The 56,746-nt window shown below is 73.4% G+C and carries 50 protein-coding genes and 2 pseudogenes (2 of these 52 running past the window's edge); 19 read left to right on the forward strand and 33 right to left on the reverse strand.

Going from position 1 to position 56,746, the window contains the following annotated elements; translation table 11 throughout:
• Positions 1–2,040, reverse strand: the 5' portion of a protein-coding gene (locus MRQ36_RS08100; RefSeq protein ID WP_242794256.1) for a UPF0182 family protein. Its footprint begins 930 nt before the window's first position; 2,040 of the gene's 2,970 nt are visible here — the first part of the coding sequence; its start codon is at positions 2,038–2,040; its stop codon lies off the left edge, out of view.
• 126 nt (positions 2,041–2,166) lie between these two features.
• Positions 2,167–3,180, reverse strand: a complete 1,014-nt coding sequence (locus tag MRQ36_RS08105; RefSeq protein ID WP_242794257.1) for a PDZ domain-containing protein — start codon at positions 3,178–3,180, stop codon at positions 2,167–2,169.
• A 183-nt stretch (positions 3,181–3,363) separates the two neighbouring features.
• On the opposite strand from MRQ36_RS08105, the gene MRQ36_RS08110 reads away from it, so the two are divergent.
• Positions 3,364–4,587 (forward strand): zinc-dependent metalloprotease, encoded by a 1,224-nt coding sequence (locus MRQ36_RS08110; RefSeq protein ID WP_242800935.1) that lies wholly within the window; start codon positions 3,364–3,366, stop codon positions 4,585–4,587.
• A 60-nt stretch (positions 4,588–4,647) separates the two neighbouring features.
• On the opposite strand, the gene MRQ36_RS08115 is transcribed toward MRQ36_RS08110, so the two are convergent.
• The gene (locus MRQ36_RS08115; RefSeq protein ID WP_242794258.1) at positions 4,648–5,250 is read right to left on the reverse strand and encodes a hypothetical protein; all 603 of its coding nucleotides are present in this window, start codon (positions 5,248–5,250) and stop codon (positions 4,648–4,650) included.
• Between the two features lie 212 nt (positions 5,251–5,462).
• Positions 5,463–6,062, reverse strand: coding sequence for a M48 family metallopeptidase (locus tag MRQ36_RS08120; protein ID WP_308194790.1), 600 nt, complete (start codon positions 6,060–6,062; stop codon positions 5,463–5,465).
• A 452-nt stretch (positions 6,063–6,514) separates the two neighbouring features.
• Here MRQ36_RS08120 and MRQ36_RS08125 point away from each other — a divergent pair, with 452 nt between their 5' ends.
• From MRQ36_RS08125 to MRQ36_RS08135, 3 genes and pseudogenes are all read left to right on the forward strand, one after another.
• Entirely contained in the window at positions 6,515–6,682 is a 168-nt protein-coding gene (locus tag MRQ36_RS08125) for a DUF5679 domain-containing protein (RefSeq protein WP_007464795.1), read from the forward strand.
• Positions 6,683–6,891: 209 nt separating this feature from the next.
• Positions 6,892–8,028, forward strand: a pseudogene (locus tag MRQ36_RS08130) (ThiF family adenylyltransferase).
• Entirely contained in the window at positions 8,025–9,371 is a 1,347-nt protein-coding gene (locus MRQ36_RS08135; RefSeq protein ID WP_242794260.1) for an AarF/ABC1/UbiB kinase family protein, read from the forward strand. Before MRQ36_RS08130 ends, MRQ36_RS08135 begins: the two are co-directional and overlap by 4 nt.
• Before the next feature lie 306 nt (positions 9,372–9,677).
• Here MRQ36_RS08135 and MRQ36_RS08140 read toward each other — a convergent pair whose 3' ends face one another.
• The 3 genes from MRQ36_RS08140 to MRQ36_RS08150 form a co-directional block, all read right to left on the reverse strand.
• A complete protein-coding gene (locus MRQ36_RS08140) occupies positions 9,678–10,043 on the reverse strand; it encodes a WhiB family transcriptional regulator (RefSeq protein WP_242794261.1) in 366 nt (121 codons plus the stop codon).
• A 131-nt stretch (positions 10,044–10,174) separates the two neighbouring features.
• Positions 10,175–10,429 carry a hypothetical protein gene (locus MRQ36_RS08145; protein ID WP_242794263.1) on the reverse strand — a complete coding sequence of 85 codons (255 nt, stop codon included), beginning with the start codon at positions 10,427–10,429 and terminating at the stop codon, positions 10,175–10,177.
• A gap of 125 nt (positions 10,430–10,554) precedes the next feature.
• Positions 10,555–12,717, reverse strand: coding sequence for an ATP-dependent DNA helicase UvrD2 (locus tag MRQ36_RS08150; protein WP_242794264.1), 2,163 nt, complete (start codon positions 12,715–12,717; stop codon positions 10,555–10,557).
• A 91-nt stretch (positions 12,718–12,808) separates the two neighbouring features.
• On the opposite strand from MRQ36_RS08150, the gene MRQ36_RS08155 reads away from it, so the two are divergent.
• Entirely contained in the window at positions 12,809–13,051 is a 243-nt protein-coding gene (locus MRQ36_RS08155) for a mycoredoxin (protein ID WP_242794265.1), read from the forward strand.
• A gap of 97 nt (positions 13,052–13,148) precedes the next feature.
• Here MRQ36_RS08155 and MRQ36_RS08160 read toward each other — a convergent pair whose 3' ends face one another.
• A complete protein-coding gene (locus MRQ36_RS08160; RefSeq protein ID WP_242794266.1) occupies positions 13,149–14,462 on the reverse strand; it encodes an MFS transporter in 1,314 nt (437 codons plus the stop codon).
• A gap of 219 nt (positions 14,463–14,681) precedes the next feature.
• Between MRQ36_RS08160 and MRQ36_RS08165 the strand changes: the two genes are divergently transcribed.
• The 3 genes from MRQ36_RS08165 to MRQ36_RS08175 all read left to right on the forward strand — a co-directional run bounded on the left by MRQ36_RS08165 (position 14,682) and on the right by MRQ36_RS08175 (position 16,456).
• A complete protein-coding gene (locus MRQ36_RS08165) occupies positions 14,682–15,662 on the forward strand; it encodes a helix-turn-helix transcriptional regulator (RefSeq protein WP_242794267.1) in 981 nt (326 codons plus the stop codon).
• 76 nt (positions 15,663–15,738) lie between these two features.
• Entirely contained in the window at positions 15,739–15,978 is a 240-nt protein-coding gene (locus tag MRQ36_RS08170; RefSeq protein WP_242794268.1) for a DUF397 domain-containing protein, read from the forward strand.
• Positions 15,979–16,195: 217 nt separating this feature from the next.
• On the forward strand, positions 16,196–16,456 hold the full coding sequence (locus MRQ36_RS08175; RefSeq protein WP_242794270.1) for a hypothetical protein: 261 nt from the start codon (positions 16,196–16,198) through the stop codon (positions 16,454–16,456).
• 231 nt (positions 16,457–16,687) lie between these two features.
• Here the strand turns inward: MRQ36_RS08175 and nudC are convergent, their stop codons facing one another.
• The 3 genes from nudC to MRQ36_RS08190 are packed head-to-tail and all read right to left on the reverse strand — an operon-like array spanning position 16,688 to position 20,282.
• Positions 16,688–17,635, reverse strand: a complete 948-nt coding sequence (gene nudC, locus MRQ36_RS08180; RefSeq protein ID WP_242794272.1) for an NAD(+) diphosphatase — start codon at positions 17,633–17,635, stop codon at positions 16,688–16,690.
• Positions 17,632–18,975, reverse strand: coding sequence for a pitrilysin family protein (locus MRQ36_RS08185; protein ID WP_242794274.1), 1,344 nt, complete (start codon positions 18,973–18,975; stop codon positions 17,632–17,634). Before MRQ36_RS08185 ends, nudC begins: the two co-directional genes overlap by 4 nt.
• Positions 18,972–20,282 carry a pitrilysin family protein gene (locus MRQ36_RS08190; RefSeq protein WP_242794276.1) on the reverse strand — a complete coding sequence of 437 codons (1,311 nt, stop codon included), beginning with the start codon at positions 20,280–20,282 and terminating at the stop codon, positions 18,972–18,974. The genes MRQ36_RS08185 and MRQ36_RS08190 overlap by 4 nt, the downstream gene beginning before the upstream one ends.
• Before the next feature lie 273 nt (positions 20,283–20,555).
• Between MRQ36_RS08190 and MRQ36_RS08195 the strand changes: the two genes are divergently transcribed.
• The 4 genes from MRQ36_RS08195 to MRQ36_RS08210 are packed head-to-tail and all read left to right on the forward strand — an operon-like array spanning position 20,556 to position 23,715.
• Entirely contained in the window at positions 20,556–21,623 is a 1,068-nt protein-coding gene (locus MRQ36_RS08195; RefSeq protein ID WP_242794277.1) for an ABC transporter substrate-binding protein, read from the forward strand.
• A complete protein-coding gene (locus MRQ36_RS08200; protein WP_242794278.1) occupies positions 21,620–22,399 on the forward strand; it encodes an ABC transporter ATP-binding protein in 780 nt (259 codons plus the stop codon). Before MRQ36_RS08195 ends, MRQ36_RS08200 begins: the two co-directional genes overlap by 4 nt.
• On the forward strand, positions 22,389–23,273 hold the full coding sequence (locus MRQ36_RS08205) for an ABC transporter permease (protein WP_242794279.1): 885 nt from the start codon (positions 22,389–22,391) through the stop codon (positions 23,271–23,273). Before MRQ36_RS08200 ends, MRQ36_RS08205 begins: the two co-directional genes overlap by 11 nt.
• A 4-nt stretch (positions 23,274–23,277) precedes the next feature.
• Positions 23,278–23,715 (forward strand): Rrf2 family transcriptional regulator, encoded by a 438-nt coding sequence (locus MRQ36_RS08210; protein ID WP_242794280.1) that lies wholly within the window; start codon positions 23,278–23,280, stop codon positions 23,713–23,715.
• Between the two features lie 210 nt (positions 23,716–23,925).
• On the opposite strand, the gene MRQ36_RS08215 is transcribed toward MRQ36_RS08210, so the two are convergent.
• From MRQ36_RS08215 to MRQ36_RS08245, 7 genes and pseudogenes are all read right to left on the reverse strand, one after another.
• Complete coding sequence (locus MRQ36_RS08215) at positions 23,926–24,117, reverse strand: hypothetical protein (RefSeq protein ID WP_242794282.1); 192 nt, start codon at positions 24,115–24,117, stop codon at positions 23,926–23,928.
• Positions 24,118–24,424: 307 nt separating this feature from the next.
• Positions 24,425–25,816: a DEAD/DEAH box helicase gene (locus MRQ36_RS08220; protein ID WP_374249911.1), complete on the reverse strand. Its 1,392-nt coding sequence runs from the start codon at positions 25,814–25,816 to the stop codon at positions 24,425–24,427.
• Between the two features lie 217 nt (positions 25,817–26,033).
• Complete coding sequence (locus MRQ36_RS08225) at positions 26,034–26,237, reverse strand: cold-shock protein (RefSeq protein WP_007464836.1); 204 nt, start codon at positions 26,235–26,237, stop codon at positions 26,034–26,036.
• Between the two features lie 240 nt (positions 26,238–26,477).
• Positions 26,478–29,990, reverse strand: a pseudogene (locus MRQ36_RS08230) (ATP-dependent helicase); the annotation flags it as partial.
• A gap of 37 nt (positions 29,991–30,027) precedes the next feature.
• Positions 30,028–33,726 carry an ATP-dependent helicase gene (locus tag MRQ36_RS08235; protein ID WP_374249912.1) on the reverse strand — a complete coding sequence of 1,233 codons (3,699 nt, stop codon included), beginning with the start codon at positions 33,724–33,726 and terminating at the stop codon, positions 30,028–30,030.
• A 115-nt stretch (positions 33,727–33,841) separates the two neighbouring features.
• Positions 33,842–34,393: a TIGR00730 family Rossman fold protein gene (locus tag MRQ36_RS08240; RefSeq protein WP_242794286.1), complete on the reverse strand. Its 552-nt coding sequence runs from the start codon at positions 34,391–34,393 to the stop codon at positions 33,842–33,844.
• 3 nt (positions 34,394–34,396) lie between these two features.
• Positions 34,397–35,296 (reverse strand): TIGR00730 family Rossman fold protein, encoded by a 900-nt coding sequence (locus tag MRQ36_RS08245; RefSeq protein WP_242794287.1) that lies wholly within the window; start codon positions 35,294–35,296, stop codon positions 34,397–34,399.
• 155 nt (positions 35,297–35,451) lie between these two features.
• On the opposite strand from MRQ36_RS08245, the gene MRQ36_RS08250 reads away from it, so the two are divergent.
• On the forward strand, positions 35,452–35,625 hold the full coding sequence (locus MRQ36_RS08250; RefSeq protein WP_242794289.1) for a hypothetical protein: 174 nt from the start codon (positions 35,452–35,454) through the stop codon (positions 35,623–35,625).
• 158 nt (positions 35,626–35,783) lie between these two features.
• On the opposite strand, the gene dapE is transcribed toward MRQ36_RS08250, so the two are convergent.
• The gene (gene dapE, locus MRQ36_RS08255) at positions 35,784–36,857 is read right to left on the reverse strand and encodes a succinyl-diaminopimelate desuccinylase (protein WP_242794290.1); all 1,074 of its coding nucleotides are present in this window, start codon (positions 36,855–36,857) and stop codon (positions 35,784–35,786) included.
• A gap of 24 nt (positions 36,858–36,881) precedes the next feature.
• On the opposite strand from dapE, the gene dapD reads away from it, so the two are divergent.
• From dapD to MRQ36_RS08275, 4 genes are all read left to right on the forward strand, one after another.
• Complete coding sequence (gene dapD, locus MRQ36_RS08260; RefSeq protein WP_242794292.1) at positions 36,882–37,841, forward strand: 2,3,4,5-tetrahydropyridine-2,6-dicarboxylate N-succinyltransferase; 960 nt, start codon at positions 36,882–36,884, stop codon at positions 37,839–37,841.
• 105 nt (positions 37,842–37,946) lie between these two features.
• A complete protein-coding gene (locus MRQ36_RS08265; RefSeq protein ID WP_242794294.1) occupies positions 37,947–38,504 on the forward strand; it encodes a sugar O-acetyltransferase in 558 nt (185 codons plus the stop codon).
• A gap of 94 nt (positions 38,505–38,598) precedes the next feature.
• Positions 38,599–40,167 (forward strand): hypothetical protein, encoded by a 1,569-nt coding sequence (locus MRQ36_RS08270; protein WP_242794295.1) that lies wholly within the window; start codon positions 38,599–38,601, stop codon positions 40,165–40,167.
• The gene (locus MRQ36_RS08275; RefSeq protein ID WP_242794298.1) at positions 40,065–41,192 is read left to right on the forward strand and encodes a hypothetical protein; all 1,128 of its coding nucleotides are present in this window, start codon (positions 40,065–40,067) and stop codon (positions 41,190–41,192) included. Before MRQ36_RS08270 ends, MRQ36_RS08275 begins: the two co-directional genes overlap by 103 nt.
• Here the strand turns inward: MRQ36_RS08275 and MRQ36_RS08280 are convergent.
• The 6 genes from MRQ36_RS08280 to fdxA form a co-directional block, all read right to left on the reverse strand.
• Positions 41,169–41,816: a nucleoside/nucleotide kinase family protein gene (locus tag MRQ36_RS08280; protein ID WP_242794299.1), complete on the reverse strand. Its 648-nt coding sequence runs from the start codon at positions 41,814–41,816 to the stop codon at positions 41,169–41,171. The two genes, MRQ36_RS08275 and MRQ36_RS08280, sit on opposite strands and share 24 nt — an antisense overlap.
• A complete protein-coding gene (locus MRQ36_RS08285) occupies positions 41,816–42,469 on the reverse strand; it encodes an SIMPL domain-containing protein (RefSeq protein ID WP_242794300.1) in 654 nt (217 codons plus the stop codon). The genes MRQ36_RS08280 and MRQ36_RS08285 overlap by 1 nt, the downstream gene beginning before the upstream one ends.
• 46 nt (positions 42,470–42,515) lie before the next feature.
• The gene (locus tag MRQ36_RS08290) at positions 42,516–43,526 is read right to left on the reverse strand and encodes a prephenate dehydrogenase/arogenate dehydrogenase family protein (protein WP_242794302.1); all 1,011 of its coding nucleotides are present in this window, start codon (positions 43,524–43,526) and stop codon (positions 42,516–42,518) included.
• Positions 43,526–44,137 (reverse strand): hypothetical protein, encoded by a 612-nt coding sequence (locus MRQ36_RS08295; RefSeq protein WP_242794304.1) that lies wholly within the window; start codon positions 44,135–44,137, stop codon positions 43,526–43,528. Before MRQ36_RS08295 ends, MRQ36_RS08290 begins: the two co-directional genes overlap by 1 nt.
• 141 nt (positions 44,138–44,278) lie before the next feature.
• Positions 44,279–45,388 carry a succinyldiaminopimelate transaminase gene (dapC, locus tag MRQ36_RS08300; RefSeq protein WP_278187991.1) on the reverse strand — a complete coding sequence of 370 codons (1,110 nt, stop codon included), beginning with the start codon at positions 45,386–45,388 and terminating at the stop codon, positions 44,279–44,281.
• Positions 45,385–45,711, reverse strand: a complete 327-nt coding sequence (gene fdxA / locus MRQ36_RS08305; protein ID WP_007464872.1) for a ferredoxin — start codon at positions 45,709–45,711, stop codon at positions 45,385–45,387. The genes dapC and fdxA overlap by 4 nt, the downstream gene beginning before the upstream one ends.
• Positions 45,712–45,790: 79 nt before the next feature.
• Here fdxA and MRQ36_RS08310 point away from each other — a divergent pair, with 79 nt between their 5' ends.
• Entirely contained in the window at positions 45,791–46,750 is a 960-nt protein-coding gene (locus MRQ36_RS08310) for an N-acetyltransferase (protein ID WP_242794305.1), read from the forward strand.
• A 97-nt stretch (positions 46,751–46,847) separates the two neighbouring features.
• Here MRQ36_RS08310 and MRQ36_RS08315 read toward each other — a convergent pair whose 3' ends face one another.
• The 3 genes from MRQ36_RS08315 to mshB all read right to left on the reverse strand — a co-directional run bounded on the left by MRQ36_RS08315 (position 46,848) and on the right by mshB (position 48,763).
• Entirely contained in the window at positions 46,848–47,312 is a 465-nt protein-coding gene (locus MRQ36_RS08315) for a hypothetical protein (protein ID WP_242794306.1), read from the reverse strand.
• 81 nt (positions 47,313–47,393) lie between these two features.
• Positions 47,394–47,825 carry a hypothetical protein gene (locus MRQ36_RS08320; protein ID WP_242794307.1) on the reverse strand — a complete coding sequence of 144 codons (432 nt, stop codon included), beginning with the start codon at positions 47,823–47,825 and terminating at the stop codon, positions 47,394–47,396.
• 11 nt (positions 47,826–47,836) lie between these two features.
• Entirely contained in the window at positions 47,837–48,763 is a 927-nt protein-coding gene (gene mshB / locus MRQ36_RS08325) for an N-acetyl-1-D-myo-inositol-2-amino-2-deoxy-alpha-D-glucopyranoside deacetylase (RefSeq protein ID WP_242794311.1), read from the reverse strand.
• Between the two features lie 86 nt (positions 48,764–48,849).
• Between mshB and MRQ36_RS08330 the strand changes: the two genes are divergently transcribed.
• The gene (locus tag MRQ36_RS08330; RefSeq protein ID WP_242794313.1) at positions 48,850–50,994 is read left to right on the forward strand and encodes a prolyl oligopeptidase family serine peptidase; all 2,145 of its coding nucleotides are present in this window, start codon (positions 48,850–48,852) and stop codon (positions 50,992–50,994) included.
• Positions 50,995–51,081: 87 nt separating this feature from the next.
• Here MRQ36_RS08330 and MRQ36_RS08335 read toward each other — a convergent pair whose 3' ends face one another.
• The 5 genes from MRQ36_RS08335 to MRQ36_RS08355 form a co-directional block, all read right to left on the reverse strand.
• A complete protein-coding gene (locus MRQ36_RS08335; protein ID WP_242794315.1) occupies positions 51,082–52,818 on the reverse strand; it encodes an ABC transporter substrate-binding protein in 1,737 nt (578 codons plus the stop codon).
• A gap of 107 nt (positions 52,819–52,925) precedes the next feature.
• Positions 52,926–53,912: an ABC transporter permease gene (locus tag MRQ36_RS08340; protein ID WP_242794316.1), complete on the reverse strand. Its 987-nt coding sequence runs from the start codon at positions 53,910–53,912 to the stop codon at positions 52,926–52,928.
• A gap of 14 nt (positions 53,913–53,926) precedes the next feature.
• Complete coding sequence (locus tag MRQ36_RS08345) at positions 53,927–54,934, reverse strand: ABC transporter permease (RefSeq protein WP_242794318.1); 1,008 nt, start codon at positions 54,932–54,934, stop codon at positions 53,927–53,929.
• 55 nt (positions 54,935–54,989) lie between these two features.
• Complete coding sequence (locus tag MRQ36_RS08350; protein WP_242794320.1) at positions 54,990–56,030, reverse strand: ABC transporter ATP-binding protein; 1,041 nt, start codon at positions 56,028–56,030, stop codon at positions 54,990–54,992.
• Positions 56,027–56,746, reverse strand: the 3' portion of a protein-coding gene (locus MRQ36_RS08355) for an ABC transporter ATP-binding protein (RefSeq protein WP_374249913.1). The gene runs 384 nt beyond the window's last position; 720 of the gene's 1,104 nt are visible here — the last part of the coding sequence; its start codon lies beyond the right edge, outside the window; it ends in the stop codon at positions 56,027–56,029. The genes MRQ36_RS08350 and MRQ36_RS08355 overlap by 4 nt, the downstream gene beginning before the upstream one ends.

The following is a 56,746-nucleotide window of genomic DNA, read 5'->3' on the forward strand; positions in this document are numbered from 1 at the left end:
CGCCGACTTCGGCAGCACCAGGTCGCCGCCGAACGCCTTGTTCCACGCCTTCAGCACCGGGTCGGTGTCGTCGAACTGGTAGAGCCGCACCGTGCCGTCGTACGCGTCGACGGTGGCCTTCACCGAGTTGCGGATGTAGTTGACGTTCTCCCGGGCGAGCTGGAAGGTGCCCCGCCCGGTCAGCTCGTCGGTGGTCTCCGCCTGCAGGTTGACCCGCTCGGCGTACGGGTAGGTCGCGGCCGTGGTGTAGCCGTCGACGATCCACTGGACGCGCCCGTTCACCACCGCCGGGTACGGGTCGCCGTCCAGGGTGAGGAACGGCGCGACCTTCTCCACCCGGTCCCGGGGGTTGCGCACGTAGAGCAGCTTCGAGTTGTCGTTGACCGACTCGGAGAGCAGGAAGTTCGACTCCTGCTCCTTGATCGCGAACAGCAGCCGACGGCTGAACGAGCCGATCTTGATGCCGCCCTCGCCGGTGTACGTGTAGTACTGCTCCCCGCCGGTCGAGGTCGGGCGGTCGAACTCGACGTTGCGCTCGCCGGCCTGCCCGACGATCGCGTAGTCGTCCGCCTCCATCCGCTCGCCGTAGTAGATCCGCGGCTGCTGCGCCGGGATCTGCTCGGACTGCGAGGCGCAGCCCTGCACCTCCTTGGCGGAGTCGCCGAGGAAGCCGGAGACGAAGTACGGGGTGCCGTTGTCGCAGATCTGGTTGGCCGGCGCGGCGACCAGCCCGTACCCGTGGGTGTAGACGGTGTGCCGGTTGATCCAGTTGTTCTGGGGCAGCTCGCCGTAGTTGATCTCCCGGACGCCGACCACGTAGTCGGAGGTCTTGCCGCTCACGGCGTACCGGTCGATGTCCAGCTTGGGGCCGAAGTCGTAGAAGCCGCGCACCTGCTGGAGCTGGGTGTACGTCTCGGAGACCAGCTGCGGGTCGAGCAGCCGGACGTTCGGCACCACCGAGGTGTCGGTGGCCAGGCTGGCCGGCGGGACGAGGTTGTTCGCCGCGTACCCGGAGGTCTTCGTGGCGCTCAGCCCGTACGCCGCCCGGGTCGCCTCGATGCTCCGCTGGATGTACGGCGCCTCCTTGTCGCGGGCGCTGGGCTTGACCTCGAAGGTCTGCACCGCCCACGGGTAGATGCCACCGATCGCGACGGCGGAGACGCCGAGCAGGGCGAGCGAGATGCCCGGCCAGACCAGGTTCCGCATCACCGCGTTGGAGAACACGATGATCGCGATCGCCACCACCACGGAGATGTAGGCGAGGATCTCCTTCGCCGGCAGCAGTGCGTTGATGTCGGCGTAGCCGGCGCCGTAGAGCTTGGTGCCCTCGTTGTACTCCAGCAGCATCGCCCGCCGGTCCAGCACGTACGCGACCGCCTTGAGCAGCACGAAGACCGCGACCAGCGTGCTCAGGTGGGCGCGGGCGCCGTTGGTCATCCGGTCGCCGACGCCCTGGAGCCGGACGCCGCCGAAGAGGTAGTGCACGGCCAGCGCGCCGAGCAGGGAGAGCACCACCGCGGTGAAGCCGACACCCAGCAGGTAGCGCCAGAACGGCAGTTCGAAGACGTAGAACCCGACGTCGACGCCGAACTCCGGGTCCTTGACGCCGAAGCTGCCACCGTTGCGGAAGAGCAGCCACTGGCTCCACCGGGTCTGCGCGGAGAGGCCGGCGAAGAGGCCGATGACGGCGGCGACCGTGGCGATCCAGCTGCCGAGCCGGGGGCTCAGCAGCATCCGGTAGCGCTCCAGGGTGGCCTGCTCCAGCGAGTGCGGGCGCATCCGGGGCCGCAGCCGGTGGGCGAGCCAGAGGTTGCCCCCGATGACGACCGCCATGCCGAACCCGACGATCAGGAAGAGCAGCACCCGGGTGGCGAGCACGCCGGTGAAGACCTGGGTGTAGCGGACCTCGTCGAACCAGAGCCAGTCCGTCCAGGCGTTGACCCCCCACCCGAGCAGGGTGAAGAGGACGAACACCCCGACCAGGACACCGATGGTGACGCGTCCGCGCCGGCTCATCCTCGGCAGGGGGCTGCTACGCATGACCACTGTTGGCTCCGCACGCTCGATGTGATCGGCTCCGACCAGGCACCCAGAGTACGGGGTGTTCCTGAACACGTCGGGTCAAGGTCACGTCACGATCGTCGGGCGGGCCGGGAGCGGCCCAGGTCAGCAGCGGGTGGGCTGCCCGCCGGCCCGCAGCGTCTCCAGCGCCGTCAGCGCGTCGTCCAGCGTCGCCACCCTGAGCAACGGCAGGTCGGGCTGCGAGTTGCGGACCGCCTCGGCACAGTTGTCGGCCGGCACCAGGAAGACCTTCGCCCCCGCCTCCTTCGCCCCGACCAGCTTCTGGGCGATGCCACCGATCGGTCCGACCCGACCCTCGTCGTCGATGGTGCCGGTGCCGGCGATGACCTTCCCGCCGGTCAGGTCGGCCGGTTCCAGCTTGTCCAGCACACCGAGGGCGAACATCAGGCCGGCGCTCGGCCCGCCGATGTCCCCCAGGTCGATCTTCAGGGTGAAGGGGTGCGGCTGCTGCTGGTCGATCTCGACCCCGATCCGGGGCCGGCCGTCCTGCTCACGGCTCGTCACCGTGGCGGTCGCCGGCACGCCGCCCCGGGTGTAGCCGATCTTCAGCGCGGTGCCGGCCGGCTTGGCGCGGACGAGTTCGGTGAGCCGGCCGGTGCTGGTCACCGGCTGGCCGTCGACCGAGGTGAGGACGTCCCCGGCCTTGAGCACGTCGGTCGAGGGGCCGCCGGCGGTGACCGCCTTGACCAGCACCTGGACCGGATAGCCCAGCTTCCGCAGCGCGGCGGTCTCCGCGCTGGTCTGCGAGTTCTGGAAGTCCTCGGCGTTGCGCTTCTCGACCTCCTCCTGCGACTCGTTCGGCGGGTAGACCAGCTCCTTCGGCACCACCGCCTCGTCCGGGGAGAACCATCCGGCCAGTGCCGCCCGGAGCCGGACGGTGGGCTGCACCCCGACCGTGGTCAGCCGCAACTGCCCGGCGGAGGTGGACGTCGCCCGTCCGGTGACCTGGATGACCTCCTTGCCGTCGGAGGTGCCGAGGGTGTTGACCGTCGGGCCGGGCCCGAGCACCACGTACGGGATCGGGACGCTCAGCACGCCGACGCTGAGCAGGGCGGTGAGCAGTGCACCGAGCAGTACGGTCACGCCGCGACGTCTCATGCGGCAGAGCGTACCGATCGCCGTGCGCCGGTCCGGCCCGACGACCGGTGGACTTCGCCCTCAGCGCAACGCCGACGCGCCGACCAGGGGCGCGGCACGCGTACCGTAGACGTCGTGCCTGATATTCCGTTCGGATTCGCGCTCCCGGGTGGGCAACCACCAGATCCCAACGACCCCGCGCAGATGCAGCAGTTCATGTCGCAGTTGCAGAACCTGCTCTCCGCGCCGGGCAGCGGGCCGGTCAACTGGGACCTCGCCCGCCAGGTGGCGGCGAGCCAGCTCGCCGCCAGCGGCGACCCGGCGGTCTCGCCCTTCGACCGCAACACGGTCGAGGAGGCGCTGCGCATCGCCGACCTCTGGCTGGAGCCGGCCACCTCGTGGCCCTCCGGCATCCGGACCTCGGTGGCCTGGAACCGGAACGAGTGGATCTTCCGGACCCTCGACGTGTGGCGCAAGCTCTGCGATCCGGTGGCCAGCCGGATGGTCGGCGCGATGGGCGACCTGGTGCCGCCGGAGGCCCGGGCCCAGCTCGGCCCGATGCAGTCGATGGTCGCGACGCTGGGCGGCGCGCTCTTCGGTGGCCAGCTCGGCCAGGCGCTCGGCTCGCTCGCCGCCGAGGTGCTCTCGGCCGGCGACATCGGGCTGCCGCTCGGCCCGGCCGGCACGGCCGCACTCGTCCCGGCCAACATCAAGGCCTACGGCGAGGGCCTCGAGCTGCCCGAGGACGAGGTACGCCTCTACGTCGCCCTGCGCGAGGCCGCCCACCAGCGGCTCTTCCAGCACGTGCCGTGGCTGCGCGGGCACGTCCTCACCGCGGTGGAGAACTACGCGTCCGGCATCCGGGTCAACCGGGAGGCGATCGAGGAGGCGATGGGCCGGGTCGATCCGACCGACCCGGAGTCGATGCAGGCGATCGCCCTGGAGGGCATCTTCACCCCGGAGGACACCCCGGCGCAGAAGGCGTCGCTGGCCCGCCTGGAGACCGTCCTGGCCCTGGTCGAGGGCTGGGTCTGCCACGTGGTGGACAGCGCCGCGGGCGAGCGCCTGCCGAACGTCGTCCGGCTGGGTGAGGCGTTCCGCCGTCGCCGGGCCGCCGGTGGGCCGGCCGAGCAGACCTTCGCCGCCCTGGTCGGGCTGGAGCTGCGTCCGCGCCGGCTGCGCGAGGCGTCGGTGCTCTGGGCGGCGCTCACCGAGCACCGGGGCATCGCCGGCCGGGACGCGGTCTGGGGTCACCCGGACCTGCTCCCGTCCGACGACGACTTCGCCGATCCGGAGGGCTTCGCCGCCGCCCGGCTCGACCTCGACGACGAGTTGGCCACCTTCGACTTCACCGCGCCGGGTGGGCCGGAGGAGCAGGCACCGGGCGGGGAACCCCGCCCCGACTCCGACGGCGACGACAAGTCCTGACGCGTTCCCCGCGCGGCGCGTGACGGTAAGGCGGTGTCCGGTCCTCCGGGCGCCGCCGCGTCAGCCGGTGCGGCCGGAGAGCAGGGCCCGGGTGGCGTCCCAGCCCTCGAAGGCGGGGTCGAGGGCGGCCAGGTCGGCCGGGCCGCGCAGCCGCCGCCAGCCAGGAGTGGTCACCACGTCGCCCGGGCGCGGGGCACCGGCCCGGACGTCCGCCGGCACCGCCGTGTCCAGGTCCAGCGCCGGCAACCAGTCCGGTACGGGCAGCCGCGCCGCCACGCCGAGCAGCCCCGGCCCGGTCCCCTCGACCGGCGCGACCGCCACCGGCCGGGTGGTCAGCGGGCGGAGCAGCTTGCCCAGGGTGAGGCCGGGCACATCGGGTGCGTCGGCGGCCACCACGGCCGCCTGGTCATAGCCGGTCAGCGTGGCGAGGACCGCGTCGACGGTCGGAGTGGGCACCTCGTACACCGTCATGTCGGGCCACACCACGGCGTCGGCCAGCCATCGGTCCGCCGGCGTGACCGCGACGGCGGTCTCCACCTCGTTGAGGGTGGCGAGCAGGTCCACCACGTCCTCGGCGAGCGCGGTGCGCCACCGGTCCGGGTCGATCCCCGGTGGCGCCCAGGCCACCGGTCCGAGCAACGCCACCACCACACGTCGGGCCACGCCCAGACCCTACGCCGCGCCGTCCCGGCGTCCGGTGCCGCCGGTCACCGTCGGGACGCTACGAACCTGATGACATCGATGAATCGCCGACCGGCGACCACGGCCGTCCACCCCGGCACAGCCGCCCCCCGGTGGCCGGCGGGACCGGCTCAGGAACGGCGGCCGGACCCTTCCGCCCGGGACCGGGTCGGCGCGGATCCCCCGCTCGGCGGTCAGTCGGTGAGGGGTACGCCGGAGGCGGCGGCCACCCCCTCCAGGTAGCCCCGGGCCCGTTCGGTCTTCGGGTAGCGACCGACGAGCTGCCAGAAGCGGGCGTTGTGACTGGGCACGATGAGGTGCGCGAGCTCGTGCAGCAGCACGTAGTCGATCACCCAGTCCGGCATGTCCTGGATCCGGTGCGAGATGCGGATGGTGCGGTCGGCGGGGGTGCAGGAGCCCCAGCGCCCGTTCTGGTTGGTCACCCAGCGGACGCTCGCGGGCACGGCTTCGACCCGGTGCTCGGCCAGATAGAGGTTGGTCAGGCGGGCGGCCCGGGCGAGCAGTTCCGCGTCGGAGCGGGCGAGCCGGCCCTCCCGGGCGGCGAGCCGGGCCAGCATCCGGTCGACCCACTCGCTCTCCTCGGCGCGGGAGAACTGGTCGGGGATGAGCACCACGACCCGCTCACCGTCCCGGTACGCGGACACCGTGCGTCGTCGGCGCTGACTGCGCCGCACCTCGACGACGGGCTTCCGCGTCACGGCCATCACTGACCCGCGCAGCCTCGGATGACTGTCACGAAGGAAAGCTAATGCGTACTGACCAGGGGTCCGCAAGGGTCAACACGGCGACACGCGCCCGGAAAATGGTGATTGGTCGGGTGGAGTCCCGAAAAAAATCTGCCCCGGGGCAGGTCAGCGGGCCCCGGTCACCCTTCGTGGCGACCGGATCGGCGGCCTGCGCGTCACCTCGCGGACCCGGACCACGTTAAGTGATCATCCCGGGGAGCGCGGGACGGGGGCCGCCCGAAGGGGGATCTGAGCGCATTCACCCGGCGTGTCCCGACCAAACTGACTTATCCGACCTAATTCGGCATGCACACTCTCGACGTCGACTTGCTCACGTCAAGATGCACAGCTGACATGGAACTGCCCGTACCTGGGTAGGGTCCGCCAACCGGCGGTCACGAGCGTGACCGCGGAGAACCCCAGCGTCGGCGCCCGCGAGGCCCGCGCCGGAAAACCTGCCGGGACTCCCGTGCCCGGCGGACGAGACGAGGAGGGCTACCGTGGCCGACCAGGCCCAGACCTACAACGGTTACTGCGTCAAGTGCAAGGAGAAGCGGGACTTCGAGGGACACGTCGAGGTCTCCAAGACCGGCATGAACATGGCCAAGGGCAAGTGCCCGGTCTGCGGCACAACAGTGAACCGCATTCTCGGCAAGGCCAAGGTCTGATCCGTTCGGATCCGACACACGGGGGAGGGGTGGCCGACGGCCGCCCCTCCCCCGTCGCACTGCGGCCGGCCGGCACCTGTCGGCTGCCCGACAGAGTTACCGGCCGGTTGTGGAAAACCCGGCATTTCCTGTGGACGGCGCTGGACAGAGCACCGCCCACCTGTGGACAACGATCGACGGAGAGCGTGGATGCGGTAACGATTCGTGTCATGACCCGCCCCGCACCCCCGAACCGGGCCACCCTCGTCCGCCCCATCCTGCTGCCCGGCCTGACCCGGCTGTGGCGCGACCGGCACACCCTCCAGCTCGGCGTCGAACCGGGCCGGGCCGTGCTGCTGGAGGTCGCCGATCCCCGCGCCGCCCGGCTGCTCGACCTGCTCGACGGCACCCGCAGCGAACGCGGCGTGCTCACCGACGCGGACGTGCCGTCCGGCGACGCCCGGGTCCTGCTGGACCTGCTGCACGCCGCCGGGCTGGTGGTGCCGGCGCACACCCTGCTCCCCCGCGACCTGGCCGGCCCGGTCCGGGCCCGGCTGGCCGACGAGGCCGGTGCGCTGGCGCTGGGCGCCCGGGGCTGCCCGGCACCCCCGCCCAGGTGCTGCGGCGACGCCGGAGCGCCCGGGTGCTGGTCACCGGCGCCGGAAGGCTCGGCGGGCCGATCGCGGTGGCGCTGGCGCAGGCCGGGGTCGGCCACGTGGACCCGGACCTGACCGGCCCGGTCCGCCCCGGCGACCTGGTCGGCACCGGGCTGTCGGCCACGGACGTCGGTCGACCGTTGGCCGCCGCGCTGCGCGAGGCGCTCCGCCGGACCGCGCCGGACACCGAGAGCCGCCCGCTCCGGCACGGCCGGGTCGACCTGGTCGTCCAGCTCGGCACCGACCGGCCGGCGGCGCTGATCGCCGCCCGGCACGCCCGGCGACGGCAGCCGCACCTGCTGGTCGGCCTGCGCGGTGGCGTACCGGTGGTCGGCCCGCTGGTCCGGCCGCCGGTGGGCCCCCTGCCTCAACTGCCTGGACCTGCACCGGGTCGACCGGGACCCGGACTGGCCGGCGCTGGCCGCCCAGCTCGCTGCGGTCGACCCGGCCGACCAGGCGGGTGCGGCCACCACCCTGCTCGCCGCCGGGGCGTACGCGGCCGCCGAGGCGCTGGCGCACCTCGACGGGGGCAGCCCGGAGACCCTCGGCAGCGCCGTCGAGGTGGCCGGTCCCGGCCGGCACCGGCGGCGGATCTGGCCACCGCACCCCTGCTGCGGGTGCTCCGGTGAGCGTCGGGCCGGCCGTGCCGGCACCCACTCCCGGCTTCGGAGCAGCAGCGGGGGCCCCGCGTCGGTAACAATGGCCGGGTGACCGACATCCCGCGCCGGGCCGTGTCCCGGACCGCCAAGCTCGCCGCCCTGCCGCTCGGCTTCGCCGGTCGGACCGTCCTCGGGATGGGCAAGCGGGTCACCGGGCTCGCGTCCGACGTCATCTCGGCCGAGATCCAGCAGCGCACCGCCGAGCAGCTCTTCAGCGTCCTGGGCCAGCTCAAGGGCGGTGCGATGAAGTTCGGGCAGGCGCTGTCGGTCTTCGAGGCGGCGCTGCCCGAGGAGGTCGCCGCCCCCTACCGGCAGGCGCTCACCAAGCTCCAGGAGGCCGCCCCGCCGCTGCCCGCGGCGACCGTGCACAAGGTGCTCGCCGAGCAGCTCGGGCCGGACTGGCGGGACCGTTTCGTCGAGTTCGACGACACTCCGGCCGCCGCGGCGAGCATCGGCCAGGTGCACCGCGCGGTCTGGCGGGACCCGGGCTACGGGTCGGCCGGCGCCCCGAACCACCGCGACGTGGCCGTCAAGATCCAGTACCCGGGCGCCGGGGAGGCCCTGCTCTCCGACCTCAAGCAGCTCTCCCGGCTGGGCGGCATGTTCCGGGCCATCCAGCCCGGGCTGGACGTCAAGCCGCTCCTGGTCGAGCTGCGCGAGCGGATCACCGAGGAACTGGACTACGAGCTGGAGGCCGAGTCGCAGCGCGCCTTCGCGGCGGCGTACGCGGACGATCCGGAGATCTTCATCCCGGAGGTGCTCGACGCCTCACCCCGGGTCCTGATCACCGAGTGGGTCGAGGGCACCCCGCTCTCCACGATCATCCGCGAGGGCAGCGAGGAGGAGCGCGACGACGCCGGGCGGCTGATGGCCGTGCTGCACCTCTCCGCGCCGATGCGGGCGGGCCTGCTGCACGCCGACCCGCACCCCGGCAACTTCCGGCTGCTCCCGGACGGCCGGCTCGGGGTGATCGACTTCGGCGCCGTGGCCCGGCTGCCGGAGGGCACGCCGGAGCCGATCGGCCGGCTGGCCGGCATGGTGCTGCGCGGCGACGCGGACGGGGTGGTCAGCGGGCTGCGCGAGGAGGGCTTCGTCAGTCAGACCGAGTCGATCGACGCGCAGGCCCTGCTGGAATACATCCAGCCGATGCTAGCGCCGGTGGCCGAGGAGGAGTTCCGGTTCACCCGGGCGTGGCTGCGGTCCGAGGCGACCCGGCTGGCCAGCCCCCGGTCGCCCGCCTTCCAGCTCAGCCGCCAGCTCAACCTGCCCCCGTCCTACCTGCTCATCCACCGGGTGACGCTGGGGTCGATCGGGGTGCTCTGCCAGCTGGAGGCGAAGGCGCCCTACCGCGCCATCCTGGAACGCTGGCTGCCGGGCTTCGCCCCGGTCGCCTGAGCAACGACGCACAGACGCCGAGGGGGCGGCGGCCGGAAACCGGCCACCGCCCCCTCGTGCTGCTAGGGACTAGAGAACACCCAGGTCGCGGGCCGACTGACGACGGCTGTTCAGGGCGACGGTACGGGCGGATCGGGCTGCCTCAGTGCTCGTGGTGGTACGACCGGCCTGAGGCCGGCGCATTCGAGCCCGGGACAACGCTTCGTGGAGTAGTTGCATCTCGGTTCCGTTCGGCAGGTGGAGCATCTGTCTCGGCTTTCTCTCGGCCGGTGGGACACCGGCGGGGACGTGTGGAACGGGAAGTTGTCAGGCTGCCAGCCGGACCGTGTTGCGCGACTCGGACAGCCCACTGGCCGCCAGTCGTGCCTCGGCCTCGACCCGGAGCTGGGCGTCACGCGCGACGTCCTCCTTGCGCGGGCGGCCACGGGGCCGCTTGCGCGGGACCACCGCGCCACGCTCGAAGATCTCGCCGCCCCAGACACCCCAGGGCTCGGCCCGCTCCACCGCACCGGCGAGGCACTCGACGCGCAGCGGGCAGTCCCCGCAGAGCGACTTGGCCAACTCCAGCTCGGCGGGCTGGTCGGAGAACCACAGGTCGGGGTCGAACTTCCGGCAGGGCAGGTTCGCCTCCACCTCGACACTCACGTCGAGCGGGGCCAACGCCAGACTCATCGCCCGGTCACCTCTCTCTCACTTCGATCTCGTGGATCGCAATTCCGACGTACTTCGACGGGCAAAAAACTGAGGCCGCGGATCCCGGTGAGCGGGTTCCGCGGCCTCGAGGTGAGCCGGTGGTCTGAAGATCAGACCGGTCTCCCTCGAGGTGGAACGCCGCGGACATCCATGCGCTGCTTGGCGCCGTCGATGCCCTTGCCCGTGAAGCCACTGGTCCCCTCGATTCCGGCCAGCGGCGCAACGGTCAGGTTCAGCTCGGCCTGAGCCTGGACCTGGTGCGCCTGCGGAACCGACGGCCGAGCGGCAAGGACCACCCGGACAGCCGACAGCGGAGCGTGGGCAGCTGGCATCGCCGCCGGACGCTCATAGTTGAAGATCTCCATTGATGCCACCTCCCTCACGTTCCTCGTGTCGACCATGGACTCGACCCCCGTGAGCAGCCGGAATAGCGCCGCTCGCGTGGTGTGTCCTGAGGCTATTCCTCGCGCCGGGGCGAGGGCAAACGAATTTACGACTCGATTTCGAAAGTTTTCTCCGGGCAGACATCGTCGACCGATGCGCCCCCGACCAGCGCCAGCACGGTCTCGCCGTAAAGGCCCAGTTTGCGCGGTCCGATCCCGGCGATCGCGATCAGCTCCTCGGTGCGCCCCGGCTTCCGCTCCGCCAGCGCGGTCAGGGTGGCGTCGGTGAAGACCACGTACGCCGGCACCTTCTGCGCGCCGGCCACCCGCTGCCGCCAGTCCCGCAGCCGCTCGTACAGCTCCTCGTCCAGGTCCGAGGGGCAGGTCGGGCAGCGGCCCAGCTTGCGGTCCGCGCCGCCGAGCAGGGTGGCACCGCAGATCCGGCAGGAGACGATCTGGTTGCGCCGCCGCTCGACCCGCTTGGCCGCGCCGGCGCCGGCCCGCTCGGTGCCCCCACCGGAGCGGTCGAGCTGCGGCAGGAAGCGCGACGGCCGCCGGGCCCGTCCCCCGGGCGACCGGGCCGCGGCGTACGACAGCCAGAGCCACTCCCGCGCCCGGGTGATCCCGACATAGAGCAGCCGCCGCTCCTCCTCGACCTGCTCCGGGGTCTTCGCGTACATGGTGGGGAGGGTCCCCTCGGCGAGGCCGACCAGGAAGACGGCGTCCCACTCGAGGCCCTTGGCGGAGTGCAGCGAGGCCAGCGTCACCCCGTCCACGGTCGGTACGTGCTGCTGGGCGGCCCGCCGGGCCAGCTCGTCGTTGAAGTCGCTCAGGGTCACCGGCCGCTCGACCGCGGCGGCCTCGCCGATGGGCAGCACCTCGGGCGTCGAGGCGTACTCCTCGGCGAGCTGGACCAGAGCGGCCAGTGCCTCCCAGCGTTCCCGCGCGGCGCCGCCGGCCGGGGCGGCGTCCGGCGCCCAGCCGACCGCGGAGAGCGCCTCGGTGACGGCGGCCGGCAGGGGGGTCTCCCCCGGGATCGAGCGGGTGGCGGCCCGCAGCGCCACCATCGCCTGGCGCACCTCGGGCCGTTCGAAGAAGCGCTCCGCCCCCTGCACCACGTACGGCACCTGCGCCTCGGTGAGCGCCTTCTCGTACGCCTCGGACTGCGCGTTGATCCGGAACAGCACGGCGATCTCCCGGGCCGGGGTGCCGCCGTCGATCAACGTCCGGCAGCGGGCCGCGACCGCGTTGGCCTCGGCCGGCTCGTCGGTGAAGATCCGCAGCTCCGGTTCGGGGCCGGCCGGGCGCTGGCCGTGCAGCTCCAGCCGCAGCCGGGCTTCCGCGCCCCGCGCCTGTGAGATCACCGCGTTGGCCAGCCCGACCACCTGCGGGGTGGAACGGTAGTCGCGGACCAGCCGGACCACGGTGGCGTTACGGTGCCGGCGCGGGAAGTCGACCAGGTACGACGAGGTGGCGCCGGTGAACGAGTAGATCGTCTGGCTGGCGTCGCCGACCACGGTGAGGTCGTCCCGGCCGCCGAGCCAGGCGTCCAGCAGCCGCTGCTGGAGCGGGTTGACGTCCTGGTACTCGTCGACCACGAAGTGCCGGTACTGGCCGCGTACCTGCTCGGCGACGTCCGGATGCTCCTCGATGCCCCAGACGGCGGCGCGCAGCATGTCCTCGAAGTCGATCACCCCGTTGCCGCGTTTGAGCTTCTCGTACGCGGCGAAGACCTCGGCCACCTTCGCCGGCTCGTGCGGGGTGTCGCGCAGCGCCTTGGCGGCGGCCACCACGTACTCCCCCGGCTCGACCAGCGACGACTTGGCCCACTCGATCTCGCCGGCCAGGTCCCGGGCGGCGGCCCGGTCGGTACGCAGGCCGACCTTGGCGGCGGCGAGCGTGACCACCCGCACCTTGCTGTCGAGCAGTTCCGGCATGGCCCGCCCCTCCAGCAGCCGGGGGGCGAAGTAGCGCACCTGGCGCAGCGCCGCCGCGTGGAAGGTGCGCGCCTGCACCCCGGCGACGCCGAGCGCGGTGAGTCGGGCCCTCATCTCGGCGGCGGCACGGGCGGTGAAGGTGACCGCCAGCACGTGCCGGGCGGAGATGTCCCCGGTCAGCGCGCGGTGGGCGATCCGGGAGGTCACCGCGCGGGTCTTGCCGGTGCCGGCGCCGGCCAGGATGCAGACCGGACCGGCCGGCGCGGTCACCGCGGCCCGCTGCTCCGGATCCAGCCCGGCCAGCACCCGTTCCGCCGCTGAGTGAACCACCACAGCGAGGAATCATTCCAGCCCCCGGTGATGTTGCAGCCATTAGCCTGGCCTGATCGGACCGGGCGCGAACCACCCCTTGGAGGACGTGACCATGCTGACGATGTATTCCACCCCGTGGTGCGGCTACTGCCACCGGCTGAAGTCGCAGCTGGACCGGGAGGGCATCGGATACGAGGTGGTCGACATCGAGCAGGACCCGGCGGCCGCCGATTTCGTGATGAGCGTGAACGGCGGGAACCAGACCGTCCCGACGCTCCGCTTCGCCGACGGCAGCGCGCTCACCAACCCCTCGATCGTCCAGGTCAAGCAGCACCTCGCCACCCTCAACGCCTGACCAACCCGCACCTGGAAAGAGCGGCCGCCCCTCCCGGGCCGGCCGCTCTTGCACATCCCCACCCGGGCCGCCACCGTCCCGGCGCCGCCCGGTGGAGTTAGCGGCGGGCCGCGCGGCGTGTCGTGCCGGCAACCTCATGATCGACGGCAGGAGCCGGGCTGGGGGTGGTGGGGCGGCGGGGGTGGGGGATGCGGGGGTGGGCGGGGCGCGGTGCGAGGGTGGTGGTCGGGGGCGGTGGGGTGAGGCGCCGGCCGTGCCAGAGGTAGCCGCCGGCGGCGGTGGTGATCACCCCGACGAGGACGAAGAGCAGGCGGTAGTCGAGGACCCCGACGAGCAGGGCGCCGGTGCCGATGGACGCCGCCTGCGGACCGCTGACCAGGGCGTCGGAGGCCGCGGCGACCCGACCGAGCAGCGGCGGCGGGGTACGCCGCTGGACCAGCGTGTTCAAGCCGACCATGGTGAGCGGGATCGACACCCCGGCCAGCAGCAGCGCCAGCACCCCGAGCCAGAGCCGCGGGTACGCCAGGGCCAGGGCGGCCGGACCGAAGAAGGTGACTCCGGCGGCCAACGCCCCCACCTCGCCGACCCGGCGTACCACGGTCGCCGAGAGCAGGCCGCCGACCAGCCCACCGATGCCCTGCACGGTGACCAGCACGCCGACGAACGCGGCGTCCCGGTGCAGCCCCCGGTCGACGTACGCGAAGATCAGCGACTCGGTGAAGCCCATCACCAGCGAGCCCAGGCCGTAGCCGACCAGGGCCCGGCGCAGCGCGGGCTCGCCGGCCAGGTGCCGCAGCCCGGCCCCCAGCTCCGCCGGCCAGCTCAGCTCCCCGGCCGGCGGCCGGGTCTCGGCGACCCGGAGCAGGCCGACCACGGCGGCGGCGGTGACGAACCCGCCCATCGCGAGGGTGACCAGCAGCCAGCCGCCGACGGCGGCGTAGAGCCCGGCACCGGCGAGCGGACCGACCAGGCGCAGGGCCTGGCGGACGGTCTGGAGCGCCCCGTTCGCCTCGGGCAGCAGCTCGCTCGGCACCAACTGCCGGATCAGGCCGCTGAGCACCGCGCTCAGCGTGATGTACGACAGGCCGTAGAGCGCGGCCACCACGTAGATGATCCAGACGTCGGTCCGGTCGCGGACCGCGAAGAGCGGGCTGAGCAGGACGGCGGTGAGCAGGTTGACGGCCACGAAGAACGGCCGCCGCGGGTACCGGTCGACCACCCAGCCGACCAGCGGGGCCAGCACCATCGGGGCGATGATGGCGAAGATGATGGCGCCGGCCTGACCGTCCGATCCGGTCAGGTCCTTCACCCAGACGGCGAGGGCCAGCAGCAGGATCGACTCGGCCGCCATGCTGGCCAGCAGGGCGGCGAAGAGCAGGCGGAAGTCGGGGCGGCGCAGGACGGAGCGCATGGGTCCCTCCGGGGGATGGCGCCCGGGTAGGGGCGCGTCAGGGGCGGTGCCGGTCGCGGCGGAACAGCGTCGGCACCTCTCCACGGTCCTCTTTTTGTCTGGAGACACGCCCTCGCCGGAACGTCCGACACCGGTTGCGCCGTCCATACTGACCGTGGGGGGCGAATTTCATACAGTTACCGTCGCGTCCGCGCGGCGGTCGACGGAGAAGAGGACACCGTGCCTCCTGCCGCACCAGGCCCCATCCTGCGCCGCCGCAGGTTGGGCACCGAGCTGCGCCGGCTCCGCGAGCTGACCGGCCTCACCGGCGACCAGGTCATCGAGCGGATCGGCTGGGCCTCCGCGTCCAAGCTGTCCCGCCTGGAGAACGGTCGCAGCCGCCCCGATCCGGAGGACGTGGGCGTCCTGCTGGAGCTCTACGGGGCGAACGTCGAGCTGCGCGAGGAACTGCTGGGCATCGCCCAGGAGGCCGGCGACATGCGCGGCTGGTTGAAGAACTTCCCGGTGATGACCCAGCAGCAGCGCGGCTTCGCCGAACTGGAGGCCGGCTGCGCGGAGATCTCGGAATACAACCCCGTGCTGGTGCCCGGCCTGCTGCAGACCCCGGAGTACGCCCGCCTGCGGATCGTCTCCGCGCACGGCGTGGACGAGCAGGCCGGCGACCCGGCGGCCGGCGAGGACCCGGAGACCGAGGTACGCGCCCGGCAGGCCCGCCAGTCCCTGCTCACCCGCGCCGACGCGCCCCGCTACACCGCGGTGCTGGAGGAGTCGGCCCTGGACCGGCGGACCGCTCCGACCGAGGTGCTGCGCGAGCAGATCATCCACCTCTGCGACCTGGCCGGTCAGCCCAACGTCACGCTGCGCCTGTTGCCGCGGGACACCCGGATCGCCGAGTGGTATCTGCCGCCGACGGCGTTCTCGCTCTACCGGTTCGCCGATCCGCTCGATCCGGAGACGCTGGCCATCGAAGGTGGCTTCACCGACGTCATGTCTACCGAGGCAAACGTCCTATATCCCTATAAAGTGGTGTTCGAGTGGCTATGCTCGGCGGCGCTCTCCGATTCGGACACCCTCTCCTGGCTCATCGAGGCGACGGGGCGGCTGACCGACCCGGCAACCGAGCCCACGGTGGCGTACGCGCCGGCAACGGCGCCGGCACAGCGCCGCCAGGGCTCGGGGCGTCTGACGACGGACCGGTGACGCACCGCCGGACCCGCCGTCCGGGCCTGCGGCGTCACTCGTCCCCATCGGAGCACTCCAGAGCAGGAGCAGGACCATGAACGACATCCGCAACAGCTCGTCCGGTCTCGCGCGGCAGCTCGCCGGCGCGGCATGGCACAAGAGCACCCGGAGCCAGACCTCGAACTGCGTCGAGGTGGCCGAGCTGCGTACCGGGTCGGCGGCCGTCGCGCTGCGCGACAGCAAGGACCAGGGTGGCCCGGTGCTGCTGTTCAACCGGGCCGGTTGGCTGGGCTTCATCACCGGCGCGAAGAACGGGCAGTTCGATCTGAACTGATCCGTCGAGCAAGGCGGGGCCGTCGGCATCGCGCCGACGGCCCCATCGTGCATCCACCCTCGACAACCGCGCTGAGCTGGGGTCCCCCGATCGGGGGACCCCCGCAATCGATAGTCGAGTTTCACTTGCTGGGACGGCCACCGCGCGTAACATGACGAAAGAGTGACGTGGAAGTTCCACTGCGTACTCGCCGTCGCGATCCGTCCGGGGGACACCCATGCGGTTCCTGATCGTTCGCACCGACATCCGCACCGTCGTCGACACCGACATCGCCGCCGCCTGGGCCGACGGTGGCCGGCTGCGGGATGAGACCACCACGCCGGAACCACGCCGCCAGGTCGTGCACGCCGAGGACCGGGACGCGGCCCTGCTGCTGGCCCGGGCCCTGGCCAGCGTCGGCGCGGTGCGCTGCGGGAAGCAACGGGTCAAGGTGCTCCCGCTCGACGGCCCCGGGCCGGAGCGTCCGGGCAGCTCCTGACCCACCCGGCGTCCGTCGTGGTCGGACCGGCTCCCCCGCCGCGTTCCTTGCCCCAGCCGGCCACGACGGCCCGTGTTCCCGGCCCGTGACCGTCGCGGCAACGGCGGTCGCGGGTCGGGGCCGCGTCCGCCCCGGCCGGCTCGAACCGGCCAGGCCGACGGGTGACCAGCCCCGCCTCCGGTTCACCCTGCCGGGTGCGTGGCCGGCGAGAGACCGCCGGCCGGCGCGGGGTCAGCAGTGGCCGTCGAGCCAGCGGTGGACCAGGAAGAGGGCGATGGAGGAGGGCGGGGGCAGGACCAGGCGCTCCCCCTCGCCGACGTCGACCACCTCGCCGGCCAGCGCGACGCCGATCTCCCGCCGGGTGAACCAGCGCGCCTCCGCGATCTCCGCCGGGTCGACCCGGACCGGCTCGTCGGCGTCGGCCCGGGCCAGGAAACCGAGCATCAGCGAGCCCGGGAACGGCCAGGACTGGCTGCCGGCGTACGCGATGCTGGTGACCCCGACGCCGACCTCCTCGCGGACCTCGCGCAGCACGGCGGCCTCCGCCGACTCGCCCGGCTCGATGTAGCCGGCGAGGCAGGAGAAGCGGCGCTGCCCGGGGGTACGCGGCCAGGTGGCGTTGTTGCCGAGCAGGCAGCGCCCCTCCGGGCCGTCCACCCCGTCGTGCACCAGCACGATCATCGCCGGGTCGGTACGCGGCCAGGCCCGGTCGCCGCCCGGGTCGATCCGCGACCAGCCGGCCTCGTCCACCTGCGTCGGGTGCCCCGTCGAGGCCGAGTAGCCGTGCCGCAGGTGCCAGTTCAGCAGCGCCACAGCGGTGGTGAAGATGCCCGCGTCCCGGTCGGCGAGCAGGTGGCCCACCTCGCGCAGGCTGACCGCCCGGGCGTCGGGCCGGGCCGGCAGCGGCGCGTCCACCGCGAAGACCGGCACCCCGTCCGGCTCGACGCCGAGGAACATCGGCACCGAACGGGGCACCTCGGGCAGCTCGCCGGAGCCGATCAGCACCAGCTCCGGCGGGGCACCCGTACCGCGCACCAGCGCCCGGCCGTGGTCGGTCGAGTCGAGCACCAGCACCCGGGCCCGCTCCCACGCCTCGGCGAGCCACTCCGGGTCGGTACGCCGGTGCGCCGCCCGGTCCAGGGTGGACCGGGCCAGCGGCGGGACCGCCTCACCGGTCACGCCGACTCCGTCCGTACCGGGGTCAGCGCGGAGAGCGGCCCGGCGATCCGGTCGGCGTCACCGAGCACCACGACGACGGCCTTCGCCGGGGAGAGGTAGCGCGCCCCGGCCTCGGCGACGTCGGCCACGGTCGCCTTCGCCAACCGGGCGGCGTGCTCGGCGAGGAAGTCCAGGCGCAGCCCGTTGCCGGCGTACGCGCTGGTCAGCGAGGCGAGCCCGGACTGGGTGGACATGCCGAGCTGGAGGGTGCCGAGGGCGTACTGGCGGGCCTGCTCCAGCTCCTCCGGCCTGACCGGCAGCGACGCCAGCCGACCCAGCTCGTACGTGGTCTCCAGCAGCGCCGGGGCGGTGACCTCGGTGGCCACCTCGGCGGCGGCGACCAGCACCGAACCGGCCACCGAGTGCTCGACCATCGAGTGCGGCCCGTACGTGTAGCCCTTGTCCTCGCGGATGTTCTCCACCCAGCGGGAGGAGAAGTAGCCGCCGAAGACCAGGTTGGCCAGTTGCAGCGCGGCGTGGTCGGGGTGGGTACGCGGCACCGCCGGCAGCGCGATCCGCAGCGACGACTGCACCGAGCCGGGCCGGTCGACCAGCAGCAGCGGGCCCGGCTCCAGCGGCGGGGCGGGTGGCAGCTCGGCGACGTGCCCGTCGCCCCGCCAGCCGCCGAGGGCCTGCTCGGCGGCGTCCAGCGCGCGGTCCGGCTGCACGTCGCCGACCAGCACCAGCACCGCACCGGCCGGGTGCACCCGCTCGGCGTGCAGCTTGCGCAGGGCCGCCGGGCGGACCGCCCGGACCTGGTCGGGGTCCGGGGTCTGGGTCGCGTACGGGTGCCGGCCGTAGACCCGCTTGAGCAGCGCGGTGCGGGCCAGGTGCGCCGGCTGGCTCTGCGCCACCTGGATGCGGTCGACCAGCCGGTCCCGCTCGGTCTGGACCCAGTCACCGGGGTAGGTCGCCCCGGTGAGCACGTCGGCGAGCAGCTCCAGCATCCGGTCCAGCCCGGTGACCAGGCCCGCACCGGAGAGCATCAGCCGGTCCGGGTCGACCCCGGCGGAGAGCCCGCCGCCGACCTTCTGCAGCTCGGCGGCGATCTCGGTCGCGGTGTGGGTCTGCGTGCCGGCGAGGATGGTCTGCGCGAGCATCGCGCCGCGGGCCAGGTGGCTGCGGCCGAAGGGCATCCAGAGCCGCAGCTCGACCAGCGGCACCGCCGGCCGGCGTACGGCGATCACGGTGAGCCCGTTGGCGAGGGTGCGCTCGGCCTGGGTGGGGAGCTTGAGCTTGCGGTTGGGGCCGAGCGGCGGCAGCGCCCGCGTCCCGGTCTCGACGATTGCCGTTGCCGTCATTTGGCGCCTCCGGGGATGACCTCGATGGACGCGCGGCGTTCCGGCCGCAGGGTGGCGGCGGCGGCGCGGACCTGCTCCTCGGTGACCTGGCCGACCAGCCGGGGCAGCTCGTTGAGCAGGCCCGGCTCGCCGCGCTGCTGTTCCAGCACGGCCATCCGCAGCGCCCGGCCGAGCACCGCGTCGGTGTCCCGCAGCAGGTGGGTGGCCATCCTGGCCTGGGTACGGGCCAACTCCCCCTCGGTGAGCCCGTCGGTGGCGAGCCGGTCCAGCTCCTCGTCGAGGGTGCGCAGCACCTTGTCCACGTCGCCGCCGGGCGGCAGGTGCGCCTGGAGCAGCAGCGCGGTGGGGTCGCGCACGTCGTACGGGTCGCCCATGAAGCCGAGGTAGCCGCCGAGGCTGGTGACCGTCCGGTCGCGCTGCACCAGCCGCTCGACCAGCCGGGAGGCGTCGCCGTCAGTGAGCACCTCGGCCAGCACCACGTACGGCAGGTAGCCGGCGAAGTCGGTCACCGGGTCGGGCACCCGCCAGGCCCCGGCGATCGCCGGCAGCGGTGCCAGCTTGTCGGTGTACGACGTGCGCCGTTCCGCGCTCAGGTCGGGTTCGGTGAAGTCGGGGCGTGCCGGGGCGGGGCGGGCCGGCACGTCCCCGAAGTGCCGCTCGATCAGCGCGGTCGCCTCGGCCACGTCGATGTCGCCGCTGACCGCCAGGACGGCGTTGCCGCTGGCGTAGTAGCGGCGGAAGAAGTCGGCGGCGTCGGCGACGGTGGCGGACTCCAGGTCGTCGAAGGAGCCGTAGCCGTCGTGCGCGTTGGGGAAGGTGTCGAACATGACCGGCGGCAGGGTCAGCCAGGGGAACCCGCCGTACGGCCGGTTGAGCACGTTGACCCGGATCTCCTCCTTGACCACGTCGACCTGGTTGCGCAGGTTCTCCTCGGTGAGGCGGGGGCCGCGCATCCGGTCGGCCTCGAGGAAGAGGGCCCGTTCCAGCGCGTTGGCCGGCAGGGTCTCGTAGTAGTCGGTGTAGTCCAGGTGGGTGGAGCCGTTGAAGGTGCCGCCGGCGCCCTGCACGTGCCGGAAGTGGGCCAGCTTCTCCAGGTTCTCCGAGCCCTGGAACATCAGGTGCTCGAAGAGGTGGGCGAAACCGGTGCGGCCCTCGGGTTCGGAGCGGATGCCGACGTCGTAGACCACCGCCACCCCGATCACCGGGGCACTGCGGTCGGGGGTGAGCACCACCCGCAGACCGTTGTCGAGGGTGAACCGCTCGACCGGGTATTTCGTCGCTGGAATCCTGGCTCTCCGCGTCGGCACGTGATCGACACTAGCGCGTCGGCACCCCCGGTACCGGTCAGCCGCCGGCAGCCGCCCCGCGGCGTTCCGACGGCCCGGGGCCGGCGCTCGTCGGGATCACCGGACGGGGGTACGCCCGGTGGGCCGACCGGCGCAACCAACTCCACCGAACAGGTAGGAATAGCCTAGAATGCCGGCACCACCCGTCCCGGATGCTGAACCGGCCTTGACGCCGACGCCGCACTACCCCAGTCTTCCTACCTACTAAGTAGGAATACTGCGGATTGGACAACGATGAGACGGCTCCCCTTCCGTCGGCTGGTCTCCCTCGCCACCCTCGCCGTCGTCGGCGCGGCCACCCTGGGCGGCGCCGCCGCCTGCGGTGACGACAGCGACGCCGCCGCCGGCGGCAAGGCCGGCCCGGTGACCCTGCGGCTCGGCTACTTCCCCAACATCACCCACGCCCCCGCCGTGGTCGGCGTGGAGAAGGGCATCTTCGCCGAGAAGCTGGGCGACAGCGCGAAGCTGGAGACCAAGACCTTCAACGCCGGCCCGGCCGCCATCGAGGCGATCTTCTCCGGCGCGCTCGACGCCACGTACATCGGTCCGAACCCGACCGTGAACGCCTTCTCCAAGTCCAAGGGCGAGGCGGTCCGGGTCGTCTCCGGTGCCGCCTCCGGCGGCGTGGCCCTCGTGGTCAAGCCCGACATCACCTCGGTCGAGCAGCTGCGCGGCAAGAAGATCGCCACCCCGCAGCTCGGCAACACCCAGGACGTGGCGCTGCGCTACTGGCTCAAGGAGAAGGGTCTCAGGACCACCAAGGAAGGTGGCGGCGACGTCAAGGTCGTCCCGCAGGAGAACGCGCAGACAATCGACACCTTCGCCAGCGGCGCGATCGACGGCGCCTGGGTGCCGGAGCCGTACGTCTCCCGGCTGGTCAACGCTGGCGGCAAGGTCCTCGTCGACGAGCGGGACCTCTGGCCGGACAAGAAGTTCGTCATCACCAACCTGATCGTCAGCACCAAGTTCCTCAAGGCCCACCCGGACGTGGTGAAGAAGCTGGTCGAGGGGCAGGTGGCGGCGAACGAGTTCGTCAACACCAAGCCGGACGAGGCGCAGCAGGCCGTCTCCGACCACATCGGCAAGATCACCGGTAAGCCGCTGGACGTCAAGCTGATCAAGCAGGCGTGGCCGACGCTGGAGTTCACCAACGACCCGATCGCGTCCTCGCTGAAGGCCGGCCTGGACCACGCGGTCGCCGTCGAGCTGACCCAGCCGGTCGACCTGAACGGCCTCTACGACCTGAAGTTCCTCAACGAGGTGCTCAAGGCGCAGGGCAAGCCCGAGGTCACCCAGCCGTGACGTCGACCACGACGACCCCGCGCAGCGCGACCGGCTCGGTCGCGCTGCGCGGCGTGACCAAGGTGTACGGCCAGGGCGGGAACGCCGTCCTGGCGCTGGACGGGGTGTCGCTGGACGTCGCCCCCGGCGAGTTCGTCTGCCTGGTCGGCGCCTCCGGCTGCGGCAAGAGCACGCTGCTCAACCTGGTCGCCGGGCTGGACCGGCCCAGCGGCGGGAAGATCCAGCTGGGCGACGGCGTCAACCCCGGCCTGATGTTCCAGGAGCCGGCCCTCTTCCCCTGGCTCACCGTCGAGGCCAACGTCGAGGTGCCGCTGAAACTGCGCGGCCTGCCCCGGGGCGAACGGAAGGCGAAGGTCGCCGAGCTGCTGCGCACGGTCCACCTGGCCGACTTCGGCCGCAAGCGACCGCACGAACTCTCCGGCGGCATGCGGCAGCGGGTCGCCCTGGCCCGCACCCTCGCCCTGGACACCCCGGTGCTGCTGATGGACGAGCCGTTCGGCGCGCTGGACGCGATGACCCGCGACATCCTGCACGACGAGCTGGAGCGGATCTGGTCCGAGCGGAAGCTCACCGTGCTCTTCGTCACCCACAACGTCCGGGAGGCGGCCCGCCTCGCCGACCGGATCATCCTGCTCTCCAGCCGTCCCGGCCGGATCAGCTGGTCCACCGGGGTGGACGTGCCCCGACCCCGCCGGATCGACTCCCCCGAGATCGCGAACATCGCCGCCGAGGTCACCGACCGGCTGCGTACGGAGGTGGGCCGCCATGGCCAGTGACACGATCACCGGGACCACGCGCAGCGACGCGGAGATCTCCGGACTGGACGCGCTGGAGATCGCCGGGCAGGAGCAGGGCCCGTCCCGAGTGCGGCAGCTCTGGTCGGCCACGTGGCCGAAGCTCGCCGCCCTCGGCCTCAGCATCGCGCTCTGGCAGTTCGTGGTCTGGACCGGCTGGAAGGACCCGTGGGCGCTGCCCGGCCCGGCGACGGTCTTCGCGGACCTCGGCGACTACCTGGTCAGCCCGGCGCTCTGGGAGGGCCTCGCCACCACCGGTCGGCGGGCCGCCGTGGGCTTCGCCGCCGCCGTCGCCGTCGGCCTGCTGCTCGGCCTGGCCGTGGCCCGGGTGAAGATCCTCCGGGCCGCGCTCGGCTCCATGATCACCGCGTTGCAGACCATGCCGTCGATCGCCTGGTTCCCGCTGGCGATCCTGCTCTTCCAGCTCAGCGAGCAGGCGATCTTCTTCGTGGTGGTGCTCGGCGCCGCCCCGTCGGTCGCCAACGGCGTCATCCACGGCGTGGACTACGTGCCACCGCTGCTGGTCCGGGCCGGCCGCAACCTCGGCGCCCGCGGCCTGAACCTCTACCGGTACGTCATCGCGCCGGCCGCCCTGCCGGCCATCGTGGCCGGGCTCAAGCAGGGCTGGGCGTTCGCCTGGCGCAGCCTGATGGCCGGCGAACTGCTCGTGGTCATCGCCACCAAGACCTCCATCGGCGCCCAGCTCACCTATGCCCGGGAGCTGAACGAGGCACCCCGGCTGATGGCCATCATGATCGTCATCCTGGTGGTGGGCCTGGTGGTGGACGCCGCGTTCGGTGCCGCGGACAAGGCGATCCGGCGCCGCTGGGGCGTGCTGGACCAGGCGGGCAACTGAAGCCGTGTACGTCTCCGCGCGCGCCGACTACGCGCTCCGGGCCATGCTCGCCGTCGCCGACGTCGCCGGACCCTCCGGCCGGCCCGGCGGCGGCGAGCTGGTCAAGGCGGCGGGCCTGGCCGAGAGCCAGCAGATTCCGCACAGCTTCCTCCAGGGCATCCTGCTCGACCTGCGCCGGGCCGACCTGCTGCACAGCCATCGGGGCACCGACGGCGGCTACGCCCTGGCCCGCCCGGCCGACGAGATCAGCGTCGGGGACGTCCTGCGCGCGGTCGGCGGCACGCTGACCAGCGTGCGCGGCCTCCCGGCGGACAGCGCCGGCTATCACGGCGTCGCCACCGGACTGCGGGACGTCTGGCTGGCGGTGCACGGCGCGATCGCCCTGGTCGTGGACCGGACCACCCTGGCCGACCTGCTCGCCGACCGCGTCACCCCGCACTGACCGCTCGCGCCGGCTGCCCGGCCCGGCCGCGCGGACAGCGTCCACCCGCACTGCGCGCCGCCCTCGCGCTGCGCTCTTGCGGTGCGCGGTGCACGCTCCTGCGGTGGCGGCGCGCGGGCGCGAGGCAATGCGCGGAGCGCGGAGCGCGGAGCGCGGACGGCGTGCTGCCGATCGCACGCCGGCGCGGGCAGGGCGTCAGGCCGGCAGCGATCAGCTCACGCCCGGCTGGGTGAGCGGGCCGGTCGGGCTGTGCCAGTCGACCGGACCGGCCCCGGCGACGTCACCGGCCGCCGGATGCCACGGGCCGAAGGCCGCGACCATGGCGAGCAGCAGGCCCGCCCCCGCGATCACGAGAACCAGCAGCAGCTCGCGCAGCGCCCCCGAGCCGGCCTCGGCCGCCATGGTCACCCCTCCCGCGCTGGCGGCCGGTCCCCCCAGCCGCTTCCCCCGACCCAGCCTCGCCCACCCCCGTCCCCCATGACAGTCGCCCATCAGACGCCCCACCGACTGATCCCCGACTCAACCACCCAGGCGCGAAGGGCAAGGCCAACGCGAAGGGCAGGACCAGGACGAAGGGCAGGACCGGCCAGGCGGCAAAGCCAGGCGGGATCGGCCGCCGGCGCGCTAGTAAGAGCGGGCAGAGGCGAGAACCGGGGGAAAGCGTGATGGCCCGCCCCTGGAGAGGGACGGGCCATCACGGGAGGTTCGATCAGGCGGTGCGGGGGCGCTGCGGGCGACGGCGGCGGCCGGAGGGGCGGTGCGCGGAACGTGAGCCGCTCCCCTCGGCGGAGTCGCCCGTCGGACGAGCGGCGTCGACGGCACGACCACCGGTGGCGCGGAAACCGTCACCGCCGCCGGCCCGCCGGCCCCGGCCCGAGCCGGTACGCGCAGCGGACACCGCCGGCGGCGCGGCGATCGTCACCGGCACGCCGGACGGCTCACGGGCGCCGGTGACCCGGGACAACGCCTCGTCGCCGGGGCGTACCTGGGCGGTGTGCGGGCGGATGCCGGCGACGCTCATCAGCCGGGAGACGTCCCGGCGCTGCTCCGGCAGGACCAGCGTGACCACGGTGCCCGCCTCCCCCGCCCGGGCGGTACGCCCACCCCGGTGCAGGTAGTCCTTCGCCTCGGTGGGCGGGTCGGCGTTGACCACGAGGTCCAGCCCGTCGACGTGGATGCCGCGGGCCGCCACGTCGGTGGCGACCAGCGCGGTGATCTGGCCGCTCTTGAACTGGTCCAGGATCCGGGTGCGCTGCGGCTGGCTCTTGCCGCCGTGCAGCGCCGCCGCGCGTACGCCCTTGGACAGCAGTTGGCGGGCCAGCCGGTCGGCACGGTGCTTGGTGCCGATGAAGAGGATGGTGCGGCCCTCGCGGGCGGCGATCCGGGCGAGCGCGTCGGGCTTGTCCGCCGCCTCGACGTGCAGCAGGTGGTGGGTCATCGCGGTCACCGTGGCGGTGCCCGGGTCGACCGAGTGGGAGACCGGGTTGCTCAGGAAGCGACGGACCAGCCGGTCGACGCCGCCGTCCAGGGTGGCGGAGAAGAGCATCCGCTGCCCGTCCGGGGCGACCTGCTCCAGCAACTTGGTGACCTGCGGCAGGAACCCCATGTCGGCCATCTGGTCGGCCTCGTCGAGCACGGTGACCGCCACCTCGCCGAGGCGGGCGTCACCGCGGTTGATCAGGTCGTGCAGCCGGCCGGGGGTGGCCACGACCACCTCGGCGCCGGCGCGCAGGGCGTCCGCCTGGCGCTGGAGCGAGAGACCACCGACGACGGTGACGCAGCGCACCCCGAGCGCCCGGGCGTACGGGGCGAGGGCGGTGGTGACCTGCTGGGCCAGTTCCCGGGTCGGCACGAGCACCAGCGCGAGCGGGCGGCCCGGGCGGGCCCGGCGGCCGGACGTGCGGTGCAGCAGCGGCAGCCCGAAGGCGAGCGTCTTGCCGGAGCCGGTACGCCCCCGGCCGAGCACGTCCCGTCCGGCGAGCGAGTCCGGCAGCGTGGCCGACTGGATCGGGAACGGCTCGGTGATGCCCTGCGCGGTCAGCTCGGCGACGAGCGCCGGGGCCAGGCCGGTGGACGCGAATGTGGGCATGGTCGTGGTCATGCGGAATGCCTTCCTCGACGCGGCACGTGTCGAGGGAGGGCGCCGAAGGGCGGCGCTGTCACCGGGGGACTCGTCCGCCGGGACTCACAAGCACGAACCGAAGGGGGTACGGGCCGGTCCGCCGCAGCGCGCCGCCCGCCGGAGCGGGGGTGGCGCGGCGGACCGGACCCGTCACCGAGCCCTGAGGGCGCGATGGGTGTTGCGGGTGATCCGAAGATCAGAGCGGGCGGATGTTCTCCGCCTGCGGGCCCTTCTGGCCCTGGGTGACCTCGAACTCGACCCGCTGGTTCTCGTCCAGGCTCCGGTAGCCGGAGGACTGGATCGCCGAGAAGTGGGCGAAGACGTCAGCGCCGCCGCCGTCCGGGGTGATGAAGCCGAAGCCCTTGTCAGCGTTGAACCACTTGACGGTGCCAATTGCCATTTGTTTCGTCTCCTTGACGGAACGTTCGAACCCGCACCTGTTGCGGGCCGAAGGGAGCTCACCACGCATGATCCACGCGATGAACCTGTCGCTGCTGGTCGCCCCGCCCGGAGAACTCCGGACACAACAAAGAGCGCCTGGGGCCACAATCCGCCAGGCGCACACAGAGTCTCTGGAAACCAAAACTGCAACGAGGACAACGTATCACGGATTTCCGGCCGGCGGGGAGTCCGGCGAGATTTCCGGTACCCCGGCGATCAGCGCGGTCAGTCCGTCGGCGTCCAGCAGGTCGCTCGGGCGTACGGTCGCGCCGTCCCGGACGTAGTGGAACGCGGCACCGACCCGGTCGACCGGCACCCCCGCCAGCTCCGCCCAGGCCAGCCGGTAGACGGCGAGCTGCACGGCGGCGGCCTGGGCCTCCCGGCCGGCGGGCTGCCGGCCGGTCTTCCAGTCCACCACGTCGAACCGGCCGCCGGGCCGGGCGAAGACGGCGTCCATCCGGCCCCGGACCACCACGCCGGCGAGCACCGTGGCGAAGGGCACCTCCACCTCCAGCGGCACCCGGTCGGCCCACTCGCTGGCCAGGAAGCGCTCCTGGAGCTCGACCAGCGCCTCGTCCGGGGCGGCGTCCTCGTCCGCCGCGCCGGGCAGTTCGTCCACGTCGAGCAGCCGGTCCGCGCCGAAGCGCTGCTCCAGCCAGGTGTGGAAGGCGGTGCCCCGCCGGGCGTACGGGTTGGGTTCGGTGGGCATCGGCCGGCGCAGGGCGCGAGCCAGCGCCTCCGGGTCACGGCGCAACGCCACCAGCTGGGTCACCGACAGGTGCGCGGGCAGCTCCACCTCGACCGCGTCGGCCCGCCGCAGCAGCTCGGCCCGCTCGGCGAGGAGCAGGTCCGCCTCCCGTCGCCAGCGCGCCACCTCCGGATCGTCGGCGGGCGCGCCGCCCGGTCCCGGATCGCCGGCCGCAGCCCCGGGCCTCGGGTCGGACGCAGCGCCGGACCCCGGATCGTCGGACGCCGCGGCGGCCCCGGGGGCGTCGGACGCCGCGGCGGCCCCCGGGGCGTCGGACGCCTCGGCGGTGACCCCGGCGGCAGCGGCGAGCACGGCTGCCTCGCGGCGGGCCGCCTCCGGGTCGGCGAGGAAGCGGCGGACCAGCGCGGCAGCCTCGGCCAGGGCCGGGCGGCGGGCACCGAGCGGGTCGGCCGGCCACTCGGCGCGGAGCACCACCTCCGTCGTCGGGTTGACCGCGTCCCCGGCCGGCTCCGGCGCCCAGGCGTCGACCAGGTGCCCGGCCACGCCGTCCAGGCAGGCGTCGTACACCTCGCGGAGGAAGACCGACGGGCCCCGGAACCGCTTGGTGCCCTCCCCCCACCAGTAGCCGGAGCAGAGCAGCAGCCGCCTCGGGCGGGTCACCGCCACGTACGCCAGCCGGCGCTCCTCCCGCTCGTCGTGCGCCCGCCAGGCGTCGGTGAAGTCCGCCACCGCCCGGGCCACCCCGCGCTGGTCCTCGGTGTCGGCCAGCCCCAGCTCGGGCAGCCCGTCCGCATCCCCGCGCAGCGGGAACGGCAGCACGCCGAGCCCGCCCAGCCAGTGGTCGGAGTTGCGGACCGGCCCCGGCCAGACCCCCCGGGTCAGCCCGGCGACCGCCACCACGTCCCACTCCAGGCCCTTGGCGGCGTGCGCGGTGAGGATCTGCACCGCCCCCTCCACCACCTCGACCTCGCCCGGGGCGAGCCCGCGCTCCTCGTCCTCGGCGGCGGCCAGGTAGGCCAGGAAACCGGCCAGGGTGGCGCCGGGCGTCTCGCCGCTGAACCGGGCCGCGACGTCGCCGAGCGCGTCCAGGTGACCCCGGGCCAGCCCGGCGTCGCCGGTGCCGTCCCGGCCGGCCCGGACCGCCACCTCCACGTCCAGGCCGGAGGTCCGCTCGATGTCCGCGATCAGCTCCGGCAGGGACTGGTCCAGCCGGTAACGCAGCAGCGCCAGCTCCATCCCGTACGCGCGCAGCCGGGCGTAGCCCTCCGCCGAGTACGCCTGCGCCGGCCCCAGGTCGGCCAGCGCCTCGACCAGGGTGGCCTCGTCCAGCGCGTCGACGACGATCTCCGGCGTGTCGTCGCCGGTCAGCTCCCGCCGGGACCGGGCGATGGCGCGGGCCCGCCGGTGCAGGGCGACCAGGTCGCGCGGCCCGATCCGCCAGCGCGCCCCGGTGAGCAGCCGCAGCAGCGCCGCCCCGTCGGTCGGGTCGGCCAGCACCCGCAGCGTGCAGACCACGTCCCGGACCTCGGGGGTGTCCAGCAGGCCACCCAGGCCGACCACCTCGACCGGCAGGCCCCGGGCGCGCAGCGCCGACTCCAGGGCGGGGATCTGGCTGCGCAACCGGACCAGCACGGCGGTGGTGGGGCGCTGCGGCACCGGGATGTGCTCGGGCAGCGCGCCGGGCATCCCGGCCGCCCCGCGCCACGCCGCGAGGACGCTCTCGGCGATCCAGTCGGCCTCGTCGGCGTACGTCTCGAGCAGCGCGCAGTGCACGGTGCCGGCGGCGTTCCCGCGCGGGCTGCGGTGCGGGATCGGGTCCCGGACGCTGAGCGCGGCGCGCAGCTCCGGCACCTGAGCGCCGGCCGCCCGCAGCGGCGTGGCCAGCGCGTTGGCCACCCCGAGGATCTCCGGCCGGTTGCGCCAGCTGGTGGTGAGGCTGAGCACGTCGGCCGGGGTGCCGTCGGCGCGGGCGAAGTCGGCGGGGAACCGGTCGAGGGTGCCGGCGCTGGCCCCCCGCCAGCCGTAGATGGACTGGCAGGGGTCGCCGACGGCGGTGACCGGGTGACCGCCGCCGAAGAGCGCGTTGAGGAGCACCACCTGGGCGTGACTGGTGTCCTGGTACTCGTCGAGCAGCACCACCCGGAAGCGGTCCCGCTCGATCACGCCCACACCGGGATGGTCGCGGGCCACCCGGGCGGCCCGGGCGAGCTGGTCGGCGAAGTCCATCGCCTCGAAGTCGTCCTTGCGCCGGGCGTACGCCCGGACCAGCGGGAGCAGCTTCAGCCGGGTCTGCTGGAGCTGGAGGGCCTTGCGGACGTCGGCGTAGACCCGGCCGGGACGGGACTGCACCTCGGCGAAGAAGCGGCCGGTCCAGGCGGCCAGCTCCGCGGGGTCGACCAGGTGCTCGTCCAGCTCACCGGCCAACGCCAGCACGGCGTCGGTGATGGTGCTGGGCATCCGGTCCACCTCGGACATGTCCCCGTCGTAGTTGCGGACCAGCAGGTCGACGAGCTGCCAGCGGGACGCCTCGGTGAGCAGCCGGGTGGTCGGCTCGTAGCCGGCCCGCAGGCCGTGCTCGGTGACGATCCGCCCGGCGTACGAGTGGTAGGTGGAGACGGTCGGCTCACCGGCGAGCGGGTCGTCCTGCGGGTTGCGCGCCTGCCTGCCGATCCGGCGGATGAGCTGGTCCAACCGGGTACGCACCCGGTGCGCCAGCTCGCCGGCCGCCTTGCGGGTGAAGGTCAGGCCGAGGATCTGCTCCGGCCGGACGTACGAGTTGGCGACCAGCCAGACCACCCGGGCGGCCATCGTCTCGGTCTTGCCGGAGCCGGCCCCCGCGACCACCAGCAGCGGCTCCACGGGCGCGGCGATGATCGCCGCCTGCTCCCGGGTGGGCGCGGGCAGCCGGAGCAGCTTCGCCAGCTCCACCGGGGTGTACCGGGGACCGGAGTCGGGTGTCCTCGGTGCCGGCGCGGCCGTGCCGAAGAGCGCGGGCTGGGTCACGCCAGCACCGTCGCGGGTGACTGCGGGGCTCGCACGCTCACTCCTCGCGCTCGCGGCGGACCGTCGGCGGCTCGACGACCTGGCGCCCCTGCCCCGACACCGGGCAGCTCGTGCGGACCGGGCAGACCCGGCACTTCGAGTTGGCGACGGCGGCGAAGGTGGCGGCGGCCATCGTATCGGCGGTCCGCCGGACCAGCGCGGTCGCCCAGCCCGCCTCCGGCCCCTCCCCCGCGGCGGCCTGCGCCTGCTCCCGGGCGTCCTTCGCCCCGGTGCCGAGCTGCACCAGCGCCGCCCCGCCGGAGGCTTCGCCGTACTCGGCGAACGCCCCCGCCTCCACCGCCGCCTGGTACGCCCCGAGCTGCGGATGCTCGGCCACCTCCCGCTCGGTGACGGCGGTGGACTTGCCGGTCTTCAGGTCGATCACCACGAGCCGGCCCTCGGCGTCGACCTCCAGCCGGTCGACCCGCCCGACCAGCTCGACCGGGCGCTGCGGGTCGTCGAGGCGGACCGCGAACTCGTGCTCGATGGCGAGCAGCCGGCGCGGGTTGCCGGCCAGCCACCGCAGCAGCTTGTCCACCATCGCCTCGGCGCGCTCGCGTTCCGGCCCGACCATCCAGCGGGCGGCCAGCTCGATCGCGTCGAACCGGGCGGCCACGTAGTCCAGCAGCGCCGTCCGGTCGACGCTGGCGTCCTCGGCGAGCATCGCGGCGGCGTGCACCAGGTTGCCGACGCCCTGCGCGGCGCTGGCCGGTCCGCTGCCGCCGTGCCGTTCCAGCAGCCAGCGCAGGCTGCACCGCAGCGCGCTCTCCATCGCCGACGGGGTGACCCGGACGGCCTCGCCGTCGTCCACCAGCGGCCGGTCGTCGGAGAGCCCACGCAGCCCCCACCAGTCGTCCGGATGCGCGCCGGGGACCCCGGCGGCGGCCAGCCGGGCCAACTCGGCCGCCGCCGCGCGCCGCCGGGTCGCGGGTGCCGCCGGGTCGGTGACCGCGGTACGCAGCTCCGCCACCAGCGCCGACAGGGTGAGCCCGCGCGGCGGCAGGGTGACCGGCAGCGCACCGGGCCGATCGGCCTCCCCGTCGAGTGGTTCCCGATCGACGCTCAGCCTCGCGCCGTCGTGGGGCCCGGCCGCCCCCGTACCCCCGCGTGGCCCGGCCTCGACGGCCAGGGCGGCCCCGCGGCCCGGCCGGGCCGACCCCGCGGCCCCGGGCGGCCCGCTCTCCACGGCCAGCGTCGCGCCGTCACCGGGCCGGCCACTGCCCGCCCCGCCGGCATCCGGACCGACCGGCTCCGGTCCACCGGTCGGCTCGGACGGGGTCGGTGGGGGTGCCGACCCGCCGCCGATCGCCGGGGGCTCGGTGGTGCCCAGTTCGTGCAGGAACCGGCTGGGCTGTTCCTCGTGGTCGTCGCCGCCGACCGCCGCCGAGGCGACCGCGGTGACCAGCAGCCGGTGCCGGGCCCGGGTGACCGCGACGTGGAAGAGCCGGCGTTCCTCGTCGAGCAGCGCCGAGGTCTGCCCGACCAGGCTGGCCCGGGTGCCGGCGCCCTGCGCCCGGCCGGCGAGCACGTCGACGAGCCGTTCGGAGCCGAGCAGGCTGCCGCGCAGCCGCAGGTCGGGCCAGACGCCCTCCTGCACGCCGGCGACGGCGACGAGGTCCCACTCGAGGCCCTTCGCGGCGTGCGCGGTGAGCAGCCGGACCGCGTCGCCCCGGTCGGCGGTGGGGGCGAGGGTGTCGGCCGGCAGGTCCTGCCCGAGCACGTGGTCGAGGAAGACCTCGGCGCGGGCACCCGGCAGCCGGTCGGTGAACCGGGCCGCCGCGTCGAAGAGCACCATGACCGCGTCGAGGTCCCGGTCGGCGGCCTCGGCACGCCAGCGCTGCGCCGTCTCGTGCTCCCCGGTGGCGGCCCGGCCCCGGGTGATCGCCCCGGCCCAGCGTTCGGCGAGGCCACTGAAGCGCCAGACCGCCCAGAGCACGTCCTCGGCGGTGGCCCCCGGGACGGCCGCCGCCTGTCGGGCCGTGGCCAGCAGGTGCGCCACCGTCTGGGCGGGCACCGCCCACCGCCGGTCGATCGCGGCCAGCTCGGCCGGGTCGCGCAGCGCCTCGACGATCAGCTCGCCGGAGGGCCGGCGGTCGCCGCCGGCCAGCGCGAGCGCCCGCAACCCTTGGCGCAGCCGTCGCTCGGCGAGCGGGTCGGCCCCGCCCAGCGGCGAGTGCAGCAGCGCGACAGCGGTCTCCTCGTCGAGCCGGTCCGGTTCCAGCGCGCAGCGCAGCAGGAGCAGCAGCGGAGCCACCCCGGGTTGCAGGTGCAGCGGCAGGTCCTCGCCGTGCACCACGGTCGGTACGCCCGCGTGGTGCAGGGCCCGTTGCAGCGACGGCAACTGCCGGCCGGTGGAGCGGACCAGTACCGCCATCCGGGACCAGGGCACCCCGTCGAGCAGGTGCGCCTCGCGCAGGGCGTGGGCCAGCCAGGCCGACTCGCTGGTGGCCGAACGGAAGGTGCGGACCTCCACCACGCCCGGCGGCGCGTCGGGCAGCGGATGGAGTCGACGGTGTGCGGCCGGACCGCGCAGCCGGCGGGCCAGCCGTGCGGTCGCGGCGAGCAGGCCGGGACCGGCCCGGTAGGAGGTGGTCAGCACGACCTGCGCGGCGGGTGCGCCGGAGGCGGTGCGGAACCGGTGCGGGAAGGTGGCCACCCCGGCCGGGTCGGCGCCCCGGAAGGCGTACGTGGAGGAGTCGGGGTCGGCGAAGGCGACCAGGGACGCGCCGCCGCCGGCGATCACGGCGAGCAAATCGAGCTGGGCGGGGTCGGTGTCGGCCAACTCGTCGACGTAGACGTGCGCCAGCCGGCGGCGCTCGGCGGCCAGCAGCTCCGGATCGTCGAGCAGCATGCCGGTGGCCGCCCGGACCAGCTCGGCCGGGTCGTACGCGACGGAGCCACGGTTGCTCACGTCGCGCAGGGCGAGGACGGCGACGTACTCCCGGAGGAAGCGTGCGGCGGCCGGCCAGTCGGCGCGGCCCAGCTTCTCCCCCAGCCGGGCCAGCTCGGCCGGGCCGACGCCGCGCTCGGCGGCGCGCATCAGCAGGTCGCGCAGCTGGGCGGCGAAGGCCCGGGTCCGCAGCGCGGGCAGCAGGTCCTCCGGCCAGCCGACCGGGTCGTCCGCCGGCTCCTCGCCGACCACGTCCAGCAGCTCGCGGATGATCAGATCCTGCTCGGGGCCGGTGAGCAGCCGGGGCGACGGTTCGCCCCGCTCGGCGGCGGCCCGGCGGAGCAGGCCGAACGCGTACGCCGGGAAGGTGCGGACCAGCGGCTCGCGGACGACCCGGTGGCCCTCCCCGGCGATCCGCGCCTCGATCCGGTGACGCAGGTCGGTGGCCTGGCGACGGCCGAAGGTGAGCACCAGCACCCGTTCCGGGTCGACGCCCTCGGCCACCCGCGCGGCGACCGCCTCGACCAGCGTGCTGGTCTTGCCGGTGCCGGGGCCGCCGAGGACCAGCATCGGCCCGTCGGTGTGCGCCACCACCTCGGCCTGCACCGGGTCCGCCCGCCGCGCGCCCGGCTGAGGGTGCGCGCCATCACCCGCGGACCCCCCGGATCGCGGCTCCCCCTCGGCGCCCGGCGCGGACCGTTCCCCCTGACCCGACCCGCCGCCCGGCCGATCCCCCCGACCCGACCCGGCAGCCCGTCCGTCAGGAACCGCCCCCACACCCCGGCGCACCAGCCGGTACCCCTGCACCCTGATATCCCATCACGCCCCTACGACACCCCACCCCCACCACCCCGCCCGACCTTCACGTCGATCATGAGGTCGGCGGCAGGATCGGAGATCGACTTCGCCGCCAACCTCATGATCAGCGCGGCGAGAGGTGGGCTTCGAGGACGTCCAGGGCGGCGGGGACGGTGGGGACGACGGTGACCAGGTCGAGGCCGGCGGGCTTGAGGAAGTGGCGGTCGGCCAGCGAGTGCAGCCAGTCGAGCAGGGGGCGGTAGAAGCCGTCGGCGTCGACCAGCACCATCGGCTTGGCGTGCATGGCGAGGGTGGCGGTGGTCCAGACCTCGAAGAGCTCGTCGAGGGTGCCCAGGCCGCCGGGCAGGGTGACGAAGGCGTCCGACTTCTCGATCATGAGGGTCTTCCGGCTGTCCATGCCGTCGGTGATCAGCAGCTCGTCGCTGGCCAGGTCGGCGACCTCCAGGTCGACCAGGGCCTGCGGGATCACGCCGAGGGTGCGCCCACCGGCGGCCCGCGCCCCGTCCGCCACCGCACCCATCATGCCGACGCAGCCACCGCCGCTGACCAGGGTGTGCCCGCGCCGGGCCAGCCCCGCGCCGGTCTCGGTGGCCAGGTCCAGCCAGCGCTGGTCGAGGGTGCGGGAGGAGGCGCAGAAGACGCAGACGGCGGCCACCGGTCAGGCCCGCCCGTCCGGTCGCGTACCGGGCCCGTCGGCCGGTCGGCCCTCCCGCGGCGGAGCCGTGGCGGCGGCCTGCTGGTCGGCGGCGGTACGGGCCACCGCCTCCTCACGGATCGACTCCTGCTCCGCGGAGAGCGCCGCCTCGGCCTGCACGATGTGCCGTACGGCGGCGTCGACGTCGTCGGTGACGCAGATCAGTTCCAGGTCGACCGTACCGATCTTGCCCTCGGCGGCCATGCTGTCGCGCAGCCAGTCGAGCAGTCCGCGCCAGTACGCCTCACCCATCAGCACCACCGGGAACCGGGTCACCTTGCCGGTCTGCACCAGGGTCAGCGCCTCGAAGAGCTCGTCCATGGTGCCGAACCCGCCGGGCAGCACGACGAACGCCTGGGCGTACTTGACGAACATGGTCTTGCGGGCGAAGAAGTAGCGGAAGTCGATGGCCAGGTCGACCCAGTCGTTGAGCCCCTGCTCGAAGGGGAGTTCGATGCCCAGGCCGACGGAGAGCCCACCGGCCTCGCTGGCGCCCCGGTTGGCGGCCTCCATCACTCCCGGCCCGCCGCCGGTGATCACGGCGTAGCCGGCGCGGGCCAGCGCCGCGCCCAGTTCCTCCGCGAGCCGGCACTCCGGACTGTCCGGCTTGCTGCGGGCCGAACCGAAGACGCTGACCGCGGGCGGCAGGTCGGCGAGGGTGTCGAAGCCCTCCACGAACTCGGAGAGGATCCGCAGCGCCCGCCAGGCGTCCTTGGTCTTCCAGTCACCGCGCCCGCGCGAGTCCAGCAACCGCTGGTCGGCGGTGCTGGTGGGGATGGCACCCCGGCGCAGCGTGACGGCACCCCGGTGCCGCTCCCGGCCCGGGTCGCGGCCGGGCTGCGGCCGCCCGTTGCTCTGGCTCATGGGAGCCACCGTAGTGGAGCCGTGGTCACCAGGCGTGCGGCGCGACCGGGCCGGGAAAAGTTTGCGATCTTGGGCAACTAATTCGGTCGCCTGTACGTCTTACTATTCACATACCGGGTATGCCCCGGCCGCGCGCCTTCGGGGGAGGAGCAAGCGTGATCAGCAGCACCGAGATGATCCGGATCCGGCGACAGATGCAGCGCCGGATCCAGGACGTGGTGGCCGAGCGCCGCCGCGCCCGCCAGCAGGAAGCCCGCCACACCGCCCGCACCGGCGAGCCGACCGAGTCCCACCTCACCACGGACCAGTCCCTCACCCCCACCCCCTGACCCACCCCACCCACCCCCACCCACTCCCCGCACCCCCGACCCCGCCCGCGAGTCCGGTCCGCCGTCGATCAAGAGGTTTGCGTCGCCCGGACCGGTCTCCGGAGACGCAAACCCCTTGATCAACGCAGCGGGCAGGGGTGGTGAGGGATGGGTGGGGGTCAGGCGGGGGTGAGCCAGCGGTGGAGGGTGGCGGCGCCGTCGCGGATCTTGGTGAGTTCGACGTGCTCGTCCTTGTGGTGGGCCAGGTTGGGGTCGCCGGGGCCGAAGTTCAGCGCCGGGATCCCCATCGCGGCGAAGCGGGCCACGTCCGTCCAGCCCAGCTTGCCGATCGGCGCGGCACCCACGGCGGCCAGGAACTCCTGCGCCGGCGGCGCGTCCAGGCCGGGGGCCGCGCCGGCCGCCGAGTCGGTCACCTCGAGGTCGAAACCGGCGAAGACCTCGCGCAGGTGCGCCTCGGCGGCGGCCGGGTCGCGGTCCGGGGCGTACCGATAGTTGATCTCGATCTCGCAGCGGTCGGGGACGACGTTGCCGGCCACCCCGCCGGCGATCCGGACCGCGTTCAGGCCCTCCCGGTAGTCACAGCCGTCGATGGTGACCCGGCGCCCCTCGTACGACCGCAGCCGGTTCAGCACCTCGGCGGCGCCGTGGATCGCGTTCACCCCGTGCCAGGACCGGGCCGCGTGCGCCCGCTCCCCGTGCGTGGTGACGACCACCCGCATGACGCCCTGGCAGCCGGCCTCGACGATCCCGTACGTCGGCTCCAGCAGCACCGCGAAGTCGGCCGCCAGCCACTCCGGGTGTGCCGCGGCGACCAGGGTGAGGCCGTTGTACTTCGACTCGATCTCCTCGGCCTCGTAGAAGAGGTAGGTGACGTCGTAGCGCGGGTCGGGCAGGGTCACCGCGAGGTGCAGCGCGAACGCCACCCCGGACTTCATGTCGGAGGTGCCGCAGCCGTACATCAGGTCGCCGCGCATGCTGGACGGGAAGTTGCCGTTCAGCGGCACGGTGTCCAGGTGGCCGGCGAGCACCACCCGGGACTCCCGGCCCAGGTCGGTACGCGCCATCACGGTGTTGGAGTGCCGGAACGTGGTCAGGTGCGGCACGCCCCGCAGCACCTCCTCCACGCAGTCGGCGATCGCCTTCTCGTCGAGGGAGACGGACTCTATGTCGACCAGGGCGCGGGTGAGCGCCACCGGATCAGCCAGGACCTCGGGGGTCAACGGGTTCTCCATGCTGGGCACGGTACCGTCAAAATCGTGACCAACGCACAGGCTGCCTGGGGCATCGGCCTCGCCACCATCACCGCTGACGATCAGGTCCTCGACACCTGGTACCCGACCGGCAAGCTGGGACTCGGCGAGTTGCCGCTGGTCCCCGGGGAGGACCAGGCCGACGTGCTCGACCTGCCGCCGGGCGCGATCGGCGAGCGGGCGCTGCCCGGTCTGCGTACCGTCGAGGTGACCACGGTGATCGGGTCGCTGGCCGACCCGATCAAGGACGCGACCGACGCGTACCTGAGGTTGCACCTGCTCTCCCACCGCCTGGTGCGGCCGGGCGGGCTCAACCTCGACGGCATCTTCGGCAAGCTGGCCAACGTGGCCTGGACGTCCGCCGGGCCGTGCCCGCCGGAGCGGGTGGACGAGCTGCGCGTCATCGAGCGGGCCGCCGGCCGCCATCTCGCCGTGTACGGGGTGGACAAGTTCCCCCGGATGACCGACTACGTGGTGCCCGCCGGGGTGCGGATCGCCGACGCGGACCGGGTCCGGCTCGGCGCGCACCTGGCCGCCGGCACCACCGTGATGCACGAGGGCTTCGTCAACTTCAACGCCGGCACCCTCGGCACCTCCATGGTGGAGGGGCGGATCGTGCAGGGCGTGGTCGTCGGCGACGGCTCCGACATCGGCGGCGGTGCCTCGATCATGGGCACCCTCTCCGGCGGCGGTACCGACAAGATCTCGATCGGTGAGCGGAGCCTGATCGGCGCGAACGCCGGGGTCGGCATCTCGCTCGGCGACGACTGCGTGGTGGAGGCCGGCTGCTACGTCACCGCCGCCTCGAAGATCAGCCTGCCGGACGGCCGGGTGGTCAAGGCCCGCGAGCTCTCCGGCGTGGACGGGCTGCTCTTCTGGCGCAACTCGGTGACCGGGGCGCTGGAGGCGAAGCAGCGCAGCGGCCGGGGCATCGAACTGAACGCCGCCCTGCACGCCAACGACTGACCCGACCCGGGCCGGGGCGACACCGTCCCGGCCCGGACCGCCCGCCCGGCGGCGGATTCGACCGTCCGGGCGGAAGATGTCGGCCCGACCGGGCATGATCGCCGGATGAGTTCCATGCGCGAACGGATGCTCGCCGGCGAGCCGTACATCGCCGACGACCCGGAGATCATCGCCGACCTGGACCGCGCCGCCCGGCTGACCGAACGCTTCAACCGCAGTTCCGCCGACGACCCGGCGGGCCGGCTCGCCGCGCTGCGCGAACTGCTCGGCTCGCTCGGTGAGGACACCTGGGTCCGCCCGCCGTTCCACTGCGACTACGGCTGGCAGACCCACCTCGGGCCGCGCAGCTTCGTCAACTTCAACGCGGTCTTCCTCGACGTCGCCCGGATCACCATCGGCGCCGACGTCCAGATCGGACCGAACGTGCAGCTGCTCACCGCCACCCATCCCGTCGAGGCGGAACCGCGCCGGGCCAAGTGGGAGGCCGCCCAGCCGATCACCATCGGCGACAACGTCTGGCTCGGCGGCGGGGTCATCGTGCTGGCCGGCGTCACGATCGGTGACAACACGGTGGTCGGCGCGGGTGCCGTGGTGACCCGCGACCTGCCCGCCAACGTAGTGGCGGTCGGTAACCCCGCGCGCGTCGTCCGCACCCTGGAATAATTCGCCTGACCTGCGGAAATACCGCCTCCGACAGTGGCCGAATCCGATTCAGCAGATGCACTCTGGGTAGTGGGCAGGTTACCAGGAGGCACTGATGGCCGATCGGGTGCTGGAACTACGCGTACACGGGGTGTCGAACACTCCGCCGGACCACCTCCTCGGCCTGCACCCGGTGCCCGGCGGCGACGGACCGCAGCCGTGGCTGGTGGCCGGGGGTGAGGTCACCGGCTTCTACCGCTCCACCGCCCCCGGGCCCGACGAACCGGTCACCGTCGAGGCGTACAGCTGGGGGCAGTTGACCTCCGGCGCGCGGACCGCGCGGGACGTCGAACGCGCGCTCTGGACGCTGCTGCTGCCCTTCACCCTGGCCAACGTGGCACTGCACGCCCGGCCGGACATCCCGCCCGACCCCGACCGGGAACGGTGGGGCAGCCGCTCCGGGCTGGCGGCGTGGCTCATCCGGCTCTTCTGCCTCAGCCTCACCAGCACCCTCGTCATCACGGTGGCCGGCATCGGCGTCGACCTGATCGGCTGGCAGTGCGTCGAGCCGGAGTGCCTCAGCCACCTCCCCGGCCCCTGGGAGTTCCTCGCCGACACCTGGTGGCAGCAGGGCACCCGGTCGCTGGCCGCCGGCCTGCTGCTGCCGCTGATCGTGCTGGCGGTGCTCGGCGTGGTCGCCTGGCGCACCTACCAGTACGAGGCGGAGATGCCCGCCGCACCCCGCCCCCGCCCCACCCCGGGCCCCGGTGGGGCCGAGCCGGGACCCGCCGGCGGGGCATCCGAACCGCCGGAGAACCCGCTCCAGGACCCCACCTTCTGGTGCGGCGAGGGACAGTTGCGGCGGGCCGCCGTGCTGCACCTGTGCACCGGCGCGGTGACCGCGGCGTCGGTGCCGCTCGCGGCGGTGCTCATCATGGACCCGCCCCGGGGCGTCCGCGCGGTCGTCAGCTGGCCGACCGTCACCGTGCTGGCCGCCGTGCTGGCGATCGCGGTGGTGGCGGTGGGCCGACCCTGGCTCACCCGCCGCGCCGGGGACACCCCGCTCGGCCGGTGGAGCGCGACGGTCGCCGTGCTCACCGCGCTGGGGTTGGCCGGCACGTTCCTGCTCCTGCTGCTCCCCGACGGGCCGGCCGGCGTGCCCCTGTCCCACTACCGGCCCCCGGCCGGCTGCCTCCGGATCCCCGACCTGACCGGCTGCCGCACCGACCGGTCCCTGCCCGGCTACGACTCGACCGTCGCCTGGCTCGCCGCCTACCAGGTGCTGCTGCTCATCGCCATCGGCACGGTCACCCGCTCCGGGCGGTGGGCCCTGCTCGTCCCGGCCGCCGGCGGCGTGCTGCTGCCGCTCGGGGTGCTCTGGACCGGCCGCGACCTGCCGGGCGCCCCGCCCGCCCCGACGGACTGCACACCTGGATGCTCGTCGGCGCGGCGATCGCGGTCGCCGCGGCGGGACTGCTGCTGCCGCGCGCCCGACCGGACGGCCCGCACCCGCCACCCGTCCCGCACAGCACGCCGGCCTGGGGCGGCCGGGGCGCCGCGCTCATCGCGGGTTTCGGCTGGATGGTGGCCATCGCCTACTGCGCCGGCCTGCTCTACTGGGTCAGCGACCGGCTCGACGGTGGGACCGACCCGAGCGGCACCAGCCGGGTGGTGCCACCCCTGACCGTGTTCTGGGCCGGGCTGGCCTGCGTGCTCACCCTCACCGTGCTGCTCTGCGCCCTGCTCCACGCCGGCGTGCTCTTCCGCGCGCTGCGCCGCAGCGAGTACGCCGCACTCACCACACCCAATCCCGCCCTCTCCGCGCACGACCTGCGCCGGTGCCGCGACGTGAGCGCCTTCCGGGCCCTGCACCGGCTGGTCGGCGAGCACGCCGTTCCACTGATCGGCTGCTATGCCACCGTCGCCGGGGCGCTGGTGACCCTCTGCTGCGCGGCGGCCCTTGCCGGCAGTCACCCCACCCCCGAGACCCCGGCCGGCCTGCAGGCGGTCGTCCACGGGATCGCCACCGTCGGCGACTCGATACTCGGCTGGCTGCCCCTGGTGATCGCCGCGCTCGGGATGCTGGTCTACCGCAACGACACCGTACGGCGCACCGTCGGCGTGCTCTGGGACGTCGGCACCTTCTGGCCCCGCGCCGCCCATCCGCTCGCCCCGCCCAGCTATGCCGAACGCGCCGTGCCCGAACTCCAGACCCGCGTCGCCGGCCTGCTGGCCCTGCCCCCGCAGGACCCCCGCCGGATGGACGGGGTGATCCTCGCCGGGCACAGCCAGGGGGCCGTCATCTGCGCCGCCATGCTGTTCCAGCTCCCCCGCCGGTGGCGGCGGCGGGTCTGGTTCTTCTCGTACGGCTGCCAGCTCACCCGCCTCTACGGCCGGGTCTTCCCCGCGTACTTCGGGCCGGACCGGCTGCGCGCCCTCGCGCACGCCCTCACCTGGCCCTCCGGCTATGTCGCCTGGACCAACTTCTGGCGGGACACCGACCCGCTCGGCTGGCCGGTCGGCGTCGGGGAACGGGACGTGCCGGTCGTCGACCCGGAGGGCCTGCACCCCAGCGGCGGCGAGGTCGCCGACCCGCCGATCCGCAACCACCGGGGCTATCCGGAGGCGGTGGAGTTCGTCCGGGAACGGGCGGTCGTGGCCCCGCTGCTGCGTCGGGGCGTCCCGTCACCCCGGCAGGGGGTCGGCTAGCCGGACCACCAGGTCGGCGCGGGCGGCGGTGCCGGCCACCAGCGCGGCGTTGGCCGCGTCGCTGCCCGACGCCCAGGCCCGCGCCTGCTCGGGCGACTTCCCGTACGCCTCGTGCCGGGCGATCAGCCGGCGCAGCCGCAGCTCCGCGTCCAGGTCCACGAACCAGATCTCGTGCAGCAGGGACCGGACCTCCTCCCACGGCTCGTCGTCCAGCAGCAGGTAGTTGCCCTCGGTCACCACCAGCCGGACCTCCGGTGGCACCTCGATCGCCCCGGCGATCGGCTCCTCCAGGTCGCGGCGGAACGCCGGCGCCCATACCGAGGTCGGCTCCAGCCGGCGCAGCCGACGCAGCAGCGAGACGAAACCGTTCGCGTCGAAGGTGTCCGGGGCACCCTTGCGCCCGTCCCGGCCGAGCCGGGCCAGCTCCGGGCCGGCAAGGTGGAAGCCGTCCATCGGCACCAGCCGGGCGGCCGGCCCGACCTCGGCGACGATCCGCTCCGCCAGCGTCGACTTGCCCGCCCCCGGCGCCCCGGCGACCCCCAGCAACTGCCGCGGACCGGCGTCGGCCAGGGCCCGGGCCCGGGCCGCCAGCTCGTCGAACGGGAGGACCTGTGCCGGTGGCATCAGCCGAGGACCGGCTCGCTGATGGTGAACCGGGCCTCCACCGCCGCCTGCACGCTCTGCGGCTGCGGATCGAGTTCCAGTTCCGGCGCGGCCCCACCGGGCCCACCGCCGGCCCCGCCGAACTTTGCCGACCGGGCGAACATCGGCTGCGCGGCCAGCCCGGTGTCGGCCAGTTCCAGCAGGGCGGTGATCCGGGCGCCGAGCGCTTCCGCGTATTCCCGGGCGCGGGCCAGCGCGTCGGCGATCGCCGCCCGCCGCGCCTCCCGGTACGCCGGGCTGTCCGGGCGCAGCGACCACCACGGGCCGGCGACCTCGACCTGGTCCTGGTCGGCCAGGCGCAGCATCAGCTCACCGAGCGCGGTGAAGTCGGTGACGGTCACGGTCGTGGTGACACTGCCGTGGTAGGCCACCACCCGCTCACCCGACCGCTTCGTCTCCGGCCAGACCCGCAGCTCGCCGGCCTCCCGCCGGTCGATCACCGGGCCGGCCGCGTCGAGCAGCACCCGGACCGCCGCGGCCCGCTCGGCCAACCGGGTCAGCGTCGCCTCCCGATCCCGGTCCCGGGCCGTCGCGGTCACACTGAACCGGGCCAGCTCGGGAGCGACTTCCCGGTACGCCTCGCCGCGTACCGCCACGACCGGTGCGTCCGCCATGCCCACACCCTAGCCGCGCGCCGACCGGACCGCGCGGGCGTCGCGGTCAGGCCGGCCGCTCCCCGGTGTACGCCACCAGCCCGTCCCCGACCCGGCATCCGGTGAGGTGGCCGCCGGCCGACCCCAGCTCCAGCAGCCAGGCCAGCTCCTCGGCGTGCTCCCCGCCGACGGGGAACTCCCGCCGGAACGGGCACAGCGTGCGCTCGGGCAGTGCCGTACGGACTGCCCGGGCCCGTTCGTACTGGGCGACCAGTGCTGCGAGGTCGTCGTCGCGCAGGGCGGCGGCGAGCCCGTCGAGAACGGATCGCACCTCGTCGAGCTGCCGGAGCACCTGTTCCCGGTTGTTTACCAGCATGTCCGCGGTACGCCGGGCCGGCGTACCGGCCACCCGGGTGCCGTCCCGGAAACTGCCGGCGGCGAGCGCAAGCACCCCCTCGCGTACGTCGGAACCGGCAACCGCCCCGGCGAGTCCACCGGCGAGCAGGTGGGGAACGTGGGAGGAGAGCGCCACCACAGCGTCGTGCTCGGTGGCCGACATCGGCACCACCCGGGCCCCGAAGGCTTCCACGATCACGTCGGCCAGGGCGCGGAATTGAACGATCCCGTCGAGGCTCGGGCAGAGCACCCATGCGGCGTCCGTGAAGAGCGCCGGGTTGGCCGCCGTGAGACCGGCCCGCTCGGTCCCGGCCATCGGGTGTCCCGGGACGAAGCGGTCGGTCAGTCCGTGCTCGGCGGCGAAGGCGGCCACACCCCCTTTGGTGCTGCCGACATCGGTGACGACGCACTCGTCCCCGACGCCCTTCACCACGGTCAGCAAAGTCTCCGGGAGGGTCGGCAGGGGCCCGCACAGAAACACCACGTCACGGTCGCGGACCACGTCGGCGAGGTCGTCAGGAAAGTCCAGCCCCCGCGAGCGTCCCTCGGCCCGGGTCGGTTGGTGCGGGTCCCAGCCGCGTACGTCCGCACCCCACTCGTGCAACCGCAGCAGGATGGATCCGCCGATGAGACCGGTGCCGACGACGGCGACCCGGGGATGCCGGGCGGTTCTGTCCCCCATCACGCACCTCGACGGTTCGGTCGGTACAGGTCGAGTACGCCCCGACTGGGCTCGGCGCCGAGAATATCGCTCTTCCAGTAGCCCTTCATCGCCCACCTGCTGAGCGGGGTGAGCGTGAGCATGCCGCTGCGGGTGGCGTAGTCCTCGTGCGACCGGTCGACCTTGTAGATCAATTCGACCTGACCCTTCTCGTACGTCACCCCGACGGAGGAGACGGTGGCGAAGCAGCGGGACACGAAACCCGGCTCGCCCCGGACCGCCGCGAGCGCGTCCTCCTCCGTGCGGTACAGCTGTACCGCATAGGTCAACTCGCCACCCCGCAGGTCGATGCGGGCCAGCCCCCAGTTGCCGGACGACGATTCGTAGACCCATTGGCCGAGTACGGGATGCGCCCAGATCGACAGGAACATCCGCTGCACGACACCGCCGATCAGGGCGAGGCTGAACGCCGAGAGCAGCACCGCCAGCAGCTTCGACTCACCGTCGTCGAGCGGGATCGCCTGGAGCAGCACGACGTTCAGCACGCTGAAGACAACCGCTGCGGTGGCCAGTGCGGCCTGTCGTACGCCGTCGATGTTCCGGTCCCGCAACAGCGGGTGGAGGTAGCGCATCCTCACCCCTCGGCCGCCCGACGCACGCGGCCCGCATGAGGGCGGACCGGAGGTGCAGACTACCGGTCCGCAGACCTGCGGCGACACCTCATCCCATCGACGAGGATCACCGCCGGCGGTCCTCGGGCGGCAGTACGGAGGTCAGGGCTGGGCCAGCCGGCCGGCGACCGCCGCGACGTGTTCGTCGGACTCGGTCAGCGCCACCCGGACGTGCCGGGCGCCGGCCGGCCCGTAGAAGATCCCGGCGGCGACCAGGATGCCCCGGCGGGCCAGCCAGTCGACGGTCTCCCAGCAGTCCTCGTCGCGGGTCAGCCAGAGATAGAGCCCGGCCTCGGAGTGCTCGACGGTGAAGCCGGCGCCGGTGAAGGCGGCGTACAACTGCTCGCGGCGGGCCCGGTAGCGCTCCCGCTGGGCGTCGGCGTGGGCGTCGTCGCCGAGCGCCGCGACCATCGCCGCCTGGACCGGTGCGGGCACGATCATGCCGGCGTGCTTACGGATCTTGAGCAGTTCGGCGACCAGCGCCGGGTCACCGGCGACGAAGCCGGCCCGGTAGCCGGCGAGGTTGGAGCGCTTGGAGAGCGAGTGCACCGCCAGCACCCCGTCGTACGAGCCGCCGCAGACCTCGGGCGACAGCACGGAGACGGGCTCGGCGTCCCAGCCGAGCGGCAAATAGCACTCGTCGCTGGCGACGACGGCACCCCGTTCCCGCGCCCAGTCCACCACCTTGCGCAGGTGGGTGGCGGGAAGCACCCGGCCGGTCGGGTTGCCGGGCGAGTTGACCCACACCAGGCGTACCCGGGAGCTGGGGCCCACCGCGGTCAGCGAGTCGCTGCGCACGGTGGTGGCACCGACCAGCCGCGCCCCGTCCTCGTAGGTCGGGTAGGCGATGGACGGCACCACGACGATGTCACCGGGTCCGATGCCCAGCAGCGTCGGCAGCCAGGCGACCAGTTCCTTGGAACCGATCGTGGGCAGCACGCCGAGACCGTCGACACCCGCACCGCAGGTGCGGGCCACCCAGGCCGCGATGGCGTCCCGCAGTGCGGGGGTGCCCGCGGTCAGCGGGTAGCCGGGCGCGTTCGACGCGTCGGCGAGCGCCTGCCGGATGACCGGGGGAACCGGGTCGACCGGCGTGCCCATCGAGAGGTTGATGAGACCGTCCGGGTGCGCCGCGGCCGTCGTGGCCGCGGCGTCCAGGGTGTCCCAGGTGAAGTCGGGCAGCCGCGACGAGACCGGCGCGGGCCGGTTCAGTGGCCCTCTCCGCGCGGCGGCTGGGCGGCGACGAACGTCGCGTCCTTCTCCACCTTGCCGATCTTGGAGGCGCCGCCCGGCGAGCCGAGGTCCTCGAAGAACTCGTAGTTCGCCCCGGTGTAGTCCTTCCACTGCTCCGGGACGTCGTCCTCGTAGAAGATCGCCTCCACCGGGCAGACCGGCTCACAGGCCCCGCAGTCGACGCACTCGTCGGGGTGGATGTAGAGCATCCGGTTGCCCTCGTAAATGCAGTCGACCGGGCACTCCTCGATGCAAGCCTTGTCGAGCACATCCACGCACGGCTCGGCGATGATGTAGGTCACCGGTCTTCTCCTCCGCAAGACTCGTCGCGATCACCCGCGACGGTAAGAGCCTAGTATCTCGCCGGGGAGGGGGTGAATCGTGCTCCGACAGCAGGATGTGGGACACCGCATCGTGGTCCGCCGCATTGTGGGGATTCGCGAAGGCCGGCCGCTCTTCAGCGACGCCCTCGGGGAGCTGGTCGAGCTGAACGAGACCCACATCACCCTGGCCACGGCGCAGGGTCGGTTGCGGGTGCCGGTCGGCGAGGTGCACCGGGCGAAACGGGTGCCACCGGCCCGCCGGCCGACCGCCGCCGCCGTGGTCGCGCTGGAACTGGCCGCCGACGAGGCCTGGCCGGCACCGGTCCAGGGCCGCCTCGGCGACTGGCGGCTGCGCAGCGCCGACGGTTGGACCGGCCGGGCCAACTCGGCGCTCCCGGTCGGCGACCCGGACCGCCCGCTGGGCGCCGCCCTGGACGCCGTCGAGCGCTGGTACGCCGACCGGGGTCAGCCCGCCCTGGTCAACACTCCCCTGCCGCTGGCCGCGCCGGTCGGCGCGGAGCTGGACGCGCGCGGCTGGGGCGCCCGCCCGCTCACGGCGGTGCAGACCGTCGCGCTCGCCGCACTCCCGCCGGCCCCGACCGACCGCGCCGGCCTACCGCCGGTCGAGCTGGTCACCGCGCCGTCGGACGCCTGGCTCGCCGTCGCCGCCGGGCGCAAGGGTGGCCTCCCGGCCGCCGCCCGACACGTCCTGACCGCCGTGGACCGGCTCCGTTTCGCCCAGGTGTACGCCGACGGCGAGCTGCTCGCCATCGGCCGCGGCACGGTCACCGGCGACGGACGCTGGCTGGGTCTCGCCCTGATCGAGGTGGCCCCGCAGGTGCGTCGGCAGGGTCTCGCCGGCCGGGTGATCCGGTCCCTGGTCGACTGGGGCGCGGCGGAGGGGGCCAGCCACGCCTTCCTCCAGGTCGAGCAGCGCAACACCCCGGCCGTGTCCCTCTACCGGAAGCTGGGTTTCACCACCCACCACACCTACCTGACCCGGGTCGCCCCGCACTGACTGACGGCTCATGATCGTCTGCTGTGCAGCGCACCCGTCACCGGCGTGTCGTCACCGTCAACAGCAGACGATCATGAGGCCGCGGCGCCAGCCGCGGTCAGCGGCGGACCACCTTGCGGGGCCTGGCGGCCTTGAGCTGGGCGTAGCGCTTGAGCTGCTGGGAGCGGTGGTCGAGGCCCAGCGCGGTGAGGACGAGGTAGCCGACCAGTACGCCGGCGGCGGTGGCGGCCAGATAGAGCCAGATCTGGGCGAAGAAGAGCCCGGCACCACCGGCGAACGGGTTCTGGCCGACCAGCAGCGGCGCGACGAACACGGTCAGCGCGAGCGCCACGGCCACCGCGACGACCAGGTCGGTGGACCACCGGGCGACCGGGCGGTCCCGGCCCCAGCGGAACGCCACCACGGCGAGGATCAGCCCGATGACCAGGAACATCACCAACGAGACCCGGTCGGCGGCGGTGTCGTCCTGGTCGAAGCCGAGCTTGATCACCAGCCGGGCCAGCACGTTGACCACGAACAGCGCCCCCGCGAGCACGCCCACCGCGCGCCACCGCTGGCTCATCGCACACCTCCCGCCGTACCGCCCGCCGGGGCGGCGGGTCCTCTGGCAGGAATATCTACCACTGCGGCCTGGGTGGCGTCATCACCCGTCGTGGTGGACCGGTGGCGCGAGCATCTGCCGGAAGCCCATCACCGCGAAGGTCATCGCACCGGCGACGATCATGGCGAGACCGACCCAGTTGTCGCCGGAGAGCAGCAGGTCCCCCTCGGTGGTGCGGACCGACGCCACCGCCATCAGCACGAACCAGGGCAGCGCCGGCAGCACCACCGACCAGCGGCGGCCCACCGCCTCGTGGGCGAACCAGCTCAGCGCGATGCCCGCCCCGATCGCCACCAGCACCGACACCCCGATCAGCTGCCCGCCCACCCGGACGGTGGCCAGCAGCAGCTCCAGCACCGCCGAGAGCAGGCCGGCGACGACCGCGATCACCCCGCCGGCCAGCCGCAGGGCGAGGTCGAGCCCGCGCCGGGGGCGCGGCGGCGCGGTGGGCTCCTGGCCGGGCAGGACCGACATGGGGGCGGCGGTCACCGGCGGCCGGCCGCGACGACCGGGGACCGGTCCGGCCCGTCGTCCAGCGCCAGGCCCGCGAAGAGGTCGTCCTCCCAGCGGTACGGGCCGACGCCCGGGCCCTTCTCGCCGACCGCCAGGGTGAAGTACTCCACGCCCATGAACTCGGCGCCGAAGTTGCCGGCGATCGAATAGAGCCAGGAGTTGGCGGGGATCTGCGTGGCGTGTGCCCGCATCGCCGCCTCCTTCGCGGCGTGCTGGTCGGTGGCGTCGATCCGGGCGGCGATCTCCGGGTCGGGCGTACCGAAGGGCAGCTCGTCGACGTCGTCGATGCCGGCGAAGGGGTTGTCCGAGGACTCCTCGAAGTGGCTCATGCCGGCCTCCAGCACGCTGCGCGGCATGGCCGTCCAGTAGACCTTGGCCGGGGCGACGCCCTCCGGGCCGGCCAGCTCCACCGCCCGCATCGCCACCCGGTGCGCCTGGATGTGGTCCGGGTGGCCGTAGAAGCCGTTCGGGTCGTACGTGATCATGACCTGGGGGCAGACCTCGCGCATGATCTCCACCAGCTGCCCGGCGGCGGAGTCGAGGTCGGCCTGCCAGAACGCCCGGGGGTGCTCGTTGGTGGCCAGCCCCATCATGCCCGAGTCGCGGTAGCGGCCCGCGCCGCCGAGGAAGCGGTGGTCGGTGACGCCGAGCGCGGCGCACGCGGCGGCCAGCTCGCCGATCCGGTAGCCGCCGAGCTGGTCGGCCTCGGCCGCGGCGAGCCGGGCCAGCTCGGGCACGTGGATCTCGCCCTCCTCGCCCAGCGTGCAGGTCACCAGCGTGACGTGGGCACCGGCGGCGGCGTAGTGGGCCATCGTCGCGCCGGTGCCGATCGACTCGTCGTCGGGGTGCGCGTGGACCAGCAGCAGGCGGCGGTCGGGCAGCGTCGTCACGACCGTCACTCTAACCGGCGGTCCCGCCCGAGCGAGGTTCACGCGTCCGCTCAGGTCGGCCACATCACGCCCGACGCGCGCCTACGATCCGAAGCGTGGACTTTCCCGAGCTGGCCGCCCGTACCCGTCGGTTCAGCCACGGGGCGCCGCGCGCCGTCTCCGTGACCGACGACGGTTCCCGGGTGATCTTCCTGCGCTCGGCCGGACCGGAGGACCCGGCCGACGCCCTCTGGCTGCTCGACGTCGACTCCGGCGAGGAACGCCTGGTCGCCGACCCGGCGACCCTGCTCGGCGCCGCGAGCGACCCGGCCGCCCTCGCGCCCGGCGAGCGGGCCCTGCGGGAACGCCTGCGGCTCAGCGCCGCCGGCATCGGCTCGTACGCCCTGGACGCGGCCGGCCGGGTCGCGGCGTTCGCCCTCGCGGGGCGGCTGTTCCGGGCCGACCTGGTGCACGGGGACGTGATCGAGGTGGCCACCGTCGGCCCGGTGATCGATCCGCGGCCCGACCCGACCGGCGAGCGGCTGGCGTACGTCACCGACGTCGCCGAGGGCGTCCGCCGGGGCCAGCTGCGGGTGGTCGAGCCCGACGGCACCGACAACCTGCTCGCCGGCGAGGACAGCGGGGTGACCTGGGGGCTGGCCGAGCACATCGCGGCCGAGGAGTTCGGCCGGTTCCGGGGCTACTGGTGGGCGCCGGACGGACGCTCGGTGCTGGCCGCCCGGGTCGACGAGTCCCGGCTGCCGCGCTGGTACCTGCACGACCCGGCCGACCCGGCGAGCCCGCCGACCACCGTCGCGTACCCGGTGGCGGGCGGTCCGAACGCGGAGGTCAGCCTGCACCTGCTCGACCTCGACGACGGCTGGGTCGACGTGCACTGGGACCGGGAGACCTACCCCTACCTGACCTCGGTGGACTGGGCGGACGGCGGCCCGCTGATCACCGTGCTGCGCCGCTCCCAGCAGCACGGGCTGGTGCTCGCGGTGGACCCGCGTACCGGCGAGACGCAGGTGCACGCCGAGCTGGCCGACCCGCGCTGGGTGGAGCCCATCCCCGGCACGCCGGCCCACCTGGCGGACGGTCGGGTGCTGGTCGGCGGCGAGCTGGCCCACGACGGGTACGACGCCCGCTGCCTCTTCGCCGACGGCACGCTGCTCACCCCGCCGTCGCTCTACGTACGCCGGGTGGTGGGCCGGCTGCCGGCAGGGCCGAACGGGCCGGCGGACCTGCTGGTCGAGGCGAGCGAGGGGGAGCCCAGCCAGCGGCACCTCTACCGGGTCCGGACGGCGATCGGCGCCGGGGTGGACGCCCGGCGGATGAGCGGCGACCCGGGCTGGCACACCGCCGCGATCGGCGGCGCCACGCTGGTGGTGGGGAGCGCCTCGCTGGACCACCCGGGCACCCGCTGGTCGGTCTGGCACCACGACCGGGAGGTGGCCCAGCTCCGCTCGTTCGCCGCGAACCCGCCGTACGCGCCGCGGCCGATGCTGGTGCGGGTGACCGACCGGCGACTGCCGACCGCCGTGCTCTATCCGACCGACCACCTCAAGGGCACCCGGTTGCCGGTGCTGCTGGACGTCTACGGCGGCCCGGGGCACCAGGAGGTGGTCGCCGCCCGGGCGGCCTGGCTGGAGCGGCAGTGGTGGGCCGAGGCCGGCTTCGCGGTGGTGACGGTCGACAACCGGGGCACCCCCGGGGTGGCGCCGTCGTTCGAGAAGGCGGTCCACCGGCGGCTCGCCGACGTGATCCTCGCCGACCAGGTGGACGCGCTGACCGCGCTCGCCGACAAGCATCCCGACCTGGACCTGGCGCGGGTGGCCGTGCGGGGCTGGTCGTTCGGCGGCTGGCTGGCCGGGCTGGCGGTGCTGCGGCACCCGGAGCTGTTCCGCTGCGCGATCGTCGGCGCACCGGTCACCGACTGGACCTTGTACGACACGGCGTACACCGAGCGCTATCTGGGCCTGCCGGACGACGGGATGGACGTGTACGCGCACCACTCGCTGGTGGAGCTGGCCGCCGAGCCGGTCGGTGCGGCGGACCAGGCCAGGCCGATGCTGCTGGTGCACGGCCTGGTGGACGACAACGTGGTGGCCGCGCACACCCTGCGGCTGTCGGCGGCGCTGCTGGGCGCCGGCCGCCCGCACGCGGTGCTGCCGCTGACCGGGGCGACCCACATGGCCGCCGGCGGCACGGCGGAACGCCTGCTCCGCCTGGAACTCGACTTCCTCCGCACCCACCTGTAAGGAGGGGCCCCTTCTTAACGCCTACGGTATAGCAGGGGCCCCTTCTCAACGCCTGGCGTTAAGAAGGGGCCCCTGCTTCACGGGCGGTTACTGCTTGACGTAGACGTTGGTCAGCGCGGGGTAGCCGAAGATGCTGGACAGGTAGATCCCGCCCACCTTCGAGCCGTGCAGATAGAAGCCCTGCTCGACGAAGAGCGGCACCGCCGGCGCCAGCTCCTTCATGATCCGCTGGTCGAGCTTGGCCCACTCCTTGCCCTGCTCGCCGGCGGGCATGGCGAGCACCCGGTCGAACTCCTTGTTGATCTCGTCGCTGTTGACGTACGAGGTGTTGCTGTTGTTCTCCGCCTTGATGGTGCGGCCGTCGTAGAGCACCGGCAGGATCGCCGCGCCGCTGGGCCAGTCGGCGGCCCACTGGTCGACGTAGAGGTCGTACGGGTTGTTCTTCTTGCCGACCTCGTCGAGCTTCGCGTCGGCCGGGATGACCTTCACCGTGATCTTGAAGCCGGCCTTCTCCAGGTTGCCCTTGAGCTGGGTGGCCAGTTCCGGGTACTCGTCGGTCATGCCGAGGACCAGCTCGGGCGTCTTGCCGGCGAGCGTCTCCTTGGCCTTCTCGACGTTGCCGGTCGGGCCGGCCGGGTAGGCGTCGTACTTCTCGAAGCCGATGGTCGACGGCGGCATCAGGGTGGTGACGGCCCTGGCCGACGCCTCACCGCCGTACGCCTTGATGACGCCGTCGCGGTCGATGGCGTAGTTCAGCGCCTGCCGCACCGCCAGGTCGGTGACCCGCTGGGTGTTGATGCTGAGCCGCCACAGGCTCGGGGTCTGGCCGCGCACCGAACGGTCCTTGAGCGACGCGTCGCCGGTGACCCGGGCGACCAGCGAGGCCGGCACGCCGTTCCAGCCGAGCGCCGTCTGGTCGTCGCCGTTGTCGGCCATCACCCGGTTGGCGCCCGCCTCGTCGTCCGGGCCGAAGGTCCAGACGATCTTGTCGGGGTACGCGTGCCGCACCGGGTCGGTCTTCGGGTCCCAGTTCTCGTTCCGCCCCAGCACCAGCTCGACACCGGCGGTGTTCTTGGTGATCTTGTACGGCCCGGAGGAGAACGGCTGGTTGTCCAGGTTGACCCCGGTGTCCTTCTCCGGCTTCAGCGGCGCGGTGTACGGCAGCGAGGCGGCGAACGGCAGGTCGCAGTGCGGCTTGGCGAACTCGAACTTCAGCGTCTTCGCGTCCGGCGTGGTCAGGCCCGGCGGCAGCGAGGTCTTGTTCGCCTTGAAGTTCCACTTGGTGTCGTACTGCGGGCTGTCGGCGAGCCATTCCTGCAGGTAGGTGGGGCCGCCGGTCAGGTCGGGGTCGAAGGAGCGGGCGATGCCGTACGCGATCTCCTTGCTGGTGATCGGGCTGCCGTCCTCGAACTTCACCCCGTCCTTGATCTTGAACTCCCAGACCTTGCAGTCCTTGTTGACGTCGGTGCCCGGGGTCTCGGCCAGGTCGCCGACCAGGGTCACCTTGCCGGAGCCGTCGTCCTTGAAGGTGGTCAGGAAGCGGGCGTACAGCGGCGCGTTCATCAGGCCGGCGAACGAATAGACCCGCTGCGGGTCGTTGTGCGAGATCTTGGTCTCCCGGATGATCCGGAAGGTTCCGCCCTTGGCGGCGCCCGGAACCTCGGCGGCCGGGCCCATCGACTCCTTCGGGTCGGTGGCGATCGAACCGCTCTGCACCCGGTCGGCGTCGTTACCGCCGTCGGTGCCCTTGTTCTCGCTGCACGCCCCCATCACCGCGAGCAGTGCGAGCGCTCCGCCGGCGGCGGCTGCCCTCTTCAGGCGCATCTGCGCCCTCCTCCCCTATCCGGGCCTCGTCAGACGACGTAGGAAAACTACGGTTTGTGTAACAGAAGGCGGCGGATTTCTCCATGGCCTGCCGGGGTGCCGTTGCGCTATCGCAACCGGACCCGCGGGTCGATGGCCGCATAGAGGACGTCCACCACGATGTTGGCGACCACGATGAAGACCGCCGAGATCAGCACGGTGGCCATGACGGTCGGCAGGTCGCCTCCCTTGACCGCGTCGACGGCGGTCCGGCCGAGCCCCTGGATGCCGAAGGTGGTCTCGGTGATGACCGTGCCGCCGAGCGCGCTGCCCACGTCGAGACCGGCGATGGTGACGATCGGGGTGATCGCCGCGCGCAGCGCGTGCCGCCCGTACACCTTGGGTTTGGCCAGGCCCTTGGCCCGCGCGGTCCGGACGAAGTCCTCCGACAGCGTCTCCAGCATCTGCGCCCGGGACAGCCGGGCATAGATCGCGGAGAAGAGGAAGGCCAGCGACACCCAGGCGAGCACCAGCCCGCTCGCCCACTTCACCGGATCGTCGAAGATGGACGTGTAGCCCGGCGTCGGCGTGATCCGCAGGTTGTACGTGAAGATCAGCAGCAGCACCGCGCCGACGAAGTAGAGCTGCATGGAGGCGCCGGTCAGTGAGAAGCCGATCGCCAGCCGGTCCAGCACCGTCCCCCGCCGCAACGCCGAGATCATGCCCAGCCCGACGCCGAGCGCCAGCCACAGCACCGCCGCCGGGATGACGATGCTCAGCGTCACCGGCAGCACCCGGAGCATGGTGTCGGTGACCGCCTCGCTGTTGACGTACGAGTAGCCGAGGCAGGGGGCGTCACACCGGCCGCCCTGGGAGCTGCCCAGGTCCCGGCCGGTGACGATGCCCTTCATGTAGTTGGCGTACTGCTCCGGCAGCGGGTCGCGCAGGCCCAGCTCCACGCGGACCCGTTCCAGCCGCTCGGCGTTGCAGTTCTTCGGGCACATGCCGCTGACCGGGTCGCGGGGCAGGCCGAAGAACATCAGGAAACTGAGCACGCTCACCGCGAAGAGGGTGAGCACGGCGGTCAGCAGCCGCCGTACCAGGAAACGGGTCATCAGGCTCCACACCCCTACCGGGACGACTTCGGGTCGAGCGCGTCTCGCAGCGCGTCGCCGAGCAGGTTGAAGGCGAGCACGAGAAGGAAGATCGTGACGCCGGGGAAGAAGACGTACGCCGGATCGGTCTGCAGGTACGGGATGCTCTGGAAGATCATCCGGCCGAAGTCGGCGGTGGGTTCGAGGATGCCGATGCCGAGGAACGACAGCGCCGCCTCGCCGGTGATGTACTGCGGCACGGCCAGCGAGAAGGCGACCAGGATCGGGGCCCAGAGGTTCGGCAGGAGCTGCCGGAAGAGCATGTGCCCCAGCCCGGCGCCGCTGGCCCGGGCCGCCTCGACGAACTCCCGTTCGCGCAGGGAGATGACCTGACCACGGACCAGCCGGGCGGTGCTGGTCCAGCCGAACGCGGCGAAGACGCCGATCAGCACGGCCACCTGGAACGTCGCCGGCACCTCGTCGCGCGGGCCGTAGAACCGCAGTGCCACGGTGGGCACCACGGCCAGGGCGAAGATGAGGAACGGCAGGGCCAGCGCCACGTCGGTGATCCAGCTGATCACCGCGTCCACGACCCCGCCGAGGAAGCCGGCGACGATGCCGGCGACCACGCCGATCGTGGTGGTGACCAGCGCGGCGGCGAACGCGATGAACAGCGACGTCCGCATGCCGTAGACCATCCGGATGAAGATGTCCCGACCCAGCCGCGGTTCGAGGCCGAACCAGTGGTCGCCGGTGATGCCACCGACGTAGCCCAGCGGCATGCTGTTGCCGTCGAGCAGATGGGAGAACTGCTCGTTCGGGCCGACACCGTAGAGCCGGGAGACCAGCGGCGCGGCCAACGCCAGCACGATGAAGAAGACCAGCACCGCGCCGCTGACCACGGCGGTCCGGTCACGGCGCAGCCGGGCCCAGGCGAGCTGCCCGGGCGACCGGCCGACGAACGCCTTCTCGGCGGGCGCGACGGGGTCGGCGGCCGGCTCGATCTCGGCCCGCGCCGCACCCTCCACCGGGGACAGGCTCACTGTGCCTCCTGAGTTCGCGACTGCGGGGCTCGCAAAACCGGCTCACTCCTCGCGCTCACGGCGCCACCTCCACGTTCTCGCTGGTGACGACGCCGATCGGGCCGGCCTCCGGGAAGTGGCAGGCGGTCGACTGCCGGCCGCCGTCGCGGGCGACCAGCGCCGGCTCCTCCGTCGCGCACCGCTCCTGGGCCTTCCAGCAGCGGGTACGGAAGCGGCAGCCAGACGGCGGGTCGAGCGGGGTGGGCACGTCGCCGGTCAGCCGGATACGACCGGCCGGCCCGAGCGTGGTGACGTCGGGGATGGCGGAGAGCAGGGCCCGGGTGTACGGATGCTGAGGGCGCTGGTAGATGTCGTCCCGGTCGCCGATCTCGACGATCTTCCCGAGGTACATGACCGCGACGCGGTGGCAGAAGTGCCGGACCACGGCGAGGTCGTGGGCGATGAACACGAAGGCCAGGTCGAGGTCGCGTTGCAGGTCGCGCAGCAGGTTGATGACCTGGGCCTGGATGGAGACGTCGAGGGCGGAGACGGGTTCGTCGGCCACGATGAGCTTCGGCCGCAGGGCGAGCGCGCGGGCGATGCCGATGCGTTGCCGCTGCCCGCCGGAGAACTCGTGCGGATAGCGGTTGTAGTGCTCCGGGTTCAGGCCGACCAGTTCGAGCAGTTCCTGCACGCGCTGCTTAACCCCACCGGGCGGGGTGATGTCGTTGACCTGCAGGGGCATGGCCACGATCCGGCCGACGGTGTGGCGGGGGTTCAGCGACGCGTACGGGTCCTGGAAGATGATCTGCAGGTCCTGCCGCAGCGGCCGCAACTCGCCCCGGCGGGCGTGGGTGATGTCCCGACCGGCGAACTCGATGCTCCCGGCGGTGGGCTCCAGCAGCCGTACCAGCATCCGCCCGGTGGTGGTCTTGCCGCAGCCGGACTCGCCGACCAGCCCGAGGGTCTCCCCCGGCCGGACGTCGAAGTCCAGCCCGTCCACCGCCCGCACCGCTCCGGTCGCCCGGAACCCGTTGCGCACCGGGAAGTGCTTGGTCAGGCCCCGTACCTTCAGCAGCGGCTCGCCGTCCGACGGCGGGGTGTTCGGGTCACTCATCGGGCGACTCCCACCTGGGCGACGTCCTCCTGATAGAGGCGGATGCGCTCGTCCGCCGGCAGGTGGCAGGCCACCAGGTGGCCCTCCTCGCCGGCCGGGCGCAGCTGCGGCACTTCGGTGCGGGAGCGGTCGCCGTTGCGGCCGGCGTACCGGCAGCGCGGGTGGAACGCGCACCCCGACGGCAGGTTGATCAGCGACGGCGGGTTGCCCGCGATCGGGACCAGGTCCGCGTCCGCGTCACCCCGCAACGACGGCACGCTCGACAACAACCCCCAGGTGTACGGATGCTGCGGTCGCCGCAGCACCTGCGCCACGCTCCCGTGCTCCACCGCCCGGCCGCCGTACATCACCAGCACGTCGTCGGCCACCTGGGACACCACGCCCAGGTCGTGCGTGATCAGGATGATCGCCGAGCGGAACTCGGCCTGCAGGTCCGCCAGCAGGTCCAGGATCTGCGCCTGCACCGTCACGTCCAGCGCGGTGGTCGGCTCGTCCGCGATCACCAGATCCGGGTCGTTGACCAGCGCCATCGCGATCATCGCCCGCTGCCGCATCCCGCCGGAGAACTCGTGCGGGTACTGGTCGAACCGCCGGCCCGGCTGCGGGATGCCGACCCGACCCAGCATGTCGACGGCCCGACCGCGGGCCTCCCGCCGGCCGGCCCCCGGATGGTGCACCCGGTACGCCTCGACGATCTGCCGACCGACCGTGTAGTA

It is taken from the genome of Micromonospora sp. R77 (assembly GCF_022747945.1).
Classification (GTDB): domain Bacteria; phylum Actinomycetota; class Actinomycetes; order Mycobacteriales; family Micromonosporaceae; genus Micromonospora.

What these genes read in the sequence shown, in the direction of transcription:
- MRQ36_RS08170 (WP_242794268.1), top strand. Translation starts at nt 15,739, where the DNA reads ATGAACGACATCCGCAACAGCTCGTCCGGTCTCGCGCGGCAGCTCGCC.
- MRQ36_RS08280 (WP_242794299.1), bottom strand. Translation starts at nt 41,816, where the DNA reads ATGCCACCGGCACAGGTCCTCCCGTTCGACGAGCTGGCGGCCCGGGCC.
- MRQ36_RS08145 (WP_242794263.1), bottom strand. Translation starts at nt 10,429, where the DNA reads ATGGAGATCTTCAACTATGAGCGTCCGGCGGCGATGCCAGCTGCCCAC.
- MRQ36_RS08265 (WP_242794294.1), top strand. Translation starts at nt 37,947, where the DNA reads ATGAGTTCCATGCGCGAACGGATGCTCGCCGGCGAGCCGTACATCGCC.
- MRQ36_RS08290 (WP_242794302.1), bottom strand. Translation starts at nt 43,526, where the DNA reads ATGGGGGACAGAACCGCCCGGCATCCCCGGGTCGCCGTCGTCGGCACC.
- dapE (WP_242794290.1), bottom strand. Translation starts at nt 36,857, where the DNA reads ATGGAGAACCCGTTGACCCCCGAGGTCCTGGCTGATCCGGTGGCGCTC.
- MRQ36_RS08295 (WP_242794304.1), bottom strand. Translation starts at nt 44,137, where the DNA reads ATGCGCTACCTCCACCCGCTGTTGCGGGACCGGAACATCGACGGCGTA.
- MRQ36_RS08340 (WP_242794316.1), bottom strand. Translation starts at nt 53,912, where the DNA reads ATGACCCGTTTCCTGGTACGGCGGCTGCTGACCGCCGTGCTCACCCTC.
- MRQ36_RS08110 (WP_242800935.1), top strand. Translation starts at nt 3,364, where the DNA reads ATGCAGCAGTTCATGTCGCAGTTGCAGAACCTGCTCTCCGCGCCGGGC.
- MRQ36_RS08140 (WP_242794261.1), bottom strand. Translation starts at nt 10,043, where the DNA reads ATGAGTCTGGCGTTGGCCCCGCTCGACGTGAGTGTCGAGGTGGAGGCG.
- MRQ36_RS08285 (WP_242794300.1), bottom strand. Translation starts at nt 42,469, where the DNA reads ATGGCGGACGCACCGGTCGTGGCGGTACGCGGCGAGGCGTACCGGGAA.
- MRQ36_RS08215 (WP_242794282.1), bottom strand. Translation starts at nt 24,117, where the DNA reads ATGGCGGCCGAGGCCGGCTCGGGGGCGCTGCGCGAGCTGCTGCTGGTT.
- MRQ36_RS08160 (WP_242794266.1), bottom strand. Translation starts at nt 14,462, where the DNA reads ATGCGCTCCGTCCTGCGCCGCCCCGACTTCCGCCTGCTCTTCGCCGCC.
- MRQ36_RS08205 (WP_242794279.1), top strand. Translation starts at nt 22,389, where the DNA reads ATGGCCAGTGACACGATCACCGGGACCACGCGCAGCGACGCGGAGATC.
- MRQ36_RS08105 (WP_242794257.1), bottom strand. Translation starts at nt 3,180, where the DNA reads ATGAGACGTCGCGGCGTGACCGTACTGCTCGGTGCACTGCTCACCGCC.
- MRQ36_RS08155 (WP_242794265.1), top strand. Translation starts at nt 12,809, where the DNA reads ATGCTGACGATGTATTCCACCCCGTGGTGCGGCTACTGCCACCGGCTG.
- MRQ36_RS08335 (WP_242794315.1), bottom strand. Translation starts at nt 52,818, where the DNA reads ATGCGCCTGAAGAGGGCAGCCGCCGCCGGCGGAGCGCTCGCACTGCTC.
- MRQ36_RS08275 (WP_242794298.1), top strand. Translation starts at nt 40,065, where the DNA reads ATGGTGGCCATCGCCTACTGCGCCGGCCTGCTCTACTGGGTCAGCGAC.
- MRQ36_RS08245 (WP_242794287.1), bottom strand. Translation starts at nt 35,296, where the DNA reads ATGAGCCAGAGCAACGGGCGGCCGCAGCCCGGCCGCGACCCGGGCCGG.
- MRQ36_RS08175 (WP_242794270.1), top strand. Translation starts at nt 16,196, where the DNA reads ATGCGGTTCCTGATCGTTCGCACCGACATCCGCACCGTCGTCGACACC.
- MRQ36_RS08350 (WP_242794320.1), bottom strand. Translation starts at nt 56,030, where the DNA reads ATGAGTGACCCGAACACCCCGCCGTCGGACGGCGAGCCGCTGCTGAAG.
- MRQ36_RS08320 (WP_242794307.1), bottom strand. Translation starts at nt 47,825, where the DNA reads ATGTCGGTCCTGCCCGGCCAGGAGCCCACCGCGCCGCCGCGCCCCCGG.
- MRQ36_RS08220 (WP_374249911.1), bottom strand. Translation starts at nt 25,816, where the DNA reads ATGACCACGACCATGCCCACATTCGCGTCCACCGGCCTGGCCCCGGCG.
- MRQ36_RS08225 (WP_007464836.1), bottom strand. Translation starts at nt 26,237, where the DNA reads ATGGCAATTGGCACCGTCAAGTGGTTCAACGCTGACAAGGGCTTCGGC.
- MRQ36_RS08195 (WP_242794277.1), top strand. Translation starts at nt 20,556, where the DNA reads ATGAGACGGCTCCCCTTCCGTCGGCTGGTCTCCCTCGCCACCCTCGCC.
- MRQ36_RS08315 (WP_242794306.1), bottom strand. Translation starts at nt 47,312, where the DNA reads ATGAGCCAGCGGTGGCGCGCGGTGGGCGTGCTCGCGGGGGCGCTGTTC.
- MRQ36_RS08270 (WP_242794295.1), top strand. Translation starts at nt 38,599, where the DNA reads ATGGCCGATCGGGTGCTGGAACTACGCGTACACGGGGTGTCGAACACT.
- MRQ36_RS08185 (WP_242794274.1), bottom strand. Translation starts at nt 18,975, where the DNA reads ATGACGGCAACGGCAATCGTCGAGACCGGGACGCGGGCGCTGCCGCCG.